Below are 57,671 nucleotides of genomic sequence, written 5' to 3'. Positions count from 1 at the left end.
TCCGGCCGTTCGCTGCGGGCCGCCAGCCGGGCGGTCGGATCCTGCGCCGCCGCCCAGGCGTCGAACGCCGCCCGCACCTCGTCCTTCGTCGCCCCGTCCGCGAGCTCCAGCTCCGCACCCGGCAGCGGCACAACCTGCCACACCACCTTCACCCGGGCCGCCGTGTCGGGCATCGCCGTACCCAGCGCGACCTCGCGCAGCAGCGGGTCCTCGGCGGCGGTGACCGCGCGCTCCCACACCTTCAGACAGGCCAGGTACGGGAACTGGGTGGGCAGCCGGTCGCCCGGGCGCTCCGGGTCCCGGTAGCCGTCCGGCTGGTCCCAGTAGGTCCAGGTCGCGGGGGCGGCGGCCGGGGCCTCGTCGTCCGGCGCGGCGGCGCCGGCCTCGGCCGGGACGCCCGGCTCCGGCCTGGTCGCGTCCAGCAGGATGCCGTCCACGTAGTAGCGGCCGCCGCCCAGGGAGAGGTCGTCCAGCTCCCGGCTGCCGGCCAGGAACTTCACCTCGAAGCCGGTCGCGCCGCGCGGGCCGCCGTGCTGCCCGATCAGGTCGGCGGCGGTGGTACGGGCACGGTGGAGCTGGATCGCGGCCTGCTCGTTGGCGTCCGCGTCCAGTTGGACGCGGCCCTGCTGGGCGAGCACCGCCGAGTAGTGCCGGTCCGGGCGGAAGGTGTCGCGGGAGAGATCTGCGTGCATGGGAAGGGGTCCCCCTCGGAGGTTCGGCGGTCTGAAGAAGTCGGGTGGGGCGAACGGGCCGGGTGGCCGTCGCGGTGGCCGGACCGGGCGGCCGGGACGCCCGGTGCGCCCGGCCGCCCGGCGCCGGGTCAGGTGACGGGAAAGATCCCGGCGTCCGTGCCGGCCGGGGTGTACTCGGCGAGCCGTGCCCGCAGGCTGTCCTCGCGCTGCGGTTCGTACAGGTCGTGGAAGACGCCCATCTCCGAGCCGTCGTCGGCGCCCCGGCGGATCTGCCACGGACCGCCGTCCGCGAGCCGCCCGTACGCGGGGGTGCCGTACCGCTCGCCGCTCAGCAGCGGACGCACCTCCTCCGCACGGTCGGCCCCCACCAGGTCGGGCTGGCAGCGGTGCCGGCGCGGGGTGCGGGAGCCGGGCGGCACGTACGAGAACCGCAGACAGCCGATGCCCCGCCGCACCACCCGCAACTGCCCGGTGAAGACGCTGTTCTCGGCGATCTCCACGGCGTGCGTGTGCACCTCGCCGATGACCGTCGTGCGGTGGGCGTGCAGTACGGCGTGGGCGTGACGGCAGTCCGGGGCGGACAGGGCCGCCCGGTCGTGGCCGGTGGCGTCCAGGATGCTGTCGCGGAGGTGGATGGCCGGCGGATCGTGGCTGACCTCGTCGCCGATCACCTCGATCGTCCCGATGATGCTGTGGTCCACCGAGACGCACGCGGTGGTCCGGTCCAGGACGAGGCTCGGCTCCTCCGGGGAGTGCGGGTCGCACTCCGGCTCCAGCGACCAGCCGGGCACCAGGGTGCAGTGCCGCAGCACGACCGCGCCGACGGGACCGCTGACATGGAGCCCGCGCCCCGTGACGAGCAGCCCGTCCAGCACGACGCGGGGCGCGTCCCCGTGCCCGTGGGCGCCGGTGGGGCCGTTGTCCTCCCGCGCCCGGATGTTGAGGGCGTCGGGCCGGTTGCTGTACCAGTCGAGCAGCCGGATCACAGGGCGGCAGCCCTCGGCCGCGCGCACCTCCAGCCGGTCGCCGCGGTCGAGATCGAAGTCCAGCTGCTCCTGATAGGCGCCGCTGTGCGTGATCTCGATGATGCCCTCGGCCCCGCGGTGCCCCGCCGACAGGTCCGCGCGCCACCGCTCGTACGCGTCCATGATCCGCTGGAACGCCTGGCCCGGACCCACCCGGTAGATCCGGGCGGTGGGCGGGGTGACCCGCTCGCGCGGGTACTCGCCGCCGCCGATGTCGTCACCCGCGGCGTAGTGGTAGGTGACCCAGACCCCCTGCCGGGGTGCCGAACGGGACCCGAAGGCGATCCGCCCCAGCACCGGGTCGACGGCCACCGAGCCGAGCCTGGGCCGGTAGCGCCAGTCCGACAGGTCCGCCACGACGATGTCCGACATCGGCACCGGCTCGTCCTGGCCGTCCCGCCAGACGGTGAAGCTCTTGCCCGGCCCGTAGTAGTCCGCGAGCCGGTCGGAGAGCTGACGCCGCCTGATGAACGCGGGCACGTTGTCGATCGTCGCGAGATGCGTGGCCGAGGGCTCCGGCACCGGACGCGTCACCAGCGGGCTGTCGTTGCCCAGGATCGAGAACGTGTACAGGCTGCGGGCCCGGTCGACGCAGTACGCCGGTGCCCGGGTCACGTGGTACGGCTTGAGCCGCCACACGTACAGCCCGATCCCGGCGGGGGAGTGACCGCCGCTCCGGCGCGCCGAACCCGCCCTGCGTACGTCGGACGACCTGGCCATCACATCGAACGGACCGCCCGCCAGGTCCAGTTGGCCGCCCCGGCGGACATCGGCCAGCCGGCCCCGGGACAGCCTGCGGACGTCGGCGGACGGCGCCCCCGTCCCGTACAGCTTCACCGGCTGCTGCTGGGAGACCAGCCGGGAGAGCTCCACCGCCCTGGACGGCCACCCGGCGACCTCCCGCGCCAGCTCCTCCAGCAGTGCGAGGGTGCCCTTGCGGCGGCGGTTGGCGACCGTCGAGGCGACATCGCGGCGCGGCGCGAGCGCCTCGGCGAGCCGGGCGCGGGCCTCGGCGTCGCCCGGTCCGCCCCGCCCGCCGCCCAGTCCGGTGGCCCGGACCCGCTCGTAGCCGGGCAGCGGCCGGTAGCCCACCAGATCGCCGAGGTAGGGCAGCACCCAGGGCGCGGCCGTCTCCACGAAGAGGTCCTCGTAGCTCTGCTCGACCCCGTCGCGCACCCGGTCCGCCTGCTCGGCGATCACCGCGAGCAGTGCGCGCAGCGGCTCACCGCCCTCGGCGTCCCGCAGCCGGTGCCACTGCGGGAGCAGCTCCGCGAGCCCGTCCGGTTCCCTGCTCATGCGGCGCTCCCTTCCTGGGTGTTCATGCGGTGACCTCCGTCAGAATCAGCGTGTCCGGGACGTCCGGTGACAGCAGGACCAGCTGCGCGGGCCGGATGCCGCGGAAGACGAACACCGCGCGGCCCTTCGCGAGCGGCCGGGTGTCGGTGATGTCCGGGTTGAGGCGGAGCAGTTCGTCGAGTCCGATGCCGTACCGAGCGGCTACGGAGGTGAGCGTCTCGCCCTGCGGCGCGGTGACCCGGTGCACGTCCTCGTCGTAGGCCGCGAGCCGAGCCGCGACCGTCCGCCGCGGCTCGGCCAGGGACTCGCTGAGCGCGGGCAGGTCCTCGGGGGTGAAGGACGCGGGCACCCCGCCGAAGACGTCCACGTCCATATGGCCGACGCCGGGCACCGAGTGGGCCGTGGCCAGCACGTCCGACAGGTGCGCGGGGCTGCCCAGCTCGCGCCGGGCGGGGCCGAACCGGGCCAGCAGGGCCCGGCGCAGCCGGGGTTCGACCAGCTGCCAGCTGTGGTCGCGGGCCACCTCCACCTTCGCCGCGAGGAGCAGCAGGACCGGTTCGCGCACCTGCACCCGCACCGGCAGCCGGGAGTCGCCGTACCGGGCGAGCGAGGAGCGCAGCGCGGTGAGCACGTCGGAGTCCTCGGCGACCGGGATGTCCGCCACCCCGGCGACCGTCACATGCAGCAGCCGACGCCTGCCGTCGAAGACCTCGCGCGCCGCCGCCCGGCCGATCCCGGCCCGGGAGCGGGCGAAGTCCTCGTAGTCGGTGACCGACACCAGCCGGTCCAGCGCCGATACGGCGAGCGGGACCGTGGACCGGGTCAGGGCGGGGCCGTCCGCGTCCGCGCCGCCCGTCGCGGGCTGCGGATTGGTGACCCCGGTGACGCCCAGCGGCCGGGTGACCGCCTGGGTGATCCGGTCCGCCCGGACATTGGCGGCCCGGCCGGTCCCGAAGCGGTAGCGGGCCCGGACGTTCTCGTGGCCGGTGGGCAGCCGGGCGCCGTGCACCCCGTCGCCGAAGGTCACCGTCGTCCGGCCGCCCGACACCCCGCCGACGTAGACACGCTCGCGCGGTCCCCGCCCGGCGAGGCTGTCCACCTCGTGCCACAGCAGCCCGTCCACCCGCACTTCGAGGGCCGGGACGGCCCCCAGCGGGTTGTCGGCGGGCAGCCAGGTCAGCGGCGACTGCCACAGCGCGAACGTCTGGTTGGCCCGGTCCGCGTCCCCGCTGCCGATCGGCTCCTCCCGGCTCTCGCCATGGGTGGCCGCCACCACATTGCCCCGGACCCGCACGGTGGCCCGCCGGTAGCGGTGGACCAGATCCGTCGTCAGCGTCAGCCTGGTGTGCACATGGTCGCCGGGCACCAGCGGGTCCAGCACCTGCTCGACCTCCGCGACCGTCACCAGTTCGGTGCCGGGCACGGCGGGTACGTCCGCGCGCTCCCCGGACACGATCAGCTGCCGCCCCGGACGCAGTCCGTCGTACAGCTCGGCCAGCTCCAGCTCGTTGCCGTGCACGTCCTCGCCGAGCGGTTCCTCGGCGAGCCGCAGCGGCTGCCCGCCCGCGTGCACGGCCGTGTCGCGGATCGTGGAGAGCAGCACATCGTGCTCGTCGAGCCAGGGATCGGCCAGCGTCAGCTCCGTACCGCGGCCGGTGATGCCGAAGTCGGTGTACACGGCGGTGCGTACGGCGGTGACCCGGGTGGTGACGGACCGGAGATCCGGGTCGCCCGGAATGCCGTCCGGCCCCTCCGCCCCCTTGCGGGGACGCTCGATCGCGACCCAGCTGCCGACCGTGACCGAGTCCTGCACCGAGTCGAGGGCGATCACCCGCCGGTTCGCGGGCTCCGGCACCGAAGCGATGCCGATCACCACGTTCGCCGGTTCGCTGCCCACCGTGTAGCGGACGGTCAGCTCATAGCCGTCGTGCCGGACCTGCTCATGGTCGCCGGGCGCCAGACGCCACTCCTTGGGCTCGCCGTTGTGCACGACGACATGGACCCGGCCGTCCTCACCGGGACGGGACACGAACAGCGTCCGCTCGGGCAGCCCCTCGTGCAGCCGCGCGGTGACGCCGGGCTCCTGCGAGTCGGCGGGCCGCCGCTGGAGCCAGCTCAGATCGTGGTCCTGGGCGGCCCGTGCCGTCACCGTGACCCGGCCGGGGCCGAGCTCGAACGTCGTCTCCGCCGACAGGTCCTCCGACTGCTGGGCCGACGAACCGGTCTCCGTGTACTGGAACTCCGCCCGCACCGGGACCCGGCCCGCCGTGTCGAACACGACCCGCATCGTCGTCAGGGCCGAGCCGGTCAGCGGCCAGTCGGCCTGCCTGATCACCCGCCCCCGCGCGTCCTGCACCGGCCGCAGCGGCGCCATCGCCCCGAACGGGGACGTCGTCACCCGCAGCGCCTGCACCTCGTGGAGCAGCGCGGGCACGGTCGGCGCGGACTGCCGCCACGCCGGATACATCCCGTCGGCGATCCGCGGGTCGAGCGCCGCCAGCAGCCGCGCCCCCAGGTCCGGGCCCGGCGAGGCCAGCTGGTCCGCGCCGGAGCCCGGGGACCCGGCCCGCCCGGCAGCGCGTGAACCGGCGCGTGAACCGGTGTGCGAACCGGGGCGTACGACCCCGTCGCGCAGCGCCGGAAGCACCGCACCGAGCGCCCTCAGCGCCGCCGGAGCGGCCGGGAGCGCGCGGCGGAGCGCCTCGGGCGCGGGCCGCGACGGTTCCAGGCCGGCCGCCTGCGTGATCACTTCGCCGACCATCGCCTCCAACTGCTCGAACCAGGCGGCGACGTCCTCGTGCGCACGGGCCACGGCCTGCGCCTCGGCCAGCCGCTCGTGCGGCCCGGCCAGCCGTGCCGCGAGACGGGCGGGTGAGGCGATCGTGTCCAGGTCCGCCCGCAGCGGGGCCAGCACCTGGGTGTCGAACTCCTCGATGTACCGGCTGACCGGGCGCGGATTGGGGTTGTCGGGCGTGGGCTCGCCGTCCTCGACCGCCCGCTCGTCCTCCGTGATCCACTCCCGGAGCAGGTCCACCAGTTCGGCGAGGGTCGGCGGGGCGGACTGCTGGAGCACGATCCCCGTCACGTCCTCCTCGCGGTCGACTCGGAGCCGGGCGACGGTCCGGATCAGCCGCTTCCCCGGCTCCTGTCCGTCGAGGCCGTCCGGGCCGTCCGTCATGTCCTGCCCCGGGCCGTCCCGGCCGTCCGCCGCGCCCCGCTGTCCCTTGAAGACGAACAGCAGCCGGTCACCGGCCGTCAGCCCCGTCGCCGTGCCCGCGACCTGGATCTCCGGACGCCCGGTCAGATCCTCCTCGGTCAGCAGCGAGGGCCTGCGCCGGCGCACCGCCAGCTCGTTCCACGACGCGCGGGCCGTGAGATCGGCGGAGGTCTCGAAGACCTGCGACTCGTCCTCGGAGGTGAGCGGAACGCTGTTGCTGCGCGCCCCGCGCGGGATCACCACCTCCACGTCCGCGTCCCGCGGATCACGGTCCAGGGTGTACGCGAGATGGGTGTCGGCGGCGATCCCCGGCCGCGGCCGGTGCCCCACCAGCCGGCCGAGCAGCGCCAGCGAGCGGTGCTCGTTCGCGGTGCGCAGATACGCCTCGTCCACGATCCGCTCGGAGTGGAAGGTGAGCAGATCACCGACGACGGCCCAGGAGTCCAGCAGCCCGATCGCCGGATCGTCCGGGGTCCGGACCGTCAGCCCCCGCAGCGCCGGATGGGCGGGGGAGGCCAGCCGGTCCTTCATGGCCGCCAGGAACGAGCCGTACTCCCCGACCCGGTAGTCCAGGGCCGTGCGCCCCGGCGGGTTGTACAGGGGCGCGGGCGCCCGGCGCTCGTCATGTCCGCCGCAGCCGCAGCCGCAGTCGTACGCGCCGCTCATCGGGTACCTCCGGCGAGCTCGATGGTCAGCCGGCCGTTCTCGGGCCGGTCGGGGTCGTTGTCGCACCGTGCGACCTCCAGCGGGCCGAGCCGCAGCACGCCCGCCTCCAGGGCCGGATCACCGTCCCGGCCGTGCTCCGCGTCGCCGCCGCGCCCGGCGCCGTCGTCGCGGTCGGTCCCGTCGTCGAAGAGCCGCCGCAGCCGGGTCACCGTCACGCTCTCCACTCCCTGCACGGTGGCCGCCGCGGCCACCAGGGCGCTCAGCCGCACCGGCTCACCGAACACCAGCGCGTCGGGGTGGAAGAACCCGTACCGCCCGCCCGGCAGCCGCCCGCTGCCCAGCAGCCGGTACAGCTCGGCCAGGATCTGCCCGTGCTGATTACCGGGCGCCGCGCACACCGACAGAGCGATGTCCAGCGGGACGTTCCTGGCCGGGCCGACCACCAGGTCATGGCCGATTCGCCGGTAGCTCTCCAGCGCGTACGCCACCGCGTCGAGCAGCTCGGGCGCCGGCTCCCCGGCCCCCAGCGCGTCGACGGCGACATGCGCCTCCTGCACACTGCCCGTCCAGCGGATCTCCGCCGCCGCGCGCTGCACCCCCGGCAGCGCGGACGCCAGCGCCGCGTAGTCCTCCGCGGTCACCGCCCGCTGCCGGGTGCGCTTCAGACCGAGCGGGGCCAACTGGCGTACCTGTTCCAGCGGTTCGGGCTCCGTTCCTCCCATGGCGGGCAGCGGATTGCGTACCCCCGCCACCGGCATCGCCTCCCCGGAGTCCTCGGCCTCCGGACCGCGGTGCAGCACCAGATGGTTCACCGCCTCCGCACCGACATTGCCCGCCGTACCGCCGCCGAGCCGGTAGTGCAGGGCGAGCCGGGCGCCGGGGCCCGGCCGGGCACCATGACGGCCGTCGCCGAAGCGCAGCGCGATCCGCCCGTCGTCCTCCAGCTCACCGACCAGATGCCGGTCCCGGTGCCCGCTGGACAGCAGATCCCGGCGCGCCGTCCACACCGCCCCACCGTCCACCGCCGTCACCGAGGGCAGCGCGGCCCGCGGATCCTGGACCAGGGCCGCCGCGGGACCCCGCAGGACGGGCGCGTCCGGACGCAGCCCGGCAGCGTAGCCGGGCCCCCAGCTCCTGGCGATCTCCCAGGCGATGCCCGCGTCCAGCACCGAACCCGCCCGTGCCCGCGCCGTCAGCACATCGAGCCTGCGCAGCTTCGGCGCCAGCAGCCGAGGACTGCGGTGCAGCAGCTCCCGCAGCGCCCGGACCGGATGGAGATGCAGCTCCAGATGCTCCAGCACCCGCAGCCCGAAGAGCACGGTCAGCTCATCGATCTCCGCCTCCGCCAGTCCGTCGTGGTCACGGGCGCTGCGCCACAGCTCCACCAGCCGCTCCCGTACCCGTCCGGGCACGGCGGCCAGCCGGTCGGCCTGCCCGGCCGACACATGCTCCGGCAGCGGGAACGGTGCCGCCCGGACCACGGGCGAGCGCTGGAGCACCGGCCGGAAACGGGGCCGGATACCGGGATAGACGGTCTGCGCCAGCAGCGTCGCCAGCGCCTCCGCCTGCTCGTACGCCGTGCCCGGCACGACCTTCTCGCGCCGCCGCCCGGCCAGCTCCAGCCCGATCCCGGCGCGCGTCACCTCCGCCTCACCGGCGAGTGCGGACAGCTCACGCACCTGGTCGGCGGTCAACAGCCGTCCGTGCCGGGTCTGTTCCAGGCGGTCCACGAGGAGCCGGGCCGTCGCGTTGCCCGCGTCGGTGTCCCCGCAGTCGAAGCCCGAGGGCTCGCAGGAACCGAGCACGGCGGGCTCCGGCGGCACGGTCACCGTCTCCGGCGGCGCCCCCGCGAACGTCAGGGACCTGCCGTGGTCGACCAGGACCACATTGCCCCGCGCCACGCTCACGTCCGCCACCGGCTCACAGCCCGGCCCGCCCCGGGTCGACAGACACACCGGGAACGTCAGCGCGTCCTCGCGCGCCCAGGTGACCTCCAGCACCGGCTGCCCGGAGAGCCGGTCCACGCCCGGCGTGAGCGAGGTCAGCCGTACGGCCTGCCGGTGCGCCGGGTCGGCGTCGCCGGGCGTACCCGAACGCGCCCCGCGCACCTCCTCGATGACCAGCAGATCGCCCGGCGCCAGGGCCAGCGCCCGCACCGTGCACTTCTTGTCGGCCCACTCGTCGCGCAGCGTCGCCGACACCGCGCCCTTCGGCAGGGCGCACACCTCGTCGCCCCAGGTCCAGAACCGTACGGTGTTGTGCGCGGGCCGCAGCTCGGCCGGCTCCCCGGCCACCACCGGCTCGAAGACCTCCACCGAACCACGCTCGGCCAGCACCGCCAGATCGCGGTCCTCGATGACGGTGCCCATCTCGGGCCGGTCGCGCGGTCCCAGCGTACGGACATCGACGGCGGCGAACCGGAACGTCCCCGGCCGCAGCGTCATCCGCCTCGTCACCTCGACGGTGACCAGCGTCCGGGCGTTGCACCCGTCGTGCATCGGATAGTCGATCAGCCGTACGTGACGCCGCACCGACACCCGCCTGCGGGCGGTGTCCAGATACGCCTCGGTGGCCACCGCGTCCTGCTGATAGCTGATCCGGTCCGCCGTGTGCGCCAGCAGCTCGACGAGCGTGACACCGAGATCGGCCGGGTTGCGCTCCACCCACCCCGGCGTGGTCAGCGCCAGCCGGTCCAGCACGAGCCGGCGCACCGACTCGTAGTCGCGCGCCGTGTAGTCGATGACGGGCGCTTCGGTCCGGGGACCGGGGTCGCTGCCCGCCGCCCCGTCCACGCAGTCGAAGGGCGTCGGGCAGTCCGGCCGGAAGACGAACTCCACCCCGAAGTACCGCTGGTCGAAGCCCGGGAACGGCTCCGTACCCGGCCGCCCGTACGGATCTGTGTCCACCACCGACAGCCGGTAGCGCGAGGTGTCCCCGGTCCGGTCGACCGTCACGAGCAGCCGGTCGTCCAGCTCCGGGTCCTCCTCGCGCTCCACGGCCACCTCGACCGCCTCGATCCCGGTGATCCGGCGGCCCCCGTCGATCCGGATGTTCTCCGGGCACAGCCCGTGCGGCGCCTTGCCGAGAAACGTCACCGTCAGCGTCAGCCCGTCGTCACCGGCCTCCACCGCGTCCACGCCGCCGAGCCGCGCCGCACGCACCTTGCCGCGCCTGCCGTCCGTACGGCAGACCAACTCCCTGCTCGGGCTGCTCATGCGGGCCCGCTCCCTTCGAACACCTCGTCGCGCCGGCTCCCGGTGGAGCGCACCACGTAGCGCAGATACACCCGGACCACGTTCTCCTCGCTCACCACGTCCAGGGACTCCACCTCGATCAGCTCGCCCAGCCAGCGCTGGAGCGAGGCCTGCACCGACAGCTCCAGGGCCGAGGCCAGCTCGGGGCTGTTCGGTGTGAAGACCAGGTCCAGCAGCCCGCAGCCGAAGTCCGGCCGCATCACCCGCTCGCCCGGACTGGTGAACAGCAACTGCTCCACCAGATCGCGCACATGGTCGTCGTACGGGGCGTGCGCACCGCGCCCCCGCCGGTCGACGCGGAACGGGAACGCGATGTCGTCGCGTACGGTCCTCGCCCTCATACGCAGCTCACCCCCCGCGGCGTGGCCGCGACGGCCGGCGGCCCCTGCGGCACCAGTGCCGCGCTGAAGCACTGCGCCGCACTCGTGTGCAGCAGCACGGGCATGCCGTCGACGAGGACGCCGCCCGGCTGCGGGCTCCACCGGACGGTGGTGCACGGAAGCGGCACCCCGTCGACGGTGTGCGGGCACCCGTGCACGACGAAGACATCGGCGGCCGTGTGGACGGGCAGACCGTCCAGCCGCACGGCGGCGGGCTGCCCGGCGGTGGCGGAGGCCCGGCCGCCGTGCGGGCAGGTGAGCGTGGCGGCGGCGCTGACGATGGTCCCTGAGCGTGTGGACAAGAGTCCTCTCCCCGTCGTTCGTTCTCGTTGCGATCGGCTACGGCTACGGCTACGGCTACGGCTACGGGTATGGCCACGGCTACGGGTATGGCCACGGGTATGGCCACGGCCCACGGGTGGGGCGGCCACGGGTGTGGGGCAGGGTGCGGCTGCGGCTACGGCTTCTGGGGCACGACCAGCCGGCCGTCGTTGATGTTGACCTCGCCACCGGTCAGCACGACCGAGGCCCCCTGGCCGTTGGCGATCGTCACGCCCTTCTCGTCGAGCTGGATGTACGCCCCGCTCGCGGCCTGGAGCCGGATGCCCTGGCCCCCGTCCGGTACATCGCCCATCACGAACTTGTGCTGGTCGGAGGTCTGGATCACCACGTTCTGGTGAGCGGCGGAACCGGTCAGCGCGTCGGGCGGCACCTCCTGGCTGTCCCCGTACCAACACCCTGTCCAGATGGGGAAGCTGACCTCGCCCTGCTCGAACTCCACCCACACCCCGGCCCCGACGGCGGGCACCACGTACTGCCCCGACTGCGGCCCGGTGAACGGCAGACAGGGCATGGCCCAGGTGGACGTCTCGCTGCCCAGGACGTCCGGCACCTTGACCGTGACCCGCCCGATCCTCATCGGATCGTCATTGCTCACCACCCGCCCCCGGAACTTCCCGAGAAACCGGTTGTTCGGTCCTGCAGCCATCCGAAGCTCTCCTGGTCCGTTTCCGCTGTTGCGGGCTCTGCTGCCCTAGGGCCGTACGGTGTCGCCGCGGGCGATCAGCCCTTCGCGCGACAGCGTGAAGTTCTGCTGGTACGAACCGGGCCTGATGTTGTGCGTGACGGATCTGACGAAGTAGTCGCCGTCGTACGTCACTCCGGCGCCACGGACCCCGACCAGCTCGCGGGGGCGCAGGATGTACCCGTGCCGGTTCACGTCCAGGGACCCGGAACCGGAGATGGCGTCCGCCGACAGCGCGGCCCGTGCCAGCAGTTCGGCCTGCGCCTGCCCCGACTCCCGCTTCGCCGTACCGGACAGCGTGCGCCGCTTCAGCGCGGGTGTGGCCCGGCGGCCCAGCGGTGGGCGCAGCGGCCCGATGTCGGGCTGCGGCAGCAGTCGGCTGTCCCGGGTGGCCGGGTCCTGCACCCGGGCCTGCGGCTCCTCGCGGGCCGTCCCGTCGTACGCGAACGTCAACTGGTCCACCGTCGAGTTGACGTCCATGTTCACGTTGAGCGCGTGCTGCCGCTGCCCGATCCGGGCCTCCGGGCCCCACACGGCGACCGAGTGGCCGGGGCGTGGCCCCGGTTCCAGGTAGAAGGTGTACCCGTTGGCCCGCGCCAGCTCGTTCACGTAACTCAGATCGGTGCCCGACTGGTAGTCGACCCGGAGCCGCTCGTGCGGGGGCTGCTCGATCTTCTCCTGGAAGACATGGGGCTCGATGCCGTAGTCGGCGTACCGGGACAGGATGCGCGCGACGCGCCCCGAGGGCCGCAGATTGGGGTAGCGGTCGGTGCGCTCCTCCAGGTCCATCAGGAGGGTCAGATCCTCACCGGTCACGGTGAGGGTGGAGTGCCCCGGCTGATTGCTGGCGCCCACCTCCTGCCGCACGATCAGCCCGTCGAGCAGAACCCATGCGGTGCCCTTCACACTCACACTGAGAATCAACCGGGTCTTCGGATCGAAGAACCCCTCGGGCAGCAGTTGCCGGGACAGCGCACCCTGCTTGGTCAGGTCGAACGCCAGCTGGAACCCGCTGCGCTCACCGGCCGTCGCGGTGATCTGCGCCGACAGCAGCGCCTCGGTGACCTCCGGCGGAACGGGCCGGGTCAGCCGCGGCCCCGCCTCCAGCGTGATGTGGATGGGCCCGCCCCCCACGGGCTGATCAGACATACCGCGCCCCCGCCCCCGCTCCCGGGAAGCCCCCCGCGTGCGGGACCGCGATGACCCGCCCCGCCTCCTCGGTCAGCTCGTACGGATCCAGTACGGGATTGGCGTCGGCGATCTGCCACCACTGCCCCGGGTCCCCGAGGTAGTGCTGCGCCAGCAGATCGGGCCGCTCCCCGCTGCTGACGGTGTGCGGCGCGGTCTCGTCGTCCACGGCGTCGCTCAGCGGAGGCAGTAACCGCCGCTTGGTGTACCGCACTTCGGTCCCGTCGGCCATCCGGTGCACCCCGATCTCGGCGTCGTGGTACCGGCTGGAGCGCGGATAGGGGTGGGCGCCGGGAATGGCGTCCAGCGCGTTCTCGTACGGCTCGATGTCGGCCATGGCCTCGACTCAGCCCCTCCCCATGACGGTGTTGCCCCCGGCCAGCCCCAACGAGGCGAGCCCCCCACTGCGCGCGGCCCTGGCGAGCCGCTCCTTCTGCGCGAGATGTGCCATGTACAGATCGGCCCCGCGGTGCCCGGCCGGCAGATCGCTGACGCTGAGCACCTTCATGCCGATGCTGAGGCTCGCCCGGATCGGATTGAGGTTCACGTCGAACGCGGACTCGTTGATGGCCAGTTCGGTGATCCGCACGGGCATCACGCGCTTGCTGCCCCAGGTGAAGAGGGTCAGCGGCATCTCGATCGGGCTGATCTCGATGGTCCCCTTCTTGGACAGCCGGCTCGCCTCCCGGAGCTGCGCGGTGGTCGGATGCACGAGCATTTCGAGGGTGGCCAGCTCCGGATGGATGCCATCGGGTGCGGCCACCTCGAACTGATCGGTGGCATCGATCTCCGCGGTGAACTTCCAGGTCTCCTGAGCGGGCCCCTTGAGCCGAAGGGCCTCATTCCGGTCCCCGGACCCACTCCCGCCGCCGCCGGAGTCTCCGCTACCGCCTGCGGATTGGGGCGCGAGGGAGCGTTCGAGGGTGTCCGGGTTGAACTGGAGCACGATGATGCGCTGGGGCGTGCCGCGCTCGGGGTCGACGACGACTATGCCGGAGCGGATGGGCTTGGGGATGTCTGCGTAGCGGGTCACAGCCGGGCCTCCAGACGACTCATCAGCGGCGTGTAGTCGTACTGCTGAAATTCGGATGGGAAAACTCGAAGCATGCCCTTGAGATTTTCGACATGCGGGCGGAAGGCGTCACCGTGAAGAGGAATGTCAAGAAAGAGCAGCTGCCAACCGAAGGCTCCTTTGGTCATCCGTAATGTGTTCAGATATTCGCAGTAGCTGAGGTCCATTTCCAGAAAGCCTTGAGTGTTATTTTTTTCTTCATGCAAATATCTGTCCTGGTGCCAGATCTCCAACGTTTTCTTGTGTCGCTCGATTCGGATGAAGCTAGCTTCTCCTGTAGCTCGGGATGGAGCAGAGTCGATCATTCTGAGTTCGCCGAGCAGGAGGCGATCCCGGTCCGAGGCTACGTCGCTGTGCTGTGGTGCGGCATCGATGAGTGCCAAATACAGGTGAGGGAGGCTGAACTCCCCTGTCACTTCCCCCTCGGGGGTCGGGAGGGACCACTCGCAGGCGAGGGACTCGAACCGCAGGGCGCACTCCTTCAGCTCGGCGCTGAGCTCGACGCCTGCCCACTCGTCCTTTGTGTCTGATAGTGGGTCAAAATCATCCAGCGCAAACCAGACGTCCTGTTGCTCGGATGTTGCCTCGAACAACTTATTTCCTTCCAGCTCTCCGATTGATTCAATTTGCTGTTTCTCGCTTTGTGTCAGCTGTTCCATCGGGGGTGCTCGCTTTCGGATGCGCCTACGGGCGGTACTTGAGACGTCTCTCGATCTTCAGTTGACCAAGGCGAATCTTGAGCTTCTTCAACCTGAACCGCCTGCTGTGCGCTTGCAGGCGGCTGAGCAGGTCGACATCACCAGTGAAGTTCTTTTGTTGTCGAAGTATCAGGATGGCATTCGTCTGTGCCTTTGTTGTTTGCAGGACGAGCCTGAGCCTGTACTCATCCGTCTCGGTATTGACGTTGATCTTGGGGACATATCCTGGTTTCGGAGGTTTTTCCATGTTCGGGATTGAGACCGGATTGAGGCGGGTTTCCTGTCGGTCCCAGTGGTCCTCGCTCTCGCCGGTGCTTCCGGGCTTTTGTGTGTACCTGCCCCAGGCGGTGCTTAGCTGATTCGGGAATCCTGGAGGCAGAACGTTTCCATTGTTGGGGTACTCGGTGTCCGGCCCTTCTGCGTGGTACGAGATGTCGACCTGGTACCAGACGATTTTGTTTCCCGTCGATATTTCGGCGGCTGCAGGCGCTTCGGTTTCCCTGAGTTTCATGTTCTGATACTGCCTTGCCGGCACCAGATTCTGATTTTCGATGGTCCCGCCGAGTTCGCGTGGCAGTAGGTGTGTTCGGGCCCAGCGCTCGTTGTCCGTTGTGTTGCCTGTCAAATATCTGAACCCGATCGGTTCGATGGAGCGCTTCTTGGCCGAGACTCCTGTGGCCCCAAATTTCGCGTTCAGATACTGAGAAGTGAAATTGGAAGCCAGTGCGTTGTCTCGGAATTTTGGAGATTTTACTGGTGGTAGCTTCTTGTCTCGGTGGTTTTCGTCGAGCCAGTCGACCGGAATCGTCTTGTCGCCCTTGTCGAATCCGGCGTTGTCGAACCCCTCCTCCGGTGCCTCTGTGCCGCCGATAACTCTTCCGGTCGGGTTGATCCGCGCGGTGATCTGAAAGTTCGGTGGGTGATCCCGGGTAAGTGCAGAAAGGCGGTACCACTGCCGCATGGCGGCCAGGGCAGGGATGTGGCTCGCTCGCGGCACTCCATTCTTGAGTTTAGGCCGCTCGATGGCGCGGATTCGGGATATTGCATCGTTAAGTCTGTCCTGCTTGGCCTCGTTGGAGTTCTCCTGTTTCGTTCTTTGTTCCCTCTTTTTATCTCGGGTGGAATCCTTGGTCTTTCCGTCCCTTTCCTTTTCGTCCTTCGGCTTCTTCGGGTCCTTGGTCCCGTCCTTGCCCGGGGCGTCCTTGTCGCCGGGCTTGTCCTTGGGCTTGGTCGGGGCGCCCTTGTCGTCCTTCGGTTTGGCCGGGGTGTCCTTGTCGTCCTTCGGCTTCGTGGAGTCCTTGTCGTTGTCCTTCGGTTTGCCCGGGGTGTCGTCCTTCGGCTTGGGCTTCGTGTCCGGCTCGGTCTTCGGCTTGGCCGGGGGTTCCGCTTTCGGCTCGGACTGCGTGGTCGGCTCGGTCTTCGGCTTCGGCGGGGGATCCGCTTTTGGCTTGAGCTTCGGGGACGGGGTCGGGCGGGTGTTCGGCTTGTCGTCGTCCTTGTTCTTCGGCTGGCCGTTCTTGTCCTTGGACGTCGACGTGGGTGTGGACGTTGTCGTGGGCTTCTTGCCGTCTCCCGGGCCCGTCTTCGGCTTGCCGTTCGGGCCCGGCGTCGTGGACTTCGGCGTTGCCGTGGTCGGGCGGGCGTTCGGGGCCGCGGGTTTCGGGTCGGTGGACTTCGGGTCCTGGCCCTTCTTGTCGCCGACCTTGCCCTTGTCGCCGTTGCTTCCCTTGTCGTCCGAGCCGGCCGCACCCGGGCCCTTGTCGTTCCCCTTGTCGCCGCCCTTGCCGAGCTTCGCCGCGACGCCCTTGAGGCGTTTGCCGACCTTGGAGACGTACTTGCCGATGCCCGTCATCAGTGCCTGGTACAGGACTTCCAGCAGGGCGACGACGCCCGCCGCGACCGCCTTGGCGAAGAGGATTCCGGCGCCCCCGCTGCGTACGGCCTTCAGCCAGTCCAGCACCATGCCCAGCGCGCTCAGGATCGCGCTCAGCGCGCCCCAGGCCGTGCGGATGGCGTCGATGACGGCCATCACCCAGCCCGCGCCCGGGATCAGCTTGGCAACGATCTTCGTCATGACGAGTTCGCCGATGATCAGGGGGAGCTGGGGGACTACCGCGTCCCAGGCCTCCTTGACGATCTCTTCCATCGTGATGCCGCCCTTGAGCAGCTTGTCCAAGATGGCCTTCGGGACGCCGATGATTTCCTGGATCTTGTCGTTGAACCACTGCTTGACCGCGGCCTTGACCTCGCGGAAGAGGTGGTTCTTCGCCCCGTCCACCGCCGAGTTCTTCGCGCCGCCCAGCCAGCCGCCGGGGTCGGAGAGGAAGTCGACCGCGATGAGCATCCAGTCGCCGAGTGCGCTGAGCAGCTTCGAGGCGAAGTCCAGGACGGCCTTCACCGCGTCCACGACCGCCTTGACCACGGCGTCGAGCATCTTCTTGAGGAAGTCCAGGATGCTGCTCAGCAGCTTGCCGATGGCGTCCAGCAGATCCGTGACGATCTGCTTCAGCATCGTCGCGAGCTTGTTGACCAGGGCGATCGCGGCCTCGATCAGACCGGTGATGAACTTCCGGATGCTGTTGGCCAGTTCGATGATGGCCCGCACCATGGCCTTCGCGAACTCGATCAGATCGTTGATCAGGTTCTTGATCGCTTCGACGATGAACTTACGGGCCTCGTTGATCCAGCGCTCGACCGTTTCCTTGAAGTTCTTGATGAAGCCGACGACCGCGTCCCGCGCCGCCTTGATGACGCGGACGATCGCGTCCTTGATCTCGATGACCTTCTTCTTGATCCAGTCGAAGGCCTTGCTGACCCAGTTGCCCGACTGCTCGACGCTGTCGTCGCGTTCCTTCTCCGCGTCCTTCTCGGCCTTGGTGTTCTCGTCCTGGATCTTCTTGTCGCCGTCCTCCTTCTCCTTGGCGACGTCCTCGTCGGTCTTCTTCTCCTTGTCCTTGACGTCCGTGCGGACCTTCTCGTGCCGCTCGGTCTTCTTCGTGCCGAGGGTCTTGAGCTCGGCGTCCTGCTCCGTGCGCCAGTCGGCACGTTCGGCGTCGACATCGGCAAGCGCCTTCTCGCGCTCGCCCGCCTGGCTCTTGGTGTTGGTCGCGACCTCGGCGTCGACCTTGGCCTTGTGCTTCTGCTGGGAGTCGCGGAAGTCCTTGTCCTTGGTCTGCCGGCCCTCCGACATCCCCTTCTGGCCGTCGCTGAACGCGGCCTGGAACTCCGGCCCCTTTTCGTGCTCCGCCACCTCGGAGGCCGCCTCGGGGGGTACGGCTCCGGTGCCCGCGCCACCGTCCGGCGCAGCGCCCTTTCCGCCCTGGCCGCCGGGAACCTTCGCTGTCATCTGCTCCTTGGGAGCGTTGGGGTAGACCTGGTTCTCGCCCATCGGGCGACCGGCGTCGTCCTTGCCCGTCGCGACCGTTTCCTGGCCCTTGGTGTCGACGGCCGTGCCCTGTTCGCCCGCCGTCTGCTCGGCGGCGCCCTCCATCTCCACGCCCGGCGCGTTGCCCGCCTGGGCCTTCTTCAGCGCCTCGTCCTTGGTCGGCAGCCCGGCGAACTTGGCGGCCAGTTCCTGCGGGTCCACCACGGGTTTGTCGGCGCCGAAGGCGCTCGCGATCCCGTTCACGATCTTGCCGCCGATGAAGCCCAGGGCCATCTTGAACGTGTCCCAGCCGCCCGGCTCCTCGGCCTTCTCCGCCTCGATCTGGCCCTCGGGTTCCTTCTCGCCCTCGACCTCGGCCTTCTCGTCCTTCGGCGCCTCGGACTTCGCCGCCGGATCCTGGGAGTACTGGGCCGGCGCGTCGGACTTCGGCTTGCCCTGGAGCGTCTGCGGTGCGCCGGCCGGGCGCTGCATCGAGGGCGGCGCGGCCGCGAGGGACTTGTGCTCGTCGCCGACCGTCCGGTCCACAGAGCCGCTCACGCCGCTCATCGCCTGAAGTGCCTTGTGGGGCTTGAGCTTCGAGGCGGTGGTGAGGCCGGCTTCCGGTGCCACCCCGGAGAGGTTCGGTGCGGCTCCCGAATCCTTCTTGCCCTTGCCCTTGCCCGGGGCGGACGCCTTGGCGCCCCCGCCACCCCCGCCCCCGCCTCCGCCGCCGGGCGAACCCTTCGCGGCCGGTGCCGACTTGGACGCCGTGTTCTTGGGAGCGGCGGCGGCCTTCGCCGAGGTCGGGGCGTCGGCGGGCTTCGTGGGTTCCGGGGCGGCGGGAGTCCGCGGCGCCGGGCTCTCCGTACGGGATACGGGACCGGGCTGCGACGGGCCGCTGTCCTGTGACGCGCTCGGCGCGCCGCCCGACGTATCCACGTTGGACCCGCCGGAGACATGAGTGTCCCGTGCGGGGGAGGGGGACTGTGCGTCCGCCGCCGGTTCGCTGCGGCCCGCCGGAGCCGCGTCCGTCTTCTTCTGCTCCTCCTTGGCCGCGGGCTCCGGCGCCGCCGCGTTGCCCGCCACCGCCTGCGGCGAAGCCTTCTCCTGGGCGCCCGCCTGCGTCCCGCCTCCGGCCTGAGTGCCCTTCTCCTCCTTTGCCGCCGCCTCCTTGGCGTCGCTGCCCGCCTCGGACGTGCCCGGCGCCTCCTGCACCGTCGTCTGCGCGGCTACGGGCCCGGCCTTCGGGTCGTCCCCGCTCTTCGGGTCCTTCGACGTCGTCACCGGCCGCGCCTCGGCTGCCTGCTCCAGAGCGAGTCCCCCGAGCTGCCCGCCGGCCGGCCCGGCCTCGTCCGCCTCGGCCGAGGGCTCCGTACCGTCGGACGAACCGGCGCCGTTCTCCTCCGGTACGGCCTCCGCCGCCGCGTCCTCGGCGTCCTCCGCCTCCCGCTCGGCCCGCACCTGCTCGGCCTTCGTCACCGGGGGCGCGGGGAACGACGGAGCGCTCGCGGCGCCGGACGAGGACGGGTCCAGCTTGTCCGCGGTCGGTACGGCGGACACATCGAGGTCCTGCGCCGGAAGGAAGTCCTCCGGCTGGAGCTTGACGTCCCACGCGCTGTCCTGGCCGCCGCCGACCTCGACCTCCGACCCGCCGCCGGAGCCGAACGGGTCCTCGTCGGCCTTCTCCTCGGGGCCGTCGACATCCTGGTTGCGTACGCCGTCGAGCGTGCTGAAGGCACCGGGCAGCTGGGTGTCCTTGCCGGTCACGGACGCCGGGCCCGTGGGCTTGTCCGAGCCCCGCTTGTCCTCCGGCTTCAGCTGCCGGCCCGCCACGAGCGACTCGGTCGCGCCCGGCCGGTTCTTGGCGGCGGACTCCTCCTTGCTCGCCGCCGGGGCGCTCTGCTGTTCCCGGCCCTCCTGGCCTTCCTGCCCCGCTTGCCCCTCCCGGCCGCCTCCCGCCTTCTCGGAGGACTGCTTCCCGCCCCCCGACGACGCGGAGGAGGACGAGGACGAGGCTTCCTGCCGCGGCGCCGAGGCCGGGGCCGCGGCCTCCGCCTGCCCGCCCGCCGGTGCCTCCGGGGCCGTACCGACACCGGTGTTTCCGGGAGCCGCAATGCCCGGACCGGCCTCCGAAGCCTGTTCCCCGTCACCCTCCTGGGGCCTGCCCGTGTTCTCCGGCGTACTTCCGGGGGCGCCCTCGTCCTGCTCCTGTTCCTTCTCCGGACCGGGCGCCGCCGCGGGCTCCTCGGCCTCCGCCCGATCCTCCTCGTCCTCCCGGCGCGCGGTCTCGCGCTCGTACCACAGGGCCTGCGCCGGATCGCTCTCGGCGGTGGGGGCGTCGAGAGCGTCCCGCTCCAGGTCGTCGTACGCCTCTACCTCGTCGACCAGGTCGAGCACCCGCTCGTGCTCCGAACTGAGCAGCCTGGTCTCCAGCCGCTCCAGGACGTTGTCCTGCAACTCGTCGGGCAGCAGGGCCAGTTGCCTGCGGGTGCGCTTGGACCGGTCCTCAGGGTCGCCGCGCAGCGAGCGTACGACGGAGTTCGCCAGCCGCTCCACGAGCGTCGCAGGGTCGATCTGCTCCAGCCGGCTCCGGTCCGCGTCCACGGTCGCGTACCGCAGCCAGCCCGGCGTCGCCTGCCCCGCCCCGACCTCGGCCGCACTCTCCCCGGGCCCGGTCCCCGTCCGCCCGTCGGGGCGTACCGACGCCTGCGCCGCCGTCTCCGCCTCGCGCTCCATCGCCTGCTGCGGCAGGCTCACCGCGCCCAGGTCACGCCCGGCGCGCAGGGTGCCGAGACCGTGCGGGTTCTGCACCGTGTGCAGCAACTCGTGGGCCAGCAGGCGCTGTCCGTCGACCGTACCGGGGCGGTACGTCCCCTCGCGGAAGAAGATGTCCTGGCCGACCGCGACCGCGTCCGCGCCGAGCATCTCGGTGAGCGCGCCCGCGTCCGGATCGGTGTGCAGCCGCACCCGGCCGAAGTCGTGGCCGAGCTGCTCCTCCAGCTCCCGCCGTACGCTGAGGTCGAGCGGCTGGCCCGCACCGCTGACGATGTTCTTCGGCTCCGGCGCGTGCGAGGCCGCACGCTCCTTGCGCTTGCGCTGCTTGGCGGACTGGTCCGAACGCGACTCCTGCGAGTGGGACGTACTCATCGCGACGCCTCACCCCCGCCCGAGAGCCCCGCGTGCACCGCGCGGGCCAGCTCCTGCCCCAGCCGCCGGGCGGAGACCGTCGCGGGCAGCGGGGGCAGCCCCGCCAGGGACTCCAGCGCCTGCCCGCCGTCGGCGGCCAGCGGCACGCCCCGCTCCCGTACGAGCCTGCCCAACTCCGCCTGGAACGCCTCTGACACCCGCTCCGGGTCCACCCGGCCGAACCCGTCGAGAACCAGCTCGCCGATGTCGACCCGTACCGTTCCCTGCTGCGGCTCCCGACGCGGTGGCGGATGCGGTTCCTGACGCGGTGGCGGATACGGCTCGTCGCGTCGCTGCTCGTTCAGACCCATCCGTGCACCTCCGAGGGCGTCAGGGAACGGTCGAGCTTGAGGTACTCGGTACGGGCGGCCTCCAGCATGTGGCGCATCTGGAGCCGGTCGCCCTCCTCCGCCGCCAGGAACGCACCCGACAGCGCGATGTTGCGGATGGAGCCGCCCGCCACCGTCAGCCGGGCCAGCAGCTCCGGCTCGACGCCCTTCACCGGCGCCCGCGCGGGCAGCACCCGGCGCCAGATCTCGGCCCGCTCGCTCTCACCCGGGAACGGGAAGTCGACGACGAAGCGGATGCGGCGCATGAACGCCGTGTCCAGCGCCTGCTTCATGTTCGTCGTGAGGATCGCGAGCCCCCGGTACGCCTCCATCCGCATCAGCAGATAGCTGACTTCGAGGTTCGCGTACCGGTCGTGGCTGTCCTTGACCTCGCTGCGCTTGCCGAACAGCGCGTCCGCCTCGTCGAACAGCAGCAGCGCCCCGCCCTGCTCGGCGGCGTCGAACACCTTGCGGAGGTTCTTCTCGGTCTCGCCGATGTATTTGCTGACCACCTGCGACAGATCGATGATGAACAGGTCCAGGCCCAGCTCCCGCGCCATCACCTCGGCGGCCAGCGTCTTGCCCGTACCGGAGCCGCCCGCGAACAGCGCGGTGACCCCGAGGCCCCGGCGGAGCGTCTCGGCGAAGCCCCACTCCTGGTACACGGTCGGCCGCTGCCGCACATGCGCGACGATCTCCCGCAGCACCTTCAACTGCCGGTCCGCCAGCACCAGATCGCCCCAGCCCGCGTGCGGCTCGATCCGCCGGCCCAGCTCGTCCATGCCCATCCGGGCCTCGGTGAGCCCCGCCTGCCAGGCCAGTCCGGTCGCGTCGAGCGTGTCCTCACCGGGCAGGTCCCGGGCCACGGCCGCGCCCGCCGCGCGGACCAGGTGGGGCGGCAGCGAGAACTGGGCCACGAGGTCACGCAGATCGCCGGGCGACACCTCCGGTACGCCGGCGAACGCGTCCGTCCACACCCCGAGCTGCTCGTCCGCGTCCAGCGGTGGCACGGTGACCCGCTCCCCGCGCGGTCGGGCCGTCCGCCTGGGGTCGGGACTCGACACCACCAGCGGTACGGCGGCGCTCTCCACGAACGCGTCGGTGGCGGCGGCCTGTTCGCGGTCCAGGTCGCCGACCTCCACCAGCAGCGCCGCGGGCAGCAGGATCGCCTCGCGCTGCCACAGCCGGGCCAGCAGGTCCCGCGCACCCGGAGCGGACGGGACATCGGCGGCCGACATCTCGTACAGCCCGAGGCTCGAGCGGCGGGCCGCCACCGCCGCGATGTCCGCCCGCGTCCGCAGATCGCCGCCGACCAGCTCGACCCGGAGCGGCGCCCCGCGCCCCGCCCCCGCCCAGCCCGCCGCGACCCGGCTCGCCGCCAGGTCGTACGAGGCGGGCAGCACGTCCGGCACGGTGGTCCGGCGCAGCATCCCGTGCAACCGGGCGTCCAGGTAGGGCGAACCGGCCAGGAAGTGCAGGATCCGCTCGTCGAGCCGGAGCCGGGACGTGGTCAGCCGGGACTCGTCGTCCAGCTCGACGATGCGCCAGCGGCGCAGCGGGGCGACGGGGGTGAGGGCGCTCCAGTGCGGATCACCCAGCGCGGCGAGGGCGAGCGAGAAGGTGGGGTACGCCCGCTCCGGGTCCCCGCAGGCCGCGGCGCAGCGGGCGGCCGTGGTGGGCTCCAGCTCGGCCGCCGCCGTCAGCAGGACGATCTCGCGCTCGAACGGGCTGAGGCCGAAGCAGGCGACGAGGGCGTCGAGGGCGGCGGGGCCGGTGCCGCCGGGAGGCGTGGCCACGAGGTCAGTGGTGCCGGACGCCGTGTCCGGGACCGTGCCCGTGCCCGTGTCCGTGTCCGGGACCGGGGTGGGGGCGGACGCGGACACGGAGGTCGCTTCCGGGCGGCGGGTGGCGCGGGCGCGCCCGGCGTGGGCGTCCACCCGGGCGAGGACGGCGTGAACGGCCGTCGAGAGCGCACGCCCCTGCGCCGCCGCGTCCCGGCCCCTCTCGCCGGTCCCGCCGGAGCCCGCGCCCGCGTCCGCGCCTGTGGCTTCGCGGGTGTCAGCGCCGAAGTCCGTGTTGCCGTCTGTACGTGCGTCTGCGTCTGCGTCTGCGCCTGCCCCTGCCCCTGCGTCTGTGCCTGCGGCCTCGTCCTCGCTCCGGCCGCCGCTGTCGTACGTTCCCATGTCCTCACCCCCCGTGTTCCGCACTCGGTTCAGCTCTTGTCGTCCGGCGTCGGTGCGTCGCTCCCGGCAGCCTTACGGGGACGGGGCGGGGCCGCCCGCCGGGCGGGGGCCTTCGCGGTCTTGGCGGGGGTCTTCGCCGACGCCTTGGCCGGTGTTCCGGCGGGTGACCTGGCGGCGGTCCGCGCGGCTGCGGGCGCGCTCTTCGCGGGCGGGGAGGCCGCCCCCGCGTCCGTACCGGCCGCTTCACGATCAGCCGCGCCCGCTCCATCTGCCGCGGATGCTCCGTCCGCTGCGGACGCCGCGTCCGGGACCTCCGCCCCGGGCGGCACCGGCGCCCCGGGGGCACCGAACGGCAGCACCCGTACCGTGCGCTCCTTCACGGGTTTCGCCGGGACCGGCTTCTCGCGGCCCTCGATCACCACCAGCGACGCCTGGTAGGCCACCGACAGGGTGTACGGGGTCTGGTGCAGCATTCCCCAGAGCTTGGACGTCTCGTCGACATCCATGACCGTCGGTGTGAAGCGCACCTTCTGTACGGAGTCGGCCAGATCGCTGCCCGACAGATACGGGCGCTCCGCGGCGAGTTCGATCAACTCCTTGGGCAGCACCGGGATTTCGTGCAGGGTGCGGATCACACAGCCCAGCAGCCGCTGGCCGACGAGTTCCGCCTCCTCCCCGTACGCGCTGATGACGTAGTGCAGATCCAGCGGTGCCGCCGCGCGGTTGCGCAGGGTGCCGTCCGAGGCGCGGGTCGGCAGGTCGTTGTTGCGCATCGAGGCGTTCGGGGTCACCTGGTAGAGGAAGACCGTGATGGTCGGTTCGCCCGGCGGCTCCGAGGGTGGCTTGCGGGTCTCCACCTTGACCGCGATGTCCATCTCCGGTCCCAGGTTGCTCTCGATCAGCAGGGCGAGCGCCTGGGTGACCGTGGCGACGGCGAGTGCGTTGCTCATGTCGTCAATCCCTCTTCCCGCCGCGCGAGAGGTAGTCGTCCAGAGTCAGTACGGGGGCCGGCCGCCCGGCCGGCTGCGCGGGGCGCCCGCCCGGCGGGCCGTTCGTCCCGGCCGCCGGTGCCGCGCTGACCTCCAGCCGGCCGATCTGCACATGGACGACGCGGTCGGCCGGGCGCGGCGCGCGCCGCCCCACCGAGCCGAGCGCCGCACCGCGCGCGGCGGCGGTGTCGGAGCCGCGTGGCACGGTGGGCGCGGCCGTACGGGCGAAGCCTGCGGACTGCGGGACCGGTGCGGCTGCCACCGGCGGAGCGGTGGCCGGGGCGTCCGGGCCGCCCCGCCGGGCCGCCCGCGTGCCCTCGGCCGTACCGCGCCGCGGTGCGGGCGCCGGAGCCGCCGAGGGGCGCGGCAGGGGGGTGGGGGCCGGTGCGGGGGACAGGTCCGGCCGGCCGTCCCCGGCGGGCCGCGGTGCCTGCTCGGTGCGCACCACGGTGTGCCGTTCGGTGTGGGTCTCCCGCCCCGGCCGCGCGGTCAGGGGCAGGGCGCCGGGGGCGGGCGGGGGAGCGGAGGGGAGCAGCGCGGCCGGTTCGTCCGCCTCGGGCGGCTCCTGCCGCAGGGCCTCGGCGCGCTCGAACGGGCCGGGCAGCCGTGGCCGTACGCGTACCCGCGCGCCGGAGCCGCCAGGGCCGTCGGAGCTGTCGGCCACCGGCGCGTACCGGGCAAGGAGCCGGTCGAAGTAGTCAGGCATCGGTGCACAGCTCCAGGTAGTAGCGGCGCCGAAGGGGACTGAGCGCCAGAATTTCCGGCTCGCTCCACCCGTAGGCGGTGGCGAGCAGATGGACGTCCAGGAGTAAATCCCTTGCCCAGTTGTCCAGTTCGGTCCACAGATAGAAGGAGATATCCAGCTCGGCGACGGTCGCCGAGCCGCATTCCGGGCAGACCACGTTCAGCGTCACCTCGGCCGTCGGGTCCGCCTCCGCGGCCTTCTCCGCGATGAGCTGTTCCACCCGCTCGGGGAGCAGCTCGGCCAGTCGTTCCGCGGCGACGGGCTCCCCGTTGCGCAGGGCCCGCAGCGTGCAGCCCGTCAGGAGCCGGCGGCGTGCCTCGGACGGCGAACCGGGTGAGCCGCGCCGGCCGGGTGAACCGGCAGCCCCGGTCGTCCCGGCAGCTCCCGTCGTCCCGGCAGTCCCGGCAGTCCCGGCCGCCGCGAGGTCGGCGACGGTCGGCAGCCGGAACTCGACCACCCACCCGTCCTCCGCCACCCTCAGCGGCCGGTCCGGGACCGCCCCGCGTGCGCCCAGAGCACCCGCGTCGAGATCGAACTCCATGGCCTCGTCGCAGGACCCGCACTCGATCCGCACCTGCATCAGCTCGCCGAACAGCGAGCGGCGCAGCGCGAACAGGTCCGCCTCCCGCACACCGACCGGCACCGACAGCAACGCGTCCGTACCGGTCCCCGGGCGGGCCGCCCGGTGCAGCAGCAGCGATCTGTCCGCCGCACCCAGGGCGAGCCCGCTCTCCCACGCGGCCAGCAGCTCGGCGGGGCCCACCGGACCCGTACCGGGGGTCATGTCCGGACTCCGGCCGGGCTACGACGAGGAGCCATCGTCTTTCCTCCGTGCACGCGCGAGGCTCAGGCGGGGTGGGTGAAGGACGGCTCGGCCGGTTCCGGGACCTCGTAGTCCCGCTCCCAGCCCTCGCACTCCAGCTTCACGCTCTGGATGGCGACCGCGTTGGCGTTCGCGTCGAGCTCGCCCATGACCTGGTACTCGCTCACCCACGCGCGGTAGAGCTTGTGCGAGACGGCGACCTGCCCGGCCTCGTTGAGGACCTGGATGATGATGTCCTTGCGGAAGTCGCGCAGCGACACCTCGGAGCCGAGCCCGGCGCCGACCTGCCAGACCTTGTTGGCCCAGCGGTCGAACTCCGGGTCGTGGGTCACCCCGCGTTCCAGCGTGACCCCCTCGAACTCGGAGCGGCCCGGCGACTTCCTCGGCGAACTGGGGTCGCCGCCGTGCCGGTGCTTGACCACTTCCGTGGTCCGCTTCAACGGACTGATCTTGCTGATGCCCGCGACCGTTCGACCGTCCCACAGGACCAGGAACTTGAAATTCTTGTAGGGGTCAAAGCGATGGGCGTTTACCTGGAACTCAGCCATCGGTTTCCTTCGTGTTCCTTTACCTCGGGTCCTTGGATTACGAGAGGTCGAACTGACCGGCAATCTGCTGGATCTTGACGATCACGAACTCGGCCGGCCTGACCGGTGCGATGCCGATCACCACATTCACCACACCGCGCTCGATGTCGGCATCGGTGGTGGTGTCCTTGTCGCACTTCACGAAGTACGCCTCACGGGGTGTGCCGCCCTTGAACGCGCCCTGGCGGAACAGATCATTCAGATAGGCCGAGGCATTCAGCCGGATCTGCTGCCACAGCTGTTCGTCGTTCGGCTCGAAGACCACCCACTGGAGTCCCCGGTACAGGCTCTCCTCGATATGCAGGGCGAGCCGGCGCACCGGAACGTACTTCCACTCGCTCTCCAGCGCGTCCGCGCCCAGGAGCGTCCGGGCACCCCAGACGAGCGGCCCCACCACCGGGAAGGTCCGCAGGCAGTTGACGCCCAGCGGGTTGAGCAGCGCGTTGTCCCGGTCGGTCAGCCTGACCGTCAGGGAACGCACTCCGGCCAGCCGCGCGTCGGTGCCCGCCGGGGCCTTCCAGACGCCGCGCTCCCCGTCCGTACGGGCGATGACACCGGCCACCGCGCCCGACGGCGGGAACGAGCGGAGCCGCCCGGTCAGCGGGTCGGTGAGCTGGAGGTGCGGGAAGTACAGGCCGGAGTGGTCGCTGCGTACCGCGTCGAACGCACCGATCCCGGCCCGCGCCGCGTCGACGCTTCCCCAGGTCGACGGCGAGTCGACCAGCAGGAAGATCCGGCGTTCGCGGCAGAGCTGTTCGGCGGCGGACAGCACGGTGGCCATGTCGTCGACGGACTCGTACGCCGAGAGCTCGGGCAGCGCCAGCAGGTTGACGTCGTCCACGTCGCGCAGCGCGTGCACCCCGGTCTTGCGGGCCTCGCTGCCGATGAGGTCGAGCGGTCCGGGGGCGTCGCCGTCCTTGCCGCCCGCCAGCGGGAAGACGGGCGGGTTCACCGAGGCTTCGAGGCCGAGGTCGTTGGCGCACTCGCCGACGAACCGCACGATGTCGTCCGGGTCGACGGATCCGGCGACCACCTGGAGGCGGCGGCCGAAGGCGGTGACCTCCGCGCCGGCGAAGGCGTGCTTGCCGGGGGCGTCGGGCAGGGCCCGCAGCTTGCGCTCCAGAAGCAGGGCCAGCTCGGTGACCGTGTGCGGCGGTTCGCCGTCCCGGTCGGGTTCGAAGAGCGTGAACTCCCGCTCCACATCGCCGATCTTCACCTTCAGCTCGACGTTCAGATCGGGCAGGTTCGCGGCGAACGGCTTGGACACGGTGCCGGACGGGTCGGGCCGGTCCTCGTCCAGGACCTTCACCCGGACGAGCGAGGAGCCCGCGCCCACGACCGTTTCGACGAAGCGGCCGTGACCGGAGTGCATCGACAGGCCGGTGAAGGTCTCGCGGGCACCGCCGCGGGCGTCCAGGACATGCAGGTTGAAGGTCTTGTCCGGGGTGGACGTGTCGTGGTCGACGGCCACCCGCAGCCCCGAGCCCCACACACCCGGTTCCTTCGCGTGGACCTCCAGCACGGGGCACGCGCCGCGGCCCTCGGTGGACTCCAGGGTGACGCAGGCCTCTTCACCCGTGCCGGCCTTGGCCACCCGGACGATGACCGCGACCGCCCCGCCGTTGCCGAAGAACTGGTGCACGGCGTAGCCGACCGCGCTCTGCGACGTGAGCCCGCCGAAGCGCCGCTCGAAGTCGGCGAAACTGGTGATGCGCACCGGTTGGTTGAGCGGTCCTCGGCGGGTGTGCCCCACGAAAGCGGTCACCGATGTGGTGACCGAGGCGATGGTCCGGACGCTGCTGGGAAGTTCTTCGATGTAAACGCCGGGATAGCCCATGTGCGTCGGCATTCCCCCTCCATTCCCTTCGCGCACCAAGAGATGAGGGGAGGAGGTGAAGGAATTGCCCGCTGATCATGTGGTCACGGACATACGATCTTCGCTGCTTCCCCCGCCGCACACCCCGTGCGATCTATGTCTCGCAGGGCCAATTCGCATGCACATGCGCTTGTGGCTCCTGATGCATGAGTGCCTCTGCGAGTTTCGTTCTTGTATCAAGAGATGGTCAAGGCGGTAATCCGGTCATCCGGCGGAAAGCGTCCGTGAATATCTGACAGGGGCTGTTCTGCGTGGTCAGCGGGATATTGGTGATCGAACATGAAGTCGGATTCACCGGTACTTCACGTTCTATTCCGCACGGGGGAGTGATTTCGGCCGTTCATCAGGCCTTCCGGCGCGCCGACTTGTGTCTTGTTCCAGCAGGAATGATCCGGTTTTGGTGCGGGGGTGCGCGGGCACGGGGAAGTGGTTCGGCCGGGCCGGTGGGCCACCCGGCCGCGCAGATCAGCAGCTCAGCGGCCGATGGGGCGGCGAGGCCGTGCGCAGGGCGGGCCGGCGGCCCGACGGATCACGGGAACCGGCCGGTGAGCCGGTCAACAGGGCCGGACCGGCCAACGGCCGTCCGGCGTACCGGGCGGCCGACGCGAACTGCCCGGCCACCCGGGATCCGGCTGCCCGGCCACCTGGGATCCGATCGCCCGGCCACCAGGGACCCGGCCGGCCGAAGACCGGTCAGCCGGCCGCCGCCCCGGCCACCTGGGTGTCCAGAGCGGCGCGGAGCCAGTCCTCGGACGCGCCGAACGTCGGCTCCGGCGAGCTGGACAGCTGGGCGGTCAGCTCCCAGTAACGGCCGATACGGGGGTCCGAGGTCCGGGCCAGCACGCCGCTGAGCCGGTGGCGGAAGCCGGGGGTGTCCCGCAGACCGCGAAGGCGGGCGAACGCGGCGACGAAACTGTCGAGAGCCTCGCCCTCGCGCGGGGGCCGCCCCGCCCGCAGGTCGGGGGAGGCGATCGTGAACGCCTCACGGAGACCGTCGTAGAGCAGGTCCGGCCGGCAGTCCTCGCCCAGCAGCAGGTACTCGGGCCGGCAGACACTGATGTCGCCCCCGATGCCGGAGCCGACGTCGGAGGCGAGCGCGTGGAGCCGGGCGAAGGCCAGCACCTGGGCCGGGGACGGATCCGCCGGAGGCTGGGGAACCGCCGCCTCGATGATCCATGACTTCTGGGCCGCCGGGAGACGCACGGGCAGGACGCGACGCCAGAAGCGCGCCAGTGACGTGGTGTCGGGCGGGGTGGCCATCGCGCCGATCAGGAGCAGCCGCCCGGCCCGTTCCCCGGGCGGGCATTCCTGGAGCAGCTGGAGCGCGGCCTCCCGCCAGCGCATCGCGGTCATCTGGGTGCCGAGTTCCTTCAGCCGGTCCGCGATGACGTCCCGCAGCCCGTCCTCCAGCGCGTCGTCCCGGTCCAGCACCCGGCCCACGTCCGGCACCGGCAGGTCCAGCGTGCGCAGCGACCGGATCAGCCGGAGCCGGTCGAGCGCCTCGGGACCGTAACGGCGATGGCCCCCGGTGCTGCGCGCCGCCTCGGGCAGCAGACCGCGGTCCGAGTAGAAGCGGACGGTCTTGACCGTGACGCCCGCCCGCGCCGCCAGCTCTCCGATGCTCCATGTGCCGTCGCGGGGCGCGTCGTTCCACATGCCGTCGGGGCACACGTCTTGAACCTCCCTCAGGGGGAGTTCCTACGTTACGCGGGAGCACGGGCGGCCCGGAGGGCGGCCGTGCGGACCACGGCGCGAGAGGGAGGCGTACATGACGGCGTTCGTACTGGTGGCGGGCAGCCACACCGGTGGCTGGGTCTGGCGGGACGTGGCGGCCCGGCTGCGGGAGTCGGGGGCCGGGGCGTACCCGGCGACGCTCACCGGGCTGGGGGACCGGCGCCACCTGGGCGGTCCCGGCACGGACCTGGAGACGCACGTCGAGGACCTGGTGCGGCTGATCGACCATGTGGACGAGCCGGAGGTGGTGCTCGTCGGCCACGGGTACGGCATCCATCCGGCGCTGGGCGCCGCCGACCGCCGCCCGGAGCGGATCGCGCGGATCGTGTACCTGGACGTGGGCCTGGCCCGGAACGGTGACGCTGCGCTGGAACTGGTCCCGGACCCTTCCGTACGCGAACGGCTCCAGGGCGGCCCGCGGGCCGCGCGAGAACCGGACACGGCGCACACGGCAAGCGTCGGAAACACCGGCAGCACCGGCAGCACCGGCAGCACCGGGAGCACCGGGAGCACCGGGAGCACCGGGAGCACCGGGAGCACCGGGAGCACCGGGAGCACCGGGAGCACCGGAAACACCGGAAACACCGGCCTGCTCCCGCCGCCGGCTCCCGGTGAGTGGACGCGCTGGGGCAGCACCGCGGGCCTGAGCGCGGAAGCGCTGGCACGGCTGGACCGTCTCGCCGCGCCGCAGCCCGTGCGCACCCTCACCCAGCCGCTCCGGCTGTCGGGGGCGGGATCCGGACTGCCGATGTCCGGCGTCCTGTGCACGGCCAACGGGTCGAGCATCGCGCTCGTGGAGCGGATGGTGGGGCTCGGGGCCGAGCAGTTCCAGGCGCTCGTCGATCCGGAGGTGAGCTTCTTCGAACTCGACACCGGACACTGGCCGATGCTCTCGGCGCCGGACGAGCTGACCGGTGTACTGCTGGCGGCGGCCGGGGGCAAGGGGCACCGGATCGCTCCCGAGGTGGGTGAAGAGCCCGCGCACCTGCGGCCCTTCCTCCTGGACGTGCCGGAGCGGCGCAGGGAGCGTGTGGGCCGGGTCGACCTGTATCCGCCCGACGCGGACGGGCCCCGTCCGGCGGTGATCCTCGTCCATGGCGGCCCGGTTCCGGCCGGGGGGCTGCCGACACCGCGCGACTGGCCGGGCCTGGTCGGCTACGCCTCGTACGCGGCGGACCTGGGCGCGGTCGGTGTGACGCTGGACCACCGGCTCCACGGGCTCGGTGACTTCGCGCTCGCCGCCGGGGATGTGGCCGAAGCGGTCGAGCTCGTACGGTCCGATCCGCGCGTCGACGGGCAGCGGATCGCCCTGTGGTTCTGCTCGGTCGGCGGACTGCTGTCGGCCGACTGGCTGGCGGCGCCCCCGCCGTGGCTGCGCTGCGTGGCGGCCACCTGTCCGGCGCTCGCGCCGCTGTCCAACTGGCAGGGCGTGGAGCCCCGGTTCCGGCCGGCGGACGCGGTGAGCGGGGCCGGGCGGCTGCCGATCGTCCTGACCCGGGTGGGCCTGGAGTCGCCGGAGATCGCGGTGACGGTCCAGGAGTTCCTCGACTCCGCGGAGACGGCCGGAGCGGCGGTCGAGGTGATCGACATTCCGCACGCCCACCACGGGTTCGAGACGATCGACCGCACAGACGAGGCGCGGCGGGCGGTGGAGCGGGCCATGACATCGGTACTGACGCACCTGCGGGGCTGAGACCCGTGGCCCGGGGCTCCTGAGACCTCTGGGTCCCAGGAGCCCCGGGCCACGGACGATCAGCCGACGGACGATCAGCCCACGGACCAACAGCCCACGGACCAACAGCCCACGGACGATCAGGCCTCGGACAGGGCCGTCCACCTGATCCGGGTGGCGCACAGGGACACGAGGAGCGCCGCGGCGGCCACGGCGCCCATGCCCCACACCAGGCTGCTGGCGCTCGCTATGAAGCCGATCGCCGCCGGGCCGGCCAGCAGGCCGGTCGTGCCCATGGCGGCGACCAGGGCCAGGGCGTCCGGGCCCGTCCTGGCGGCGGCCACATAGATGCACGGGGTCACGGCGGCGATGCCCAGCCCGACGCAGGCGAACCCGATCAGCGTCGGCACCACGCCACCGACCAGCAGGGCGAGCGCCAGCCCGGCGCCGGCCAGCACACTGCCCACCCGGACGATACGGCCGTCGCCCCAGCGGGTACGCCAGCTGTCGGCGAAGACCCGGGCCAGCACCATCATGACCGAGACCACGGCGATGCCCATGGGCGCCATCTCGGCCGAGGCGTTGACGACGTCCTTCAGATAGAGCGCCGACCAGTCGTTCATGGCGCCCTCGGTCACGGTGCCGAACGCCATCGCGCACCCCATCCACAAGGTCGCGCGGGCCGGCATGGTCAGCTTCCGGCGGTCCTTCTTCTTCTCGGGTTCCCGCTGGTCCGCCGTCAGCAGTCCGGGCCAGGAGTATCCGGCCAGGAGCAGCAGGAGGACGGTGGCCACGCCGAAGTGTGCCGCCAGTTCCGAGGTCCACAGATGCATCCCGGAGGCGAGGAGCGCCGCCAGCAGCGACCCGGCACTGAACGTCGCGTGCAGTCGGGACATGGTGGTGCGCCCGTGCTCGACCTCGAGCGCGGCGCCCTGCGCGTTCATCGCGACGTTCAGACAGCCGACGGCGACGCCGTCCAGACAGATGATCAGCAGGGCGACCGGATAGTTGGGAGCGGCTGCCAGGGCGAGCAGAAGAACGCCCAGGCAGAGCGAAGACACCAGCGCCAGCCGCCGCGAGCCGATGCGCCGCATGAGCACGGTCACCAGGGGGAACGACGCCGCCGCGCCCGCGCCGCAGGCCATCAGCAGCAGACCCAGCTCCGCCTCGCTCAGGCCGAGTTCCGTCTTGAGGGTGGGGAGCCGGGCCGCCCAGGTGGCGTACTGGAACCCCAGCAGACAGAACAATGCTGCGATCGCCAATTGTGCGCGGCGAAATGGATCGCGGACGCGAAACATGTGAATCAACCTACTTCGTCGTGCGGTGGAGACCCGGGCAATGGATCACGGAAAGGCGCCGGACTCCCGGCCCGGCCGCCTTGCACCGCCCTGGACATGTATACGGCGGTGGCGCCGTAACTCCGGGGCAGCGGGACATGGGGGTGGGCGTGAAATCCGTTGGCCGCCCAGAAGGTCTCGTTGTCCCCGACGGAGATCAGCGAGATGTGTTCGTACGTCTTCGCGCCGGCCGTCACCGTGAGGTGGTGGAGAAGTCTCCTCGCCAGCCCCCGGCCACGGAATTCCTCGTCGACGACGATGTCGTGCAGATGCAGGTTGCGCGAGTGGAAGATGACCTCCTCGCCGCGTGTCAGCTCCGGGTACTGGAATCTCGGATAGGGCAGGGCCAGCACATAGCCGGTGATCCGCCCGCCGTGGTCCAGTACGAAACAGGTGGCGGGCGAGGCCTGCGCCCTGGATTCCAGTGCCGCGCGCCCCTCGGACAGCGAAATGTCGCTGTAGGCACTGGATTCCAGGGCGACGATGCCGTCCCAGTCGCTGTCGGCGATATGCCGTACGCGCATGTCGTGGATCATCTACTCCGGACCCTTCCGGCCGGGGCGTCCGCCGGATGCCCAGGAGTACGGGAGCGGGCGGAACCCGTTGAATCCCCGCGTCATATAACTGGTCGCATAGGCGCCGCAGGAGAGGATCCAGACCGGATCGCCCGACGCGACATCTTCTGGCACACGAACGGGACTGTCCGTCTGTACGTAGGCGTCGTCGCTGTCGCACGTGGGGCCCGCGATGACAGCGGGCACGTGTTCCGCACCGTCGTGGGACGGGAACACCAGCCGGTACTGCAACGCGTCCATCTCGTACAGCCCGTTGAACTTTCCGCAGCTCAGATACAGCCAGTGCTGTCGCTCGCCGTCCAGCTGCTGCCGTGTGGACATCCGGGACACATGAGCTCTGATGGCTCCGTGATCGGCCACCAGATGGCGTCCCGGCTCCATGACGAATTCCAGGGCGGATTCCGAAACGGCCCTCAGGTGCTCCATGCCCTCCCGGATCACGGCGAATATCTTGTCCAGCGGCGGATCGAGAGGAATTCCTCTCATGTCCCGGTAGCCGAGTGCCGGCAGACCGCCGCCGAGATTGATGTGGTCCGGACGGATTCCCCGCCGGTTCAGTGCTGTGAGCACGTCGGCGAGGCTTTCGAAGGCGCTCTGCCAGGCTTCGGTCGTCATCTGCTGCGAACCGACGTGCACGGACAGGCCCGCCGGGGTCAGGCCGGTGTCCCGCGCCTTCTCCATCACCCGTACCGCGTCCGCGCCCGAGCAGCCGAACTTCTTGCTGAGGCCCCACAGGGCCCCGTCCCCGCTGGTGGCGAGCCTGCAGAACACACGGGCGCCCGGCGCGTGGACGCCGATCGCCGTCACGTCCTCCAGGCTGTCCGTCGCGAAGTCCCGGATGCCGAGCCGGTAGGCATCGGCGATGTTGTGGTCGGACTTGATGGTGTTGCCGTAATGAATGGCGTCGAGCGGTACACCGGTTCCGATCGCCTGCGCGATCTCTTCGGGACTTGCCGCGTCGAAGCCGGATCCCCTGCCCGCCAGGGCCGCCAGCACTTCGTCCACCGGGCAGGCCTTCATGGCGAAGCGGACGGAGATGCCGGGCAACTCCCGTATCAGCGCGTCGTACTGCTTTTCGATCCCGGCGAGGTCGAAGACGATCCGGTCATCGGTGGCGGCGGCCAGTGCGGCGCGCATCCGTGAGGTGGCCGGTATCTCGGTGGTCGCGTGCGTCAGTAAATTGCTCATGGCTCTCTACCGGACCGTCCGGTGCAGGCCGGTGGACCGGCTCGCACGCATCAGTGGCTCCCACGCCTCGATCAGCAGGGCGAAGTCGTCGATGTCGGCCTGGGCCTCGTCGAGCAGGCGCGGGCCCTGCGAGGCCAGGACGTCCGCGAACTCCGCGTATCTGCCGCCGAGCTTCCGGTAGGAACGGTCGAGGCTGTTCAGCCGCTCCACGTTCTCGTCCCTGGGCGACCGGATGCTTTCCCTGATGAATTCGGTGATCGCGGGCACGCGGAGACGGTCCCGGTCGTCGAGCAGCGACTCCCCGGCCGCCGCCATCCGGTCGTAGATGACATTGAAGTAGAGCATCGACAGGAAGAACTTCGTGAACCGCAGCTGGTAGGCCATGAACCCGGAATCGGTTCTGCGCTCGGCGGTGTAGAAGTTCACGATGTTGCGGTTGTGGAGGACGCCGGGCAGCCGGGCGTCATGCACCACATGCATGAGGAAATAGTCGCTGCCGATGGTATTGGTGGCGGGCGGCAGCGGCATGAGCTCGTACACCTCGTGGTGGAAACTGATGTTGCACATGTCCACCCGCATGGGATCGACCGTGGTCAGGGTCGAGTGGTCCCGGACGAACTCCTCCGTGCCGGCCCCGCGGAAGGACTCGTCGACCAGTTGCCGTTTCTCCTCGTCCGACCACCGGGCGGGGGCCCACAGGCTGACGACGTCGTGATAGACACCGCGGTCGAGCTGCTGGATCTCGCTGATGTCCACGGACAGTTCACCCACGAAGGAACTGCCCACCATGGACACCGTCCGGTGGGTCTGCGACGGCTCCAGTTCGGCCTCGGTCACCCCGGGGACCGCGTCGCTCGCGCGCAGGCCGAGGGACAGGAGCTCGTGGTGGATGGGGAATACCGGCTCGCCGTTCAGGACCTGGTAGCTGCTGTCGGAATCCCTGCGGTGAATCGACTCGCAGCCGAGCGCGGCGGCGATGAGGAACGCGCGATTGGTGCAGGCGCCGTAGGAGACACCGGCCGGAAGCATCAGATCGAGGAGCAGCTGGGGCTTGGTGACCTCGGCGCGCTGGATCACGTCCCGCAGAAAGTCCCGCTGTTCCGACTCGCCGAGATGGTGCACGACCACGTTCGCGGTGGCGGGCAGCGCGGCGACGGCCTCGGCGTGTCCGGCGAGCGTCTGTTCGTCGGAGGAGTCGAGGATCAGCAGATGCACCTCGACGTCGAAGTGCCCGGCCGCGTGGGCGGCCTCGGCACCGACCGCCGAGATCGTCGGCGAGCACGGCCTGTTGGTGGGAAGGGTCAGGCAGACTGTGCGCATGTCGGCTCTCCCGTCGACCGCTCGGCTTCGGCGATGACCTCGGCCACGGCCGCGGCTCCGGCTTCGGATTCCGCTTCGGCTCCCGTCCCGCGCCAGGATTCGAGCCCCAGGAGTTTCGCGCCGAGACCGTTCAGGGTGGCGGTGCCGTATCTGAGGGACTCGTGCTTCGTCGCGTCGCCGACCAGCGTCTTGTTCCAGTCCGGAGTGCTGAGGTGGCGCCAGGAGTCGACCCGGGACCGGGTCAGCTCCTCGTCCGACTCCAGGGCGGGCATCATGGAGAGGTACTGAACCGCCCGCACCCCCCGCTCCGAGGTGTTGCGGGCCACTCCGTGCGCGAGCAGGCCGTTCCAGATCAGCAGGTCACCGGCCTTGAGCGCGGGCCGGACCACGGGAAACTCCGACCGGTCGGCATCCGGCCTGATGGGGTCCCGGTCCGCCGGCTGCACGGCCTTCCACTGGTCGAACCGGCGGAACAGCTCCGGCGAGCACTGGAATCCGCCTTCGTCCGGCTGGGTGTCCTTCAGCGCGATGATGCCCTGGACCCGCTGCGGCAGCACCCCGAGCGTGGTGTCGACATCCCAGTGGAGCTCGATGTCGAACCCCTTGTCCGTGGGCGCGATGTGCGCACGGTCACGGTCCTTGATGTTCGGCGGGTTGAGATTGAGCCGGTCCAGGGTCACCCACAGCTCTTCGCAGTCCCAGACGTCGACGAACGCGTCGTACACGCGCTGGTTCTGGCGGCTGTCCCAGATCAGCTGGTGGTGGTAGGCCTCGACGAATCCGTAGATGTGCAGCTCCCGGTCCAGATCCGAACGGAACTCCCGGTCGGAGTACCAGCTCTCCGGCCGGTCCGGGTCGAGCCCCTGGAAGTCCCAGGTGAAGTCCAGCAGCCGCTTCGCCGCGGCGGCGGGGATCGCCTGCTCCACGACGACGTATCCGTACGTCTGCCAGAAGGCGAAGTCCTCCTCCGACAGAACGCGGAGCTCCCGTGACTTGCGGAGCTCCCGCAGCGGGGTCCGGGCGAGATACGTCTCGGTGTCCGTACTGAAGTACGGGATGTCCGATGCGGCTCGATGCAGATAGGGGTCGGGCGTCGGCATGCAATCACTCCAGGACTCGACAGTGCTGTGGACGAGCGGACCCGCCGGTCTCCGGCGGCTCGCGCTTACGGCGCGTGGCATCGCTGGAATCGGCGCGGAGAACCGCTTCCACAGGTGGGAAGACGGCTGTGCGGAGAACGGCTGAGTGGGAGATACGGATTCAGTGGGAACGGCTTCCCGTGACCGCTTCAGGGCGCAGTGAACTCACGGCCGGCTGCCGTTGATTCACTCGCTGCGGGTGGGTTCGGCCGGTGGGCCGGAATGCTGTCCGGCGGATGCCTCTTCCTCGGACCGTCCCGGGTGGGACGGGGAAATTCGCCGTCCGAGGACGAGAGCCATGTGGTGGTGCTGCGGTGCGGTGCGGGAGTGGTACGTCGTGAGGACGGACCGGTTCTTCCCCCTCCTCGTGCTTGGTGCCCAGCACTGGCCGCGGTACGGGAAGCGGGCACGCGTCGTCGACGTCGTCGTCGGCAGGCGTGGCCAACTCAGACTGCTGGCCTGCTGGTTTGCTCGTACGGCAAAGGTCCGGACAGCGGCCGTCGCCCCGCCGAACCTGTGTGTCACTAAGTTGGACTAGACCAACTTCCGGTGTCAACCCCATCGTTGGGCAGAGTCGATGGCGTGTCGTCGACGGGGCGGAAAAGTGGCCGTACGGGTCCGGAACTCGACGTTGCAGTAACGGAGTTCTTGACCCGGTCTTTGATGTCGCCGCTGTCCGCCGGGAGGCTCCGGATATAACCGCCGGTACAACTGGACGGTGAATGCTGAATGTTGTGGAGGTGAATGCGTTACCGGTGGGTATTCATGAATTCCGGGTCGCTCTTCGCAGTATGGTTCGACCCGGGGGAGGAGGCCGGCGGAAATTCCGTAGCGGCCCCTGCCGGGAAACGCGACAGCCCGGCCACCCCCTGCGGGGCGGCCGGGCTTCGGACGGGTCCGGAGTCGGGGCGTGCTCGGTGCTCAGCCGATCGGGAGGGACTTGAAGGCGCGTGCCTGTTCGGTGACGGCGCGTTCGGTGGGCAGGCGCTCCATGGACGAGGCGCCGAAGAACCCGGCGATGCCCGAGGTGTGCTCCAGGACGTAGCGGGCGTCCTCGGGTTCGGCGATCGGCCCGCCGTGGCAGAGCACGATGATGTCCGGATTGACGCGCTTGGCGGCGTCGTGCATCTCCTGCACGGCCGTGGCCGCCTGGTCGAGCGTGAGGGCGGTGGTGGCCCCGATGGCGCCCTTGGTGGTGAGCCCGACATGGGGTACGAGGACATCCGCGCCGGCCGCGGCCATGGCGGCGGCCTGGTCGGTGTCGAAGACGTAGGGGGCGGTCAGCAGATCCCGTTCATGGGCCTGGCGGATCATGTCGATCTCCAGGCCGAAGCCCATGCCCGTCTCCTCCAGGTTCTCCCGGAACGTGCCGTCGTACAGCCCGACCGTGGGGAAGTTCTGTACGCCGGTGAAGCCGACGGACTTCAACTGGTCGAGGAAGTTGCCCATGATCCGGAAGGGGTCGGTGCCGCACACCCCGGCGAGCACCGGCACCTCCCGTACGACGGGAAGCACCTCCCCGGCCATCTCCAGCACGATGGCGTTGGCGTCGCCGTAGGGCAGGAGACCCGCCAGCGAGCCGCGCCCGGCCATCCGGTAGCGGCCGGAGTTGTAGATGATCAGCAGGTCGACACCGCCGGCCTCCGCGCACTTGGCGGTCAGGCCGGTTCCGGCGCCTGCTCCGATGACGGGCTTCTTGGCGCCGACCTGGGCGGTCAGACGGCTCAGGGCTTGCTTGCGGTCCACGAGGGGGGCTCCTTCTCGGTGTGCGCGGTCGGGGATGTCCGCGGCGCCTGCGGTCTCAGGCGTCCGCGGCCGGGCGGTCGGCGGCGGTGATCAGCCGGTGGAGGTGGTCGGCGGCGGCCAGGGCGAAGGCCGGGTCGTTCAGATGGGCGTCGAGCTCGTGGAGTTCGACGGTGCTGCCCTCCAGCGCCGACCGCAGGGAGGCCAGAGCGGCCCCGTCGGCGGCGGGGTCGTGGAACGGCCCGCCGGGCGCGTCCACGGCGGAGACGCCGCCGCGTGGCCAGAGGACCGCCGCGGGTCCGTCCGCCGCGGCCAGCTTGTGCCCGATGGAGGTCCCGAGCAGCGCCATCTCGTCGGCCGTGGTGCGCATCAGGGTGACGGTCGGGTTGTGCACGAGCAGCCGGCGCTCGGCGAAGCGCTCGGGGACCGTCTCCCGGGCCCCGAAGTTGACCATGTCCAGCGCTCCGGGGGCCACCACCTGGGGAATGCCCGCCCGGCCCGCCGCGGTGAGCCGGCCGGGCCCGGCGCTCAGCACCCCGCCGACCAGTTCGTCCGCGAGTTCGGTGGTGGTCAGATCCAGGACCCCGGCCAGGAAGCCGCCCGCGGCGAGCTTCTCCAGGGCCTGCCCGCCCGCACCGGTGGCATGGAAGACCAGGACCTCGTAACCGAGCTCGTCCAGCCGGTGGCGGGCGGCGTCGACGGCCGGTGTGGTGACCCCGAACATGCTGGCACCGATCAGTCTGCGGCCCCCGGCGCCCGGACGGGTCAGGCTCCGCTCGTGGTGGGCGGCCATGCCCGCGGCGGCGGCCACCGCGTTCCCCAGGATCAGGGACGAAACGGAGTTGATGCCCGCCACATCGACCACGCTGTACATCATGGTGATGTCGCTGCTGCCCACGTACGGGGATACATCCCCGCCGGCCATGGTGGACACCAGCAGCTTCGGCACACCGACGGGCAGCGCCCGCATGGCCCGCGCGGCGATGAACGAGCCACCGCTGCCGGCCACCGCCAGCACCGCGTGCAGCCGGCCCTCGCGGTGCAGATCGCCGACGACCAGCTCGACCCCCTCGGCCATGGCCGACACCGCCGCGCCGCGGTCCCCGGCGGCCCGCAGCGCCGCCAGGTCGTGCCCGGCGCGGCGGGCGACGGAGGCGGCGTCGACATCACCGGCGGGGGCCCCGTCCGGCAGCGGCATCACCCCGGCATCGACGGTCACCACCTCGCATCCGGACGCCCGCAGCCGCGTCGCGAGCCACGCGTACTCCGTCCCCTTGGTGTCCAGGGTCCCCACCAGCACGACGGTCGCCATGTTCTTTCTCCTTCGAACGAACGGTCCCTCGATCCTGCGCGCGGCACCCGGGGGCGGCACACACCACTTGAGGGCAAGTGGCCTGCGGAGCGGGATGATGGGCGCATGGACCGGATTCCTCCCACCCGCCTGTCGCGTCTGCTCACCGGGTGGTCCAAAGGGGGTACGGGGGCGCTGCCGCGGCTGCTGGCCGACGCGCTGCGCGAACTGGCGCAGCGCGGGGACATCGCCCCCGGCACGGTGCTCCCCTCGCAGCGCGCCCTGGCGGCGGCGATCGGCGTCAGCCGCAGTACGGTGACGGCCGCCTACGGGATGCTGGAGGCCGAGGGCCGGCTGGAGAGCCGGCACGGCAGCGGGTCCCGGCTGCGGGCGTCGGGGGCGGTGGGTGAACCGGCGACCGAGGGGCGCCTGGCCAGTTTCGGGACGAGGGACAGCGGCATCGACCTGTCCAGCGGCGCGCTGGACGGCCTGCCCGCGGTCGCGGAGGCGGTCGGCGCCCTGTCCGCCCGGGACCTCGGGCCCGCGCTGGCCGGTGACGGCTACCTTCCGTACGGGCTGCCGGAGCTGCGCGAGGCCATCGCCGGGTACCACCGCTCCGCCGGCCTGCCCACCTCCCCGGACCAGATCCTGGTCACCGCCGGGTCCCAGCAGGCCGTCTGGCTGATCACCCAGGGGCTGGTCGAGCCCGGGGACACGGTGGTCGTCGAGGACCCGACGTACCGCGGGGCGCTGGAGGCGCTGCGGTCCCGGGGCGCCCGCCTCGTCCCGCTCCCCGCCGCGTCCCCGCACGGCGACGGCCCGGCGGCGCTGGCCCGGCTGGCCGGCCGCCTCCGGCCGCGCCTGGTCTATCTGCAGCCGTCCGTGCACAACCCCACGGGCCGGGGCATGGACGAACACACCCGGCTGCGCTGGGCGGCGGTGCTGGCCGAGCACGGGGTGTACACGGTGGAGGACAACGCGTACGCGGAACTGACCCTGCGCCACGACGACGCCCCCGTCTCCCTCGCGCCGCGGCTGCCGGCCGACGCCACGGCGACGATCGGCACCCTGTCCAAGCTGTTCTGGGGCGGCCTCCGGGTCGGCTGGATCCGGGCCTCGGCCACGGTCGTCCACCGGCTGGCGGACATCAAGAAGTCCGTCGACCTGTCCTGTCCGGTGGTGGACCAGATGCTCGCCGTGCGACTGCTCCGCCAACTGCCCGAGGCCCGCGCCCGCCGCCGCTCCCAGCTGCGCGACCGTCTCGCGGAGACCGAACGCCTGCTCCTCGCCCACGCCCCCGGCTGGCGCTGGGAGCGCCCGGCGGGCGGCTCCGCCATCTGGGTGGAGATCCCGGGCGCGGACGCCGAGGCCACCGCCCAGCTCGCCCGCCGCGCGGGCGTCCTCATCGTCCCCGGCCCCGCCTTCTCCGCGGTCGACGGCTTCCGCCACCATCTGCGCCTCCCGTTCGCCGACGGGCACGGCAATCTGGAGAAGGCGCTTTTGGTCCTGGCCGACTGCGCGGAGCGGAGCGCGGGGCCGCGCTGACGTACGGAGCGGGAGCGCGGGCCGGCGCGGGGCGGGATCCGGGTTTCCTTAACGCCGCCACTACGGTGCGCTCGCTAGCGTGCCCCTGGCGGCGAAAAGGCCCTCCGGGACGGAGGGCCTCATGGTGATGCGGGCAATGCGCCCCCGGCAGGACTCGAACCTGCGGCCAAGCGCTTAGAAGGCGCCTGCTCTATCCACTGAGCTACGGGGGCCGGGTGGTGGCCTCGACGGCCCGGAGCCCTTGATCGAACGGTTCCGTGGCCTTGCCGGGACAAGGATAGGGCTCCGATCCCCTCGACCCGGTTGCTTCACCTGCGTGGCACGATGTGGAGGTTCGGTGAAGCGAACCGATAATCGCAGGTAGGTGCGATTCATGCACCGCTTTTGGCGCCTGACGCCACGGGTGTTGTGCAGTCGTTATGCCTGCGCCCCACTCGTCCCCTCTGTCCGGAGAGTGGAACCGCCGCGCAGAGGCGTCGATACGCTTCAAAAAGGCTTCAAAATTGGGCATTCTTCGCATGTGGCGACCATGGACGCACGGCCTCAGCTCATCGACGCACTCTCCGCCCTGCGCGACCGTGTCGCCGCCGTGCGTCTTCCGCTCCCGCTCCCCGGGACGGCACGCGCCCGGCAGACCCGGCTGGAACTGCTCGCGCAGCTCGACGACTACCTGGTGCCACGGCTGAAGGACCCCGGGGCGCCGCTGCTCGCGGTCATCGGGGGATCCACCGGGGCCGGCAAGTCGACGCTCGTCAACTCGCTCGTGGGATGCCGGGTCAGCGAGGCCGGGGTGCTGCGGCCCACCACGCGGACGCCGGTGCTCATCTGCCATCCGGACGACCACCACTGGTTCGCCGGGGTACGGGTGCTCCCGCAGCTGACCCGGATCTGGCTGCCGCCGGGCCGGGCCCCCGACCCGGACGGGCTCGACGACCTCGCGTCGGGCGGGGACGAGGAGGGGGCCGTCCTGCGGGTGGAGACCGCGGCCAGCCTGCCGCGCGGACTCGCGCTGCTCGACGCCCCCGACATCGACTCACTCGTCGTCCGCAACCGGGTCCTCGCCGCCGAACTCATCTGCGCCGCCGACGTATGGGTGATGGTGACCACCGCGTCGCGGTACGCCGACGCCGTGCCCTGGCACCTGCTGCGTACCGCCAAAGAGTACGACGCCTCCCTCGTCACCGTCCTGGACCGGGTGCCGCACCAGGTGAGCGTCGAGGTGTCCCGGCAGTACGCGGCCCTGCTCACCCGGGCGGGCCTGGGGGAGGTGCCGCGCTTCACCATCCCCGAGCTGCCCGAGTCGGCGGGCGGCGGCAGCGGGCTCCTGCCCACCACCGCCGTGGCCCCGCTGCGCGCCTGGCTCACCCACCGCGCCCAGGACCCGGCCGCCCGGCAGCAGGCCGTGGGGCGTACGGCGTCAGGGGTCATCGAGTCGCTGAACGTACGGGTCCCCGGGCTGGCCGGGGCCGTCGCCGCACAGCACGCGGCGGCGGTACGGCTGACCGGGGTGGTCGAGGAGGCGTACCGGAAGGAGGAGTCCCGGATCCGCCGGCGGCTCCAGAGCGGCGCCGTGCTGGCCGGGGACGCGCGGACCCGGTGGCGCGGCTTTCCGCTGTACAGCTCGGCCGGGGAACTCCTGGAAGCGCTGGTGGACAGCCTGGCCGCGCTCCTGCGGTGTGCCGTGGCCGCCGCCGACGAGCAGATCCGTACGACCTGGCAGCGCGAACCGGCCGCCGGGCTCTTCCGGTTCGATACCGCGGGCCGGGAGGCCGGGGGATGGGGCCCCGCCGAGGACATCGAGGGCCGGATCACCATGGCCGTACGACGCTGGCGGCGCGTCCTCGAAGAGCTGGCGGAGGAAGAGGCACGGCTGCTGGACCGCAACGCCGCACCCGACCCCGAGACCGTGGCCGCGCTGCTGACGGCCGCCCTCCTCGGCGGGCGCCGGGCCCGTACGGCGGGGGAGCAGCTCGCCGAACGCATCGGCGCACAGGGCGCGCTGCGGCTCCGGGACAAGGGCGGGGAGCTGCTCACCCGCTATCTCGACCAGGTGCTGAACGGTGAACGCGACCGGCGGCTGGCCCCTCTCGACGCGCTCGACATCGCCCCCGAACCGCAGGCCGAACTGATCGCCGCGCTTTCCCTACTGCAGAAGGAGAGGTGGCAGCGATGACTGCCGTCACGGGGCAGGACCAGGGTCAGGACCGGAAGCGGGACCGGGAGCGCGACCGGGACCAGGAGCGGGACCACGACGGGAAGCCCGAACCGGGCCGTGAGCCGGCGGCGGACCGGGGGCGGCCGGACGCGGACGGGGGACCGCGGAGCGCGGACGGGCGCTGGGACGACGGGCTCATCGCCCGGCGCGCGGCGGCCGTCGTCCCCGTGGACGCCGGGACCGGGAGCACGCCGGACGACGACGTCCGGCCCCAGGTCGAGGCGTATGTGACGCCGGGCGGCCCGCTGCCCACCCGGCTCGACGCCCTGCGCGAACTGGTCGGACTCTCCAGGGCACGCCTCGACCGGGCCACCCTCGCCGAGGCGGGGCGGGTGCTGGACGAGGCCGCCGCCCGCCAGCGGCTCTCCTCCCGGCACACCGTCGTCGCCATCGCCGGAGCCACCGGCAGCGGGAAGTCGACCCTGTTCAACGCGCTCGCGGGCGCCCAGATCTCCGAAACCGGGCTGCGCCGGCCGACCACCGCCTCGCCGATCGCGTGCAGCTGGACCGACGGCGCCGCCGGGCTGCTGGACCGGCTTGCGATTCCCGGGCGGCTGCGGCGCAGACCGCAGCAGGGAGGCGTGGAGGCCGACGAGGGGCTCCGGGGGCTCGTCCTGGTGGATCTGCCCGACCACGACTCGGCGGCGGCCGGCCACCGCGATCAGGTGGACCGGGCGCTGGCGCTGGTCGACGCGGTGATCTGGGTCGTCGACCCGGAGAAGTACGCCGACGCGGCCCTCCACGAACGCTATCTCCGCCCGCTGGCCGGGCACGCGGAGGTCACCTTCGTCGTCCTCAACCAGATCGACCGGTTGCCCGGCGAGTCCGCCGACCTCGTCCTCGATGATCTGCGGCGGCTGCTGGACGAGGACGGGATGGCCCTGGGGGAGCACGGCGAACCCGGTGCCACCGTCATGTCCCTGTCCGCGCTCACCGGTGACGGCGTGGGCGAACTGCGCGAGATGCTCGGCCGGTTCGTCAAGGAACGCACCGCCGCCGCGCGCAGGCTCTCCGCCGATGTGGACGCCGCCGCGGCGCGGCTGAGGCCGGTGTACGTGGCGGAGGGGCGGCCGGGGCTCGGCGAGCGGGCCCGGGAGGAGTTCGCCGACCGGCTCGCGGAGGCCGTCGGGGCGTCCGCCGCCGGACAGGCCGCGGAGCGCGAGTGGCGCAGGAACGCCGGGCGGGCGTGCGGGACACCGTGGCTGCGGCTCTGGCGCTGGTACGAATCGGCCCGGCAGCCGGGCGGCCTGGACCGGATGGGGCAGGTGCCGGTGCCGCCGGAGGAGGAGCTGACCGCCAGGCAGCGGGTCGAGCAGGCGGTGCGGACCGTCGCGGACGAGGCCGCCGCGGGGCTGCCGGAGCCCTGGGCGCAGGCCGTGCGCGAGGCGGCCGTGAGCGGGGCGCGGGGGCTCCCGGAGGCGCTGGACGAGCTGGCGGTGAAGGCGGGCGCGGGCGGCACGGCCGCGTCGCCGGGACGGACAGGGAGCGCGGAGGACCGGGACGCGGGCTCCGGTCCGCCGCTGGGCGCGCGCGGGGGGCGGCCGCCGCGCCCGAGGTGGTGGCCCGCCGCGGTGCTCGCCCAGGCGTCGATGACCCTGCTCCAGATCTTCGGCGGACTGTGGCTGCTCGGCCAGATCGTGGGCTTCCTGGAACCGGGCCTGGCCATCCCGGCGCTGATCATGCTGGCCGGAGTCATCGGGGGGCCGCTGGTGGAGTGGTCGTGCGCGGCGGCCGCCCGGGGACCGGCGCGGCGGTACGGGCAGGAGGCGGAGCGGCGGCTGCGCGAGGCCGCGGCGGGCTGCGGGCGGGCCCGGGTGCTGGACCCCGTGGCGGCGGAGCTGGTGCGCTACCGCGAGGTGCGGGAGCGCTACGTGGCGGTGACGGAGTTTTCCACAACCGGCCGGTAGTCCACAGGCTCCGGCACGTCTCCCCGCCTCCGTCCACCATGAAGTCAGCACGCGGAACGGCGTGATGACGGCGGAGGCGGGGGACGGACATGAACGAGACCTTGGTGACCGTGGTGGGAAACGCCGCCACGGGCGTGGAGTTCCGGGAGACGGCCACCGGCCCGATGGCGCGGTTCCGGCTCGCCGCGACACCGCGCCGCTGGGACCGGGAGAAGCAGCACTGGGCGGACGGGCACACCAGCTTCTACACGGTCTGGGCATGGCGGGCGCTCGCGTCGAATCTGGCCGGATCCGTATCGGTCGGCGAACCCCTTCTCGTGCACGGCCGATTGAAGGTGCGTGAGGAGGAACGGGACGGTCAGCGCCGCACTTTCGTGGACATCGAGGCCGTGGCGGTGGGGCACGACCTGGGCCGGGGGACCGCCGCGTTCCGCCGAGCGGTGCGGGCGGAGCCCTCCCTGACGGTCCGTCCGGCACCCGGCGGGGGAGGCGCGGAGGGGAGCGCGGCCCCCTCGCCGGAGAGCCGGGAACAGGACGCCGAATTGGCTTCGGTGTCCTGAAATGGCAGGTGAGCGGGGTGATAGCGGCGATAACGATTCCGATTCGGAATGGTTGTCAAAGGCTGGGACGGGGGACTGTGCATGGTCCCGTTCCTTAGGATTCCTCAGTACTCACGGGGCACTTGAGTCTGCTGGCGGGGCACTCCCCACATGCGCACCACGCGCGAGGTCCCGCCCGGAGGGGAATTCTGTGTTTTCTGCGTCTTCAGCGTCCACCTTGCCGTCCGATGTGACCACCGTGCACCGCGGTCACGGCAGAGCGGGGAGGAGGGGGAGAGGACATCGCCGCGGGTTCGCACGACTGGGCGCGGCGACGCTGGTCTCCGGCCTTCTCGCGGCCGGCACGCTGGCGGGCGCGGGCGGAGCGGCGGCCGAGGTGGTGCCCCAGCACCAGGGCGGCGCGACCGCGACGCTGGACGGACTGAAGACCTTCGACAGCGCCGTGCTCCACGTGGAGGGCCGGGACGGCCGGCCGGACCGGGCGCAGGAGCTGCCCGCCGGGCTCTTCGAGATGACCGTCGACGGCGGCGGCAAGCTCAAGACGTACTGCATCGACGTGCACAACCCCACGCAGGACCAGGCGAAGTACCTGGAGACCCCCTGGGCCCAGACCTCGCTGGGCGCCAACAAGAACGCCGGCAAGATCCGCTGGATCCTTCAGCACTCCTACCCGCAGGTCGACGACCTCGCGGCCCTCGCCGAGGAGGCCGGCACCGGCCCGCTCACCGAGCGGACCGCGGCGGCGGGCACCCAGGTCGCCATCTGGCGCTACTCGGACGCCGCCGACGTCAACGCCTCCGACAAGCAGGCCGAGAAGCTCGCCGACTGGCTGGAGAGCCACGCCAGGAACGTCGCCGAGCCCGAGGCGTCCCTGACGCTGGACCCCGCCGCGGTCTCCGGCCGGGCCGGCCGGCGGCTCGGGCCCGTCGTGGTGCGGACCGACGCGGACCAGGTCTCCGTGGCGCCCTCCGCCGACGCCGCGGCCAGCGGCATCAAGGTCACCGACAAGGCGGGCAAGCCCGTCACCGCGGCGGCCGACGGCGCCCAGCTGTACTTCGACATACCGAAGGACGCCGCCGACGGCTCCGCCTCGCTGACCGTCCAGACCACCACCTCCGTGCCGGTGGGCCGGGCCTTCGCCGGGGTGACCCGGAGCCAGACCCAGATCCTGGCCGGGTCCAGCGAGTCCACGGTCTCCGCGCGGGCCACCGCCACCTGGGCCGAGACGGGCGCGCTGCCCGCCCTCACCGCGAAGAAGAACTGCGCCAAGGGCGGCGTGGACATCACCGCGGCCAACCCGGGCGACGAGCCGTTCACCTTCGAGCTGGCCGGCTTCGAGCACACCATCGCCCCCGGAGCCACCAGGACGGTCACCATCCCGGTCGCCGAGGACCAGGCGTACGACTTCACCATCACCGGTCCCGGCGGGTTCGCGAAGAACTTCAAGGGCATCCTGGACTGCGCCACCAGCGGCAGCACCAAGGACACCGAGGGCGGCATCGACATCCAGAGCGCCAAGCAGCCCGTCCCCGCCTCGACCGGCACCAGCTCGTCCGGGATCGAGGGCGACCTCGCCGAGACCGGCGGCTCCAGCGCCACCCCGATGATCGCGGGCATCGCCATCGTCCTGGTGGTCGTCGGCGGCGGCGCGATCTTCTTCCTGCGCAGGAAGAAGACGCACACCGACGGTGAGTAGGGATGCGCGCACCGTGCGGGTGCGCTGATCAAGGGCCCCGGTACGCCACCCGCGTACCGGGGCCGCCGTGTACCGGGGACCGGACGGGTTTCCTTCCTGGGCTGGACGTCAGGCAAGATGGGGTGTATCTGCCCACACCTCTATTGCTGCCGGACGGTTTCTCTTGGCTGAGTTCATCTACACCATGCGCAAGACGCGCAAGGCGCACGGCGACAAGGTGATCCTTGATGACGTCACCTTGAACTTCCTGCCCGGCGCGAAGATCGGTGTCGTGGGGCCCAACGGCGCCGGCAAGTCCACGGTGCTGAAGATCATGGCGGGCCTGGAGCAGCCGTCCAACGGTGACGCGTTCCTGTCGCCCGGGTTCAGCGTCGGCATCCTCATGCAGGAGCCGAAGCTGGACGAGGAGAAGACGGTCCTGGAGAACGTCCAGGACGGCGCCGCCGAGATCATGGGCAAGCTCACGCGCTTCAACGAGGTCGCCGAGCTCATGGCGACGGACTACTCCGACGCGCTGATGGAGGAGATGGGCAAGCTCCAGGAGGACCTGGACCACGCCAACGCGTGGGACCTGGACGCCCAGCTGGAGCAGGCCATGGACGCCCTGGGCTGCCCGCCCGGCGACTGGCCGGTCACCAACCTCTCCGGTGGCGAGAAGCGCCGCGTGGCGCTCTGCAAGCTGCTCATCGAGGCCCCGGACCTGCTCCTCCTCGACGAGCCCACCAACCACCTCGACGCCGAGTCGGTGAACTGGCTGGAGCAGCACCTCTCGAAGTACGCGGGCTGCGTCATCGCCGTGACCCACGACCGGTACTTCCTGAACAACGTCGCCGAGTGGATCCTTGAGCTCGACCGCGGCCGCGCCATCGCCTACGAGGGCAACTACTCCACATACCTGGAGAAGAAGCAGGCGCGCCTCAAGGTCGAGGGCCGCAAGGACGAGAAGCGCCAGAAGCGGCTCAAGGAAGAGCTGGAGTGGGTCCGCTCCAACGCCAAGGGCCGGCAGACCAAGTCCAAGGCACGTCTCGCCCGTTACGAGGAGATGGCGGCCGAGGCGGACAAGATGCGGAAGCTGGACTTCGAGGAGATCCAGATTCCGCCGGGCCCGCGGCTCGGTTCCATCGTCGTCGAGGTCGAGAACCTCTCCAAGGCCTTCGGCGACAAGGTCCTCATCGACGACCTGTCGTTCACGCTGCCGCGCAACGGCATCGTCGGTGTCATCGGTCCGAACGGTGCGGGCAAGACCACGCTGTTCAAGATGATCCAGGGCCTGGAGACGCCGGACACCGGCTCCATCAAGGTCGGCGACACGGTCAAGATCTCCTACGTCGACCAGTCCCGCGCCAACATCGACCCGAAGAAGACCCTCTGGGCCGTCGTCTCGGACGAGCTGGACTACATCAACGTCGGCCAGGTCGAGATGCCCTCGCGCGCCTACGTCTCCGCGTTCGGCTTCAAGGGCCCGGACCAGCAGAAGCCCGCGGGTGTCCTGTCCGGTGGTGAGCGCAACCGCCTCAACCTGGCGCTGACGCTCAAGGAGGGCGGCAACCTGCTGCTCCTCGACGAGCCCACCAACGACCTGGACGTCGAGACCCTGTCCTCGCTGGAGAACGCCCTCCTGGAGTTCCCGGGCGCAGCGGTGGTCATCTCCCACGACCGCTGGTTCCTGGACCGCGTCGCCACGCACATCCTGGCGTACGAGGGCGACTCCAAGTGGTACTGGTTCGAGGGCAACTTCGAGTCGTACGAGAAGAACAAGATCGAGCGCCTCGGTGCGGACGCGGCCCGCCCGCACCGCGCCACGTACAAGAAGCTCACGCGAGGCTGATCGTCTTGGCTCGTCATATCTACAGCTGCCCCCTGCGCTGGTCGGACATGGACGCCTTCGGCCATGTGAACAACGTGGTCTTCCTCCGCTACCTGGAGGAGGCGCGCATCGACTTCATGTTCCGGCTGGCGCCGGGGGACGGCTCGCCGTCCTTCGCGGGCGGGTCCGTCGTGGCCCGGCACGAGATCGACTACGTACGGCCGCTGGTGCACCGGCACTCGCCGGTGACCGTCGAGTCGTGGGTCACGAAGATCGGTGCCGCGTCACTGACGATCTCGTACGAGATCAAGGACCCCGAGCAGGTGTACGTGCGCGCGTCGACCGTCGTCGTGCCGTACGACCTGGCCGCGGAGCGGCCCCGGCGGATCTCCGCCGAGGAGAAGCTCTTCCTCCAGGAGTACCTGGCAGAGGAGCCCGCCGCAGCATGACGGTGCCCGTGCGGTCGCTGCGCTTCGCCGACCCGAGTCAGGCGGCGGATCTCGCCGCCTTCCTCGGCCGGCTCCTCCACTACGACCGGGCCGCCGCGGTCCGGTTGCAGGCGGGTGGCGGCGACGCACTGGCGGTGTTCGGCCGGCCGCCGTCGTTCGAGGTCCTCGCGATCCGGACGGCGCGGCTCGCCAGGCCCGAGACGCTCGACATCACGGTGTCGGCCGGAGAACTCCTCGAATCGCTCGACGTCGGGGAGCCGGCCGGGACCGGTCCGGCGACCGGCCCCGGTCCCGGCGCGGGCGGCCTGCCCGAGGCCGTGACCGGGCCGCCCTGGACCGGTGTCCTGCCACCGCGCGGCCCCTGGCGTGAGCTGCCCGGCCTGCCGGGTCCGCTCGCCCTGCGCGCCGCGCTCACCGTCGCGGTCGCGGAGTTCCGCCGCCGCGACGAGGCACTGCCCGAGGGGCACCGCAACCGGGCCGAACGCGACCGCATCGGCCGGGAGATCTGGTCCCGGCCGGTCGGCGGCACGGAGCTTCCGCTGCGCGCCGTCCACGCCGCCCAGTCCCTCGGCTTCCTCCGGGCCGCCCGGGACTTCCCCGTGTCGCTGCTCACCTCGGGGAGCTGGCTCCGGCTGCGCACCCCGTACGGCTCCACCGCCCTGCGCCGCGAGGCGAGCGGCGGACTCGGCACCCTGGACCTCACCGTCGGCCCACGCTGACGGACACGCGCGGCGCTTTTGGCACCCGGCCGGGCCCGCCGCCTTCCGGCCGCCCGTCGCCGCCCGCCCGGCCGGTCACCACCTGCCCGTGAGTGCCCGGTCCACCAGCCTTCGGGCGGCCCGGTCCTGGGCGTCCTGGCCCGCACCGCCCATCCGCAGGGTGAACGTCCCACTGGTCGCGGCCCGTGCGCCGTCCGGTGTCACCCCGCTCTCCGAGACGACGCCCAGGTGGGTGCCCCCGTGGAACCAGATGCCCCCGCGGCTGCCCGCCACCGGGCGCCAGGCGATGCCCAGCCCGTAGCGCACCCCGGGCACGTCGATCCAGCCGTCGGCCGCCACCGTCTCCTTCATCGCCGCCAGTTGGGCCGGGCGCAGCAGACGGCCGCTCATCAGCGCACGCAGGAAGCGGCCGTGGTCGTGCGCCGTACTGATCAGGCACCCGTCGGCGCCGCCCCCGTACGTCAGCGTCGTGTCCGTGAGACCGTCCTCGCCGGGAAACCTGGTGTACGCCCTGGCCGTCGGGCCCGGCACATAGGGGGAGGTGCCCGGTGAGGAGGTGTGGCGCAGGCCGAGAGGTCCGATGATCCGGTCGTGGATCTCCTGCGCCCAGGGGTGCCCCGTCACCTCTTCGATCACCAGGCCCATGAGGGTGTAGTTGGTGTTGGAGTACCCCCAACGGCGCCTGCTTCCCGGAGAGTCCACCGGGTCCGGGAGCCATTGGGGTGGACCGGCGAGAGCGGCGGCCAGTTGCTCCCGCGCGGTCTGTGAGCGGAACCGCGACCGGTGGTAGCCCTCCGGGGTGAACGCCCGCGCCGCGTCGGGCGATGCCGCGAGGTAGTCGTTCAGCCCGCTCGTCTGGCCGAGCAGATGGCTCACGGTGATGCGGGTGCCGTCGTTGCCGTTGCCCCGCACCAGTCCCGGCAGCCACCGTTCGACGGTGTCGTCCAGTGCGAGCCGGCCCTCGCCGATCAGTTGCAGTGCGACGGTGGCGGTGAACGTCTTGGTGTCGCTCCCGATCCGGTACGCGGCGCCGTGCGGGACCTCGGCGCCCGGGTCCGTCAGATCCGCGGTTCCCGCGCTCGCCGTCCTGCTGCCGTGCGGGCCCTGCACCTCGGCCACCACCGCGGTGGCACCCGTCGCCACGACCGCCTCCGCGTCGGCGCCCAGGCGGTGCCGCCCGGCGGGGTCCGAGGCCCGTGCCGGCCGGGCCGCCGCCCCCGCGCCGCCCCCCGACGGTGCCGCCGCCGCGGGTCCTGCCGCGCCCGCCAGGAGCGCCGCCGCTGTGGCCGTGAGGCCCGTACGCCTGCTGATCATCGCTCGGCACCGCCGTCCGCGGAGCACATGACGTCCTGTGCGGGCAGTGTGCCGTCGCGCAGGTAGTCGTTGACCGCCCGGTCGGCGCAGGGGACCGGGCGCAGTCCGTCGACGCCGCGGCCGTAGACGCCGTGCGAGCGGATGTCCGCCGTCACCAGCCGGGAGCCGGTCAGCCTGCGGTGCAGGGCCAACGCGCCCGCGTACGGGACGTTGTTGTCGCGCAGCGCCTGGAGCATCAGCACCGGTACGTCGTTGCCGATCCTCGTCCCGGGCTCGGCCGGCTCGGTCTCCCAGAAGGCGCAGGGAGCGATCATCCCGTTCACGAACGGTCCGAAGACGGGCTGCTGGGCCCGGCTGCGCTGGGAGTTCCGCCAATAGGTCCCCGGGTCCGCGGGCCAGCCGCCGGACGGCCAGCCGCCGTCCCCGCACATGAACAGCGCCCCGCCCAGCATGCTGTCCGCCAGGTCCGGCGAGGCGAGCAGCTCCAGCATCGCCGCCAGTTCCGGACCGGGCTCGACCGGCTTTCCGGCGGCCGCGTCCACCAGGTCGCGCACCGTACCGGCGAGCCCCGCGTCGTACTCCTCGTGCTGGATCAGCTGCCGGAGCACGAGCCGCAGGGCCGGCGCGTCGACGCGGGTCCCGGCGATCGCCACCGGGCGGCGCTCCGCTCCGTCCACGAGCCGCTCCACCCGGGCCCGCACCTCGGCGGCCGTGCGGCCCAGCGCGTAGGTGCCGTGATGCCGGGCGGTCCAGTCCGCCCAGGCGTCCAGGGCCTCCTCCAGCGGCTTCCCGGCCGACCGGAACAGCTCGTACTGGGTGGCCGCCGGGTCGGTGCTGGAGTCGATGACCATCCGGTCGGCCCGCCGGGGGAACAGCTGGGTGTAGACGGCGCCCAGATCGGCGCCGTAGGAGATGCCGTAGTACGAGAGCCTGCGCTCGCCCAGCGCCGCCCGGATCGCGTCCATGTCCCGGGCGACATTGCGCGAGGAGGCGTGCGGGAGCAGCGCGGCGTTGTCCCCGTGCCGGCCGCAGCGGCGCGCGGTGTCACGGGCGGCGGCGACCGACTTCTCGAAGTCCGCGCGGGCGGAGGTGACGGGGCCCGGCGGCACGGCCGGTGCCGCCGGGGCGCAGCCGACCGGTGTGGAGTCGCCGAGGAACCGCGGGTCGAAGCCGATCAGGTCGTAGCGGTCCGCCACGTCCCCCAGCGCCGGGCGCAGCCGCAGGGTGTTGTCGAGCCCGGTCCCGCCCGGTCCGCCGGGGTTGGAGAGCAGGATGCCGCGGCGGTGGGAGGGGTCCGCGGCCTTGACCCGGGAGATCGCGATCCGGATCGTACGGCCGCCGGGATCCCGGTGGTCGAGGGGCACGGTGACCTCGGCGCACTGCCCGCCCGCCGCGTTCAGCTCCTCGTACCGCTCCGGGCAGGGGGCCCAGTCGAGGTGCTGCCGCGGGGAGGCGGCGGGCGTCGGGGCGGCCGCGCCGGCGGGCACCGCGCCCGCGAGCAGGCCGGCCAGACCCAGGCCGACGACGGACAAGGAGGTGACACGCATGATGCTCCTCGGAACAGGGGAGGATGACCTGTCCGACGCTACGAGTGCGCGCGGGCGGCCGCCATCGGGCCACCCCCTCGAACTGCCCTGGTGCCAGCCCTACTTGGCCTGGCCCTCCGGGGCGTCCGGCCACACTCCGATGTGGTCCTGCTCCAGCTCCAGCATCACCCGGTGCTCCATGCCCAGCGCCTCGGTGTAGTCGGCGGGCAGCTGGAGGCGGCCCGCGCGGTCGAGCATCGCGTACTCCCGGGCCACCTGGGACTCCTGGCCCGTCGCCGCGTCGACCTCCGTGCGGCGCAGCACCTCGGAGGACGTACGGCCGTCCCGGATCGCGACCGTACGGCGTACCTCGCTCGCCACCGCCTGGTCGTGCGTGACGATCACGATGGACGTGCCCAGCTCCTCGTTGGCGCGGCGGAACGCGGCGAAGACCTGCTCGCCGGTGGCCGAGTCCAGCTCACCGGTCGGCTCGTCGGCGAGCAGCACCGAGGGGTTGTTGGCCAGGGCCACCGCGATGGCCACCCGCTGCTGCTGCCCGCCGGACAGCTGCTGCGGCCGCCGGTCCCGGCAGTCCTCGATGTCGAGCATCCGGAGCAACGACTCGGCGCGGGCGGCCCGTTCGCTTCCCCGGCCACCGCCGCGCAGCTGCATCGGCAGCGTGATGTTCTGGACCGCGGTGAGGTACGGCAGCAGGTTGCGGGCGGTCTGCTGCCAGACGAACCCGACCACGTCACGGCGGTAGCGGAGCCGTTCCTTCGGTCCCATCGACAGCAGATCGCAGCCCGCGACCTTCGCCGATCCGGCCGTCGGCACGTCCAGGCCCGCCAGGATGTTCATCAGCGTGGACTTGCCGCTGCCGGACGCGCCGACCAGCGCCATCAACTCGCCCTCGGTGACCAGCAGATCGAGCCCCTGGAGGGCCTGCACCTCCACCCCGTCCGTGGTGAAGATGCGTACCAGGCGGTCGCACGCGATCAGCGCGTCATGCCCGTACGAGGGGCGGTCCCGGCGTGTCGCCGCCCGCTGTTCGAGTTCCGCCAGAGTGGTCTCGGTGGACGACGTCATCGGGAGTCTCCTGCCCTGAGTTCGGTGATCGATCCGCGGCGGCTCGCCCACCAGGCCTGGACGCCCGCCACGGAGGCGGCGAGAACGACCACCCCGAGCGCCGGGAGCACCAGCGACCAGAGGTCGGCACGCAGCGAAACGGTGTTCGGGACGGATCCGGCGGCGCCGGACATCGCCAGCGAGGCCAGGTTCACCCCGGGGGCCAGCAGGGTGATGGTCGCCCAGCCGACGGCCAGACCGCCGAGGGCGGCCAGCAGCGCCTGCGGCATGGCCTCGAACGCGAGGAGCCGCCTGCCCTGCCGGGTGGTGAGCCCCATGGTGCGCAGCCGTGCCAGCAGCGTGGTGCGCTCCGGTGCGGTCTGGAGCAGCGACAGCAGCACGGCGAGCAGCGCGTAGCCGGCGCCCGCCGCGATCGCCGCCGCGTAGATCTGCCCGGCGCCCTCCTGCATGGGGCTGTCGACGTATGCCTCGCGCTCCTCGGACCGCAGCCGCACGACGAGGTCCTCGCCCGCGTCCCGGGCCGCCGCGCGCAGCTCCTCGGCGTCCGGCTGTGAGCCCGTGACGAACAGTGCCGTGGTCTGCCGCGCGGTGAGCGAAGCGCTGTTGACGATCATGAAGTCGGTGTTGGGCACCGCCGAGGTGAGCGGCTGGACACCCACGACCTTCACCTTGAAGTTCCCGGCGAGCGCGTCGATGCTGTGCGCGCGCTTCCCCAGCCGCTCGGCCACCGACGGTGAGGCGATCACGGGGAGCACCCGGTCTTGTGAGGGAACCGTGCCCTCGGGGACCGGGGCCGCCGAGCCGGTGGCCTTCAGCCGGTCCGCGGGGAACGACTCCAGGCCCGTTGCCCGCGCCAGCCGTGCGTACGACCGGGGATCGACGCCCAGCAGGGCGGCGGTCCTCTTCTGCCCGCCGTCGCCCGGGGCGACCGGCAGGACGACGCCGAACTCGATCTGGACGGCCGCCACATCATCGACACCGCCCACCTTGCGCACCTGCCCGGCGAGGCCGTCCGGCAGCGGGAGGGGCCCGTCCGGACCGGTGATCCGCGCGTCCGCACCGACCGCCGTCAGCGCCGCGTCGTCGCGGGCGTCCCCGATCCCCGCGAGCACCGAGCCGCCGAACGCCGCCGTGGTGAGCGCGATCAGCAGCGCCAGCAACGGCATCGTGCCGCTGGACGAGGCGCGCCCGGCGCGGGCCAGCGACAGGAAGCCGATGGCCCCGCGCAGCCGGGCGACGGGGCGCGAGGCCAGCCGCAGCGGCAGTGGATAGAGCCGTACGAGGACGAGGGCCGCGATCAGCCCGACGAGTACGGGTGCGGAGCTGACCAGCAGGTCGGTGCCGCCGCCCGCGCCCGTGCCCCGGCGGCGCAGCGCGGCGACCGCGCCGATCGCCAGGACCAGCAGGGTCAGTTCGGCGATGGTACGCCGCTGGGAGGGCCGGGCGTTCATCATGTCGTCGCGGGCGCCGTGCAGTTGCGGCCGGATGTGCTGCAACGTCGTACGGAGCGGCAGCGCGACACAGACCAGCGCGGCGGTGACCGCCGCGGCGGTCACCGCGGGCCACAGCCGGGCCTGCCCGACGGTCAGTACGGCGAGCAGCAGCCCGAGCGCCGCCGCGGGCAGCACGGTCACCGCGGTCTCCGTGAACAGGCGCCGGCCGATGCCCCGCAGGGAGCCGCCGCGCGAGCGCATCAGGGCCAGCTCGCTGTGGCGGCGGCCGCCGATCAGGGCGCCCGTCATCAACAGGACCACGGCGGCGACCGCCCCGATCCCGACCCCGGCGACCGTCACGACGGGACTGATCGCGGAGCGCATCTGCGTATGGACGAGGAGGATGTCGTCCAGCGAGGTGGTGAGCGTCGCGGTGGGACCCACGGTCTCCCGCACGTTCAGCAGCTCCGGGCCGCTCTCCAGCGAGGCGACGGCGGACCGGAGCCCGGCCACGTCGAGCCCGGTGAGCCGCGAGGCGTCCGGAGCGATGCGCCAGTACACCTCGGGCTTGTTCAGCGTGGCGAGCAGGGCGGGCGCGGCGTCCGGCGGCAGCAGCAGCGCGGCCGTCCAGAAGTACAGCGGCTCCGCGCCCCCCTGCGGCGGCGTCGGGGTCAGCACCGGTGCCTTGAACAGCGGCTCGACGGACCAGTAGTTCTCGGCGGGCCGCAGGGCGGTGATGATGCCCGTGACCCGTACGGTCAGCGGTTCACCGGTCCGGGTGGGCACCGAGACCGTGGAGCCGACCTTGATCTTCAGGGCGG

At 71.9% G+C, this 57,671-nt stretch carries 40 protein-coding genes and 1 tRNA gene (2 of these 41 cut by a window edge); 9 read left to right on the top strand and 32 right to left on the bottom strand.

Annotation, left to right across the window (positions count from 1 at the left end; all coding sequences use genetic code 11):
- The 20 genes from ACIGJO_RS18525 to ACIGJO_RS18430 all read right to left on the bottom strand — a co-directional run.
- Positions 1 to 692: the start of a DUF6519 domain-containing protein gene (locus ACIGJO_RS18525; RefSeq protein WP_399959187.1), read on the bottom strand. The gene continues 853 nt to the left of window position 1, outside the view; 692 of the gene's 1,545 nt are visible here — the first part of the coding sequence; it begins with the start codon at positions 690 to 692; the stop codon falls past the left edge of the window.
- A 128-nt stretch (positions 693 to 820) separates the two neighbouring features.
- Positions 821 to 3,013 carry a hypothetical protein gene (locus tag ACIGJO_RS18520; RefSeq protein ID WP_399959185.1) on the bottom strand — a complete coding sequence of 731 codons (2,193 nt, stop codon included), beginning with the start codon at positions 3,011 to 3,013 and terminating at the stop codon, positions 821 to 823.
- A 22-nt stretch (positions 3,014 to 3,035) separates the two neighbouring features.
- Entirely contained in the window at positions 3,036 to 6,896 is a 3,861-nt protein-coding gene (locus ACIGJO_RS18515) for a putative baseplate assembly protein (RefSeq protein WP_399959183.1), read from the bottom strand.
- Positions 6,893 to 10,111 carry a putative baseplate assembly protein gene (locus ACIGJO_RS18510; protein ID WP_399959181.1) on the bottom strand — a complete coding sequence of 1,073 codons (3,219 nt, stop codon included), beginning with the start codon at positions 10,109 to 10,111 and terminating at the stop codon, positions 6,893 to 6,895. The genes ACIGJO_RS18515 and ACIGJO_RS18510 overlap by 4 nt, the downstream gene beginning before the upstream one ends.
- Positions 10,108 to 10,491, bottom strand: coding sequence for a GPW/gp25 family protein (locus ACIGJO_RS18505; RefSeq protein ID WP_399959179.1), 384 nt, complete (start codon positions 10,489 to 10,491; stop codon positions 10,108 to 10,110). Before ACIGJO_RS18505 ends, ACIGJO_RS18510 begins: the two co-directional genes overlap by 4 nt.
- A complete protein-coding gene (locus ACIGJO_RS18500) occupies positions 10,488 to 10,832 on the bottom strand; it encodes a hypothetical protein (RefSeq protein ID WP_399959177.1) in 345 nt (114 codons plus the stop codon). The genes ACIGJO_RS18505 and ACIGJO_RS18500 overlap by 4 nt, the downstream gene beginning before the upstream one ends.
- 155 nt (positions 10,833 to 10,987) lie before the next feature.
- Positions 10,988 to 11,518, bottom strand: a complete 531-nt coding sequence (locus tag ACIGJO_RS18495; RefSeq protein ID WP_399959175.1) for a phage baseplate assembly protein V — start codon at positions 11,516 to 11,518, stop codon at positions 10,988 to 10,990.
- A gap of 45 nt (positions 11,519 to 11,563) precedes the next feature.
- The gene (locus ACIGJO_RS18490) at positions 11,564 to 12,703 is read right to left on the bottom strand and encodes a hypothetical protein (RefSeq protein WP_399959172.1); all 1,140 of its coding nucleotides are present in this window, start codon (positions 12,701 to 12,703) and stop codon (positions 11,564 to 11,566) included.
- Positions 12,696 to 13,079: a hypothetical protein gene (locus ACIGJO_RS18485; protein WP_351864956.1), complete on the bottom strand. Its 384-nt coding sequence runs from the start codon at positions 13,077 to 13,079 to the stop codon at positions 12,696 to 12,698. Before ACIGJO_RS18485 ends, ACIGJO_RS18490 begins: the two co-directional genes overlap by 8 nt.
- A 9-nt stretch (positions 13,080 to 13,088) precedes the next feature.
- Positions 13,089 to 13,775, bottom strand: coding sequence for a hypothetical protein (locus ACIGJO_RS18480; RefSeq protein ID WP_266931079.1), 687 nt, complete (start codon positions 13,773 to 13,775; stop codon positions 13,089 to 13,091).
- Positions 13,772 to 14,473 (bottom strand): hypothetical protein, encoded by a 702-nt coding sequence (locus ACIGJO_RS18475; protein ID WP_399959169.1) that lies wholly within the window; start codon positions 14,471 to 14,473, stop codon positions 13,772 to 13,774. The genes ACIGJO_RS18480 and ACIGJO_RS18475 overlap by 4 nt, the downstream gene beginning before the upstream one ends.
- A 25-nt stretch (positions 14,474 to 14,498) precedes the next feature.
- Entirely contained in the window at positions 14,499 to 21,023 is a 6,525-nt protein-coding gene (locus ACIGJO_RS18470) for a DUF4157 domain-containing protein (RefSeq protein ID WP_399959167.1), read from the bottom strand.
- A complete protein-coding gene (locus tag ACIGJO_RS18465) occupies positions 21,020 to 21,373 on the bottom strand; it encodes a hypothetical protein (RefSeq protein WP_399959165.1) in 354 nt (117 codons plus the stop codon). The genes ACIGJO_RS18470 and ACIGJO_RS18465 overlap by 4 nt, the downstream gene beginning before the upstream one ends.
- Positions 21,364 to 23,574: an ATP-binding protein gene (locus ACIGJO_RS18460; RefSeq protein WP_399959163.1), complete on the bottom strand. Its 2,211-nt coding sequence runs from the start codon at positions 23,572 to 23,574 to the stop codon at positions 21,364 to 21,366. Before ACIGJO_RS18460 ends, ACIGJO_RS18465 begins: the two co-directional genes overlap by 10 nt.
- 29 nt (positions 23,575 to 23,603) lie before the next feature.
- Entirely contained in the window at positions 23,604 to 24,524 is a 921-nt protein-coding gene (locus ACIGJO_RS18455; protein WP_399959161.1) for a DUF4255 domain-containing protein, read from the bottom strand.
- Positions 24,525 to 24,528: 4 nt separating this feature from the next.
- Complete coding sequence (locus ACIGJO_RS18450; protein ID WP_399959159.1) at positions 24,529 to 25,269, bottom strand: hypothetical protein; 741 nt, start codon at positions 25,267 to 25,269, stop codon at positions 24,529 to 24,531.
- Positions 25,262 to 26,092, bottom strand: a complete 831-nt coding sequence (locus ACIGJO_RS18445; RefSeq protein ID WP_399959157.1) for a hypothetical protein — start codon at positions 26,090 to 26,092, stop codon at positions 25,262 to 25,264. Before ACIGJO_RS18445 ends, ACIGJO_RS18450 begins: the two co-directional genes overlap by 8 nt.
- A gap of 62 nt (positions 26,093 to 26,154) precedes the next feature.
- Positions 26,155 to 26,679, bottom strand: coding sequence for a phage tail protein (locus ACIGJO_RS18440; protein WP_266931071.1), 525 nt, complete (start codon positions 26,677 to 26,679; stop codon positions 26,155 to 26,157).
- A 37-nt stretch (positions 26,680 to 26,716) separates the two neighbouring features.
- Positions 26,717 to 28,567 carry a phage tail sheath family protein gene (locus ACIGJO_RS18435; protein ID WP_399959154.1) on the bottom strand — a complete coding sequence of 617 codons (1,851 nt, stop codon included), beginning with the start codon at positions 28,565 to 28,567 and terminating at the stop codon, positions 26,717 to 26,719.
- A gap of 720 nt (positions 28,568 to 29,287) precedes the next feature.
- A complete protein-coding gene (locus tag ACIGJO_RS18430; RefSeq protein ID WP_399959152.1) occupies positions 29,288 to 30,265 on the bottom strand; it encodes a MerR family transcriptional regulator in 978 nt (325 codons plus the stop codon).
- 97 nt (positions 30,266 to 30,362) lie between these two features.
- On the opposite strand from ACIGJO_RS18430, the gene ACIGJO_RS18425 reads away from it, so the two are divergent.
- Entirely contained in the window at positions 30,363 to 32,021 is a 1,659-nt protein-coding gene (locus ACIGJO_RS18425) for an alpha/beta hydrolase (protein ID WP_399959150.1), read from the top strand.
- A gap of 119 nt (positions 32,022 to 32,140) precedes the next feature.
- Here the strand turns inward: ACIGJO_RS18425 and ACIGJO_RS18420 are convergent, their stop codons facing one another.
- The 7 genes from ACIGJO_RS18420 to ACIGJO_RS18390 form a co-directional block, all read right to left on the bottom strand.
- Complete coding sequence (locus ACIGJO_RS18420; protein WP_399959148.1) at positions 32,141 to 33,298, bottom strand: MFS transporter; 1,158 nt, start codon at positions 33,296 to 33,298, stop codon at positions 32,141 to 32,143.
- 5 nt (positions 33,299 to 33,303) lie between these two features.
- Complete coding sequence (locus ACIGJO_RS18415) at positions 33,304 to 33,861, bottom strand: GNAT family N-acetyltransferase (RefSeq protein ID WP_399959146.1); 558 nt, start codon at positions 33,859 to 33,861, stop codon at positions 33,304 to 33,306.
- A gap of 12 nt (positions 33,862 to 33,873) precedes the next feature.
- Positions 33,874 to 35,100 (bottom strand): type III PLP-dependent enzyme, encoded by a 1,227-nt coding sequence (locus tag ACIGJO_RS18410; protein ID WP_399959144.1) that lies wholly within the window; start codon positions 35,098 to 35,100, stop codon positions 33,874 to 33,876.
- Positions 35,101 to 35,106: 6 nt separating this feature from the next.
- Positions 35,107 to 36,420, bottom strand: coding sequence for a DUF6271 family protein (locus ACIGJO_RS18405; protein ID WP_399959142.1), 1,314 nt, complete (start codon positions 36,418 to 36,420; stop codon positions 35,107 to 35,109).
- Complete coding sequence (locus tag ACIGJO_RS18400; protein ID WP_399959139.1) at positions 36,402 to 37,520, bottom strand: phytanoyl-CoA dioxygenase family protein; 1,119 nt, start codon at positions 37,518 to 37,520, stop codon at positions 36,402 to 36,404. Before ACIGJO_RS18400 ends, ACIGJO_RS18405 begins: the two co-directional genes overlap by 19 nt.
- 960 nt (positions 37,521 to 38,480) lie before the next feature.
- A complete protein-coding gene (locus ACIGJO_RS18395) occupies positions 38,481 to 39,305 on the bottom strand; it encodes a phosphoenolpyruvate hydrolase family protein (protein ID WP_399959137.1) in 825 nt (274 codons plus the stop codon).
- A 55-nt stretch (positions 39,306 to 39,360) separates the two neighbouring features.
- On the bottom strand, positions 39,361 to 40,614 hold the full coding sequence (locus tag ACIGJO_RS18390) for a Tm-1-like ATP-binding domain-containing protein (protein WP_399959135.1): 1,254 nt from the start codon (positions 40,612 to 40,614) through the stop codon (positions 39,361 to 39,363).
- A 105-nt stretch (positions 40,615 to 40,719) separates the two neighbouring features.
- On the opposite strand from ACIGJO_RS18390, the gene ACIGJO_RS18385 reads away from it, so the two are divergent.
- The gene (locus ACIGJO_RS18385; protein ID WP_399959133.1) at positions 40,720 to 42,138 is read left to right on the top strand and encodes a PLP-dependent aminotransferase family protein; all 1,419 of its coding nucleotides are present in this window, start codon (positions 40,720 to 40,722) and stop codon (positions 42,136 to 42,138) included.
- A 139-nt stretch (positions 42,139 to 42,277) separates the two neighbouring features.
- Here ACIGJO_RS18385 and ACIGJO_RS18380 read toward each other — a convergent pair.
- Positions 42,278 to 42,350, bottom strand: a tRNA-Arg gene (locus tag ACIGJO_RS18380).
- Between the two features lie 317 nt (positions 42,351 to 42,667).
- On the opposite strand from ACIGJO_RS18380, the gene ACIGJO_RS18375 reads away from it, so the two are divergent.
- The 7 genes from ACIGJO_RS18375 to ACIGJO_RS18345 all read left to right on the top strand — a co-directional run bounded on the left by ACIGJO_RS18375 (position 42,668) and on the right by ACIGJO_RS18345 (position 51,491).
- Positions 42,668 to 44,311 (top strand): dynamin family protein, encoded by a 1,644-nt coding sequence (locus ACIGJO_RS18375; RefSeq protein WP_399959131.1) that lies wholly within the window; start codon positions 42,668 to 42,670, stop codon positions 44,309 to 44,311.
- Positions 44,308 to 46,260 carry a GTPase gene (locus tag ACIGJO_RS18370; RefSeq protein WP_399959129.1) on the top strand — a complete coding sequence of 651 codons (1,953 nt, stop codon included), beginning with the start codon at positions 44,308 to 44,310 and terminating at the stop codon, positions 46,258 to 46,260. The genes ACIGJO_RS18375 and ACIGJO_RS18370 overlap by 4 nt, the downstream gene beginning before the upstream one ends.
- Before the next feature lie 89 nt (positions 46,261 to 46,349).
- Positions 46,350 to 46,820, top strand: a complete 471-nt coding sequence (locus ACIGJO_RS18365; protein WP_399959127.1) for a single-stranded DNA-binding protein — start codon at positions 46,350 to 46,352, stop codon at positions 46,818 to 46,820.
- Positions 46,821 to 47,010: 190 nt separating this feature from the next.
- Positions 47,011 to 48,516 carry an LAETG motif-containing sortase-dependent surface protein gene (locus tag ACIGJO_RS18360; RefSeq protein ID WP_399959125.1) on the top strand — a complete coding sequence of 502 codons (1,506 nt, stop codon included), beginning with the start codon at positions 47,011 to 47,013 and terminating at the stop codon, positions 48,514 to 48,516.
- Positions 48,517 to 48,679: 163 nt separating this feature from the next.
- On the top strand, positions 48,680 to 50,344 hold the full coding sequence (ettA, locus tag ACIGJO_RS18355; RefSeq protein ID WP_266930770.1) for an energy-dependent translational throttle protein EttA: 1,665 nt from the start codon (positions 48,680 to 48,682) through the stop codon (positions 50,342 to 50,344).
- Positions 50,345 to 50,349: 5 nt separating this feature from the next.
- Complete coding sequence (locus tag ACIGJO_RS18350; RefSeq protein WP_266930768.1) at positions 50,350 to 50,772, top strand: thioesterase family protein; 423 nt, start codon at positions 50,350 to 50,352, stop codon at positions 50,770 to 50,772.
- A complete protein-coding gene (locus tag ACIGJO_RS18345) occupies positions 50,769 to 51,491 on the top strand; it encodes a hypothetical protein (protein ID WP_399959122.1) in 723 nt (240 codons plus the stop codon). Before ACIGJO_RS18350 ends, ACIGJO_RS18345 begins: the two co-directional genes overlap by 4 nt.
- Positions 51,492 to 51,566: 75 nt before the next feature.
- On the opposite strand, the gene ACIGJO_RS18340 is transcribed toward ACIGJO_RS18345, so the two are convergent.
- The 4 genes from ACIGJO_RS18340 to ACIGJO_RS18325 all read right to left on the bottom strand — a co-directional run.
- The gene (locus ACIGJO_RS18340) at positions 51,567 to 52,805 is read right to left on the bottom strand and encodes a serine hydrolase domain-containing protein (protein WP_399959120.1); all 1,239 of its coding nucleotides are present in this window, start codon (positions 52,803 to 52,805) and stop codon (positions 51,567 to 51,569) included.
- A complete protein-coding gene (locus tag ACIGJO_RS18335) occupies positions 52,802 to 54,352 on the bottom strand; it encodes an alpha/beta hydrolase (RefSeq protein ID WP_399959117.1) in 1,551 nt (516 codons plus the stop codon). The genes ACIGJO_RS18340 and ACIGJO_RS18335 overlap by 4 nt, the downstream gene beginning before the upstream one ends.
- A gap of 99 nt (positions 54,353 to 54,451) precedes the next feature.
- The gene (locus tag ACIGJO_RS18330; RefSeq protein WP_399959115.1) at positions 54,452 to 55,417 is read right to left on the bottom strand and encodes an ABC transporter ATP-binding protein; all 966 of its coding nucleotides are present in this window, start codon (positions 55,415 to 55,417) and stop codon (positions 54,452 to 54,454) included.
- Positions 55,414 to 57,671: the 3' portion of an FtsX-like permease family protein gene (locus ACIGJO_RS18325; protein ID WP_399959113.1), read on the bottom strand. The gene runs 604 nt beyond the window's last position; only the last 2,258 of its 2,862 coding nucleotides appear in the window; its start codon lies off the right edge, out of view — the gene reads right to left on this strand; the stop codon is at positions 55,414 to 55,416. The genes ACIGJO_RS18330 and ACIGJO_RS18325 overlap by 4 nt, the downstream gene beginning before the upstream one ends.

Source organism: Streptomyces sp. NPDC079020, assembly GCF_044542225.1.
Lineage (GTDB): Bacteria > Actinomycetota > Actinomycetes > Streptomycetales > Streptomycetaceae > Streptomyces.
Note: the sequence above shows the minus strand (reverse complement) of the source record. Positions and strands in the feature narration are given on the sequence as shown.

Coding starts and splice junctions, on each gene's coding strand:
- ACIGJO_RS18415 (WP_399959146.1), bottom strand. CDS start 33,861: ATGCGCGTACGGCATATCGCCGACAGCGACTGGGACGGCATCGTCGCC.
- ACIGJO_RS18370 (WP_399959129.1), top strand. CDS start 44,308: ATGACTGCCGTCACGGGGCAGGACCAGGGTCAGGACCGGAAGCGGGAC.
- ACIGJO_RS18420 (WP_399959148.1), bottom strand. CDS start 33,298: ATGTTTCGCGTCCGCGATCCATTTCGCCGCGCACAATTGGCGATCGCA.
- ACIGJO_RS18475 (WP_399959169.1), bottom strand. CDS start 14,473: ATGGAACAGCTGACACAAAGCGAGAAACAGCAAATTGAATCAATCGGA.
- ACIGJO_RS18435 (WP_399959154.1), bottom strand. CDS start 28,567: ATGCCGACGCACATGGGCTATCCCGGCGTTTACATCGAAGAACTTCCC.
- ACIGJO_RS18520 (WP_399959185.1), bottom strand. CDS start 3,013: ATGAGCAGGGAACCGGACGGGCTCGCGGAGCTGCTCCCGCAGTGGCAC.
- ACIGJO_RS18365 (WP_399959127.1), top strand. CDS start 46,350: ATGAACGAGACCTTGGTGACCGTGGTGGGAAACGCCGCCACGGGCGTG.
- ACIGJO_RS18510 (WP_399959181.1), bottom strand. CDS start 10,111: ATGAGCAGCCCGAGCAGGGAGTTGGTCTGCCGTACGGACGGCAGGCGC.
- ACIGJO_RS18470 (WP_399959167.1), bottom strand. CDS start 21,023: ATGAGTACGTCCCACTCGCAGGAGTCGCGTTCGGACCAGTCCGCCAAG.
- ACIGJO_RS18340 (WP_399959120.1), bottom strand. CDS start 52,805: ATGATCAGCAGGCGTACGGGCCTCACGGCCACAGCGGCGGCGCTCCTG.
- ACIGJO_RS18375 (WP_399959131.1), top strand. CDS start 42,668: ATGGACGCACGGCCTCAGCTCATCGACGCACTCTCCGCCCTGCGCGAC.
- ACIGJO_RS18330 (WP_399959115.1), bottom strand. CDS start 55,417: ATGACGTCGTCCACCGAGACCACTCTGGCGGAACTCGAACAGCGGGCG.
- ACIGJO_RS18405 (WP_399959142.1), bottom strand. CDS start 36,420: ATGCGCACAGTCTGCCTGACCCTTCCCACCAACAGGCCGTGCTCGCCG.
- ACIGJO_RS18450 (WP_399959159.1), bottom strand. CDS start 25,269: ATGCCTGACTACTTCGACCGGCTCCTTGCCCGGTACGCGCCGGTGGCC.
- ACIGJO_RS18385 (WP_399959133.1), top strand. CDS start 40,720: ATGGACCGGATTCCTCCCACCCGCCTGTCGCGTCTGCTCACCGGGTGG.
- ACIGJO_RS18505 (WP_399959179.1), bottom strand. CDS start 10,491: ATGAGGGCGAGGACCGTACGCGACGACATCGCGTTCCCGTTCCGCGTC.
- ACIGJO_RS18445 (WP_399959157.1), bottom strand. CDS start 26,092: ATGACCCCCGGTACGGGTCCGGTGGGCCCCGCCGAGCTGCTGGCCGCG.
- ACIGJO_RS18410 (WP_399959144.1), bottom strand. CDS start 35,100: ATGAGCAATTTACTGACGCACGCGACCACCGAGATACCGGCCACCTCA.
- ACIGJO_RS18460 (WP_399959163.1), bottom strand. CDS start 23,574: ATGGGAACGTACGACAGCGGCGGCCGGAGCGAGGACGAGGCCGCAGGC.
- ACIGJO_RS18335 (WP_399959117.1), bottom strand. CDS start 54,352: ATGCGTGTCACCTCCTTGTCCGTCGTCGGCCTGGGTCTGGCCGGCCTG.
- ACIGJO_RS18390 (WP_399959135.1), bottom strand. CDS start 40,614: ATGGCGACCGTCGTGCTGGTGGGGACCCTGGACACCAAGGGGACGGAG.
- ACIGJO_RS18425 (WP_399959150.1), top strand. CDS start 30,363: ATGACGGCGTTCGTACTGGTGGCGGGCAGCCACACCGGTGGCTGGGTC.
- ACIGJO_RS18440 (WP_266931071.1), bottom strand. CDS start 26,679: ATGGCTGAGTTCCAGGTAAACGCCCATCGCTTTGACCCCTACAAGAAT.
- ACIGJO_RS18455 (WP_399959161.1), bottom strand. CDS start 24,524: ATGAGCAACGCACTCGCCGTCGCCACGGTCACCCAGGCGCTCGCCCTG.
- ACIGJO_RS18490 (WP_399959172.1), bottom strand. CDS start 12,703: ATGTCTGATCAGCCCGTGGGGGGCGGGCCCATCCACATCACGCTGGAG.
- ACIGJO_RS18465 (WP_399959165.1), bottom strand. CDS start 21,373: ATGGGTCTGAACGAGCAGCGACGCGACGAGCCGTATCCGCCACCGCGT.
- ACIGJO_RS18515 (WP_399959183.1), bottom strand. CDS start 6,896: ATGAGCGGCGCGTACGACTGCGGCTGCGGCTGCGGCGGACATGACGAG.
- ACIGJO_RS18495 (WP_399959175.1), bottom strand. CDS start 11,518: ATGGCTGCAGGACCGAACAACCGGTTTCTCGGGAAGTTCCGGGGGCGG.
- ACIGJO_RS18400 (WP_399959139.1), bottom strand. CDS start 37,520: ATGCCGACGCCCGACCCCTATCTGCATCGAGCCGCATCGGACATCCCG.
- ACIGJO_RS18345 (WP_399959122.1), top strand. CDS start 50,769: ATGACGGTGCCCGTGCGGTCGCTGCGCTTCGCCGACCCGAGTCAGGCG.
- ACIGJO_RS18485 (WP_351864956.1), bottom strand. CDS start 13,079: ATGGCCGACATCGAGCCGTACGAGAACGCGCTGGACGCCATTCCCGGC.